The 56,715-nt window shown below is 72.9% G+C and carries 46 protein-coding genes (1 of these 46 only partly in view); 20 read left to right on the top strand and 26 right to left on the bottom strand.

Annotated features, from left to right (window positions below):
* Positions 1-107: 107 nt before the first annotated feature.
* Together ACFV2X_RS26135 and ACFV2X_RS26140 are read right to left on the bottom strand one after the other, a co-directional pair.
* Positions 108-1,109 carry a FecCD family ABC transporter permease gene (locus ACFV2X_RS26135; RefSeq protein ID WP_385620651.1) on the bottom strand — a complete coding sequence of 334 codons (1,002 nt, stop codon included), beginning with the start codon at positions 1,107-1,109 and terminating at the stop codon, positions 108-110.
* Between the two features lie 67 nt (positions 1,110-1,176).
* Positions 1,177-1,578: an NTP pyrophosphohydrolase gene (locus tag ACFV2X_RS26140; RefSeq protein WP_385620653.1), complete on the bottom strand. Its 402-nt coding sequence runs from the start codon at positions 1,576-1,578 to the stop codon at positions 1,177-1,179.
* Between the two features lie 126 nt (positions 1,579-1,704).
* Here ACFV2X_RS26140 and ACFV2X_RS26145 point away from each other — a divergent pair, with 126 nt between their 5' ends.
* Positions 1,705-2,748, top strand: coding sequence for a hypothetical protein (locus ACFV2X_RS26145; RefSeq protein ID WP_385620656.1), 1,044 nt, complete (start codon positions 1,705-1,707; stop codon positions 2,746-2,748).
* An 11-nt stretch (positions 2,749-2,759) separates the two neighbouring features.
* On the opposite strand, the gene ACFV2X_RS26150 is transcribed toward ACFV2X_RS26145, so the two are convergent.
* A complete protein-coding gene (locus ACFV2X_RS26150; protein WP_385620658.1) occupies positions 2,760-3,125 on the bottom strand; it encodes a hypothetical protein in 366 nt (121 codons plus the stop codon).
* A gap of 398 nt (positions 3,126-3,523) precedes the next feature.
* Here ACFV2X_RS26150 and ACFV2X_RS26155 point away from each other — a divergent pair, with 398 nt between their 5' ends.
* Together ACFV2X_RS26155 and ACFV2X_RS26160 are read left to right on the top strand one after the other, a co-directional pair.
* A complete protein-coding gene (locus tag ACFV2X_RS26155; protein WP_385620661.1) occupies positions 3,524-4,558 on the top strand; it encodes a hypothetical protein in 1,035 nt (344 codons plus the stop codon).
* Positions 4,559-4,633: 75 nt separating this feature from the next.
* Complete coding sequence (locus tag ACFV2X_RS26160; RefSeq protein ID WP_385620663.1) at positions 4,634-7,318, top strand: TPR end-of-group domain-containing protein; 2,685 nt, start codon at positions 4,634-4,636, stop codon at positions 7,316-7,318.
* Positions 7,319-7,372: 54 nt separating this feature from the next.
* Here ACFV2X_RS26160 and ACFV2X_RS26165 read toward each other — a convergent pair whose 3' ends face one another.
* From ACFV2X_RS26165 to ACFV2X_RS26185, 5 genes are all read right to left on the bottom strand, one after another.
* Positions 7,373-9,502, bottom strand: a complete 2,130-nt coding sequence (locus ACFV2X_RS26165) for a 3-hydroxyacyl-CoA dehydrogenase NAD-binding domain-containing protein (RefSeq protein ID WP_385620666.1) — start codon at positions 9,500-9,502, stop codon at positions 7,373-7,375.
* Between the two features lie 5 nt (positions 9,503-9,507).
* The gene (locus ACFV2X_RS26170; RefSeq protein WP_358633152.1) at positions 9,508-10,725 is read right to left on the bottom strand and encodes an acetyl-CoA C-acyltransferase; all 1,218 of its coding nucleotides are present in this window, start codon (positions 10,723-10,725) and stop codon (positions 9,508-9,510) included.
* A 188-nt stretch (positions 10,726-10,913) separates the two neighbouring features.
* Positions 10,914-12,188 carry an HRDC domain-containing protein gene (locus ACFV2X_RS26175; protein WP_385620669.1) on the bottom strand — a complete coding sequence of 425 codons (1,275 nt, stop codon included), beginning with the start codon at positions 12,186-12,188 and terminating at the stop codon, positions 10,914-10,916.
* A gap of 189 nt (positions 12,189-12,377) precedes the next feature.
* Entirely contained in the window at positions 12,378-13,037 is a 660-nt protein-coding gene (locus ACFV2X_RS26180; RefSeq protein WP_014175686.1) for a response regulator transcription factor, read from the bottom strand.
* Between the two features lie 298 nt (positions 13,038-13,335).
* Positions 13,336-14,091: a DUF3000 domain-containing protein gene (locus tag ACFV2X_RS26185; protein WP_089508743.1), complete on the bottom strand. Its 756-nt coding sequence runs from the start codon at positions 14,089-14,091 to the stop codon at positions 13,336-13,338.
* Positions 14,092-14,182: 91 nt separating this feature from the next.
* Here ACFV2X_RS26185 and hemE point away from each other — a divergent pair, with 91 nt between their 5' ends.
* Together hemE and ACFV2X_RS26195 are read left to right on the top strand one after the other, a co-directional pair.
* Positions 14,183-15,268, top strand: coding sequence for a uroporphyrinogen decarboxylase (hemE, locus tag ACFV2X_RS26190; RefSeq protein ID WP_385620673.1), 1,086 nt, complete (start codon positions 14,183-14,185; stop codon positions 15,266-15,268).
* Positions 15,269-15,323: 55 nt separating this feature from the next.
* Positions 15,324-16,901 carry a hypothetical protein gene (locus ACFV2X_RS26195; RefSeq protein WP_385620676.1) on the top strand — a complete coding sequence of 526 codons (1,578 nt, stop codon included), beginning with the start codon at positions 15,324-15,326 and terminating at the stop codon, positions 16,899-16,901.
* Here the strand turns inward: ACFV2X_RS26195 and ACFV2X_RS26200 are convergent.
* The 3 genes from ACFV2X_RS26200 to ACFV2X_RS26210 form a co-directional block, all read right to left on the bottom strand.
* Complete coding sequence (locus ACFV2X_RS26200; RefSeq protein ID WP_385620678.1) at positions 16,898-18,349, bottom strand: MFS transporter; 1,452 nt, start codon at positions 18,347-18,349, stop codon at positions 16,898-16,900. The two genes, ACFV2X_RS26195 and ACFV2X_RS26200, sit on opposite strands and share 4 nt — an antisense overlap.
* Positions 18,350-18,542: 193 nt before the next feature.
* Positions 18,543-19,385: an IclR family transcriptional regulator gene (locus tag ACFV2X_RS26205; protein ID WP_385620681.1), complete on the bottom strand. Its 843-nt coding sequence runs from the start codon at positions 19,383-19,385 to the stop codon at positions 18,543-18,545.
* Positions 19,382-20,566, bottom strand: coding sequence for a 4-hydroxybenzoate 3-monooxygenase (locus ACFV2X_RS26210; protein WP_385620684.1), 1,185 nt, complete (start codon positions 20,564-20,566; stop codon positions 19,382-19,384). Before ACFV2X_RS26210 ends, ACFV2X_RS26205 begins: the two co-directional genes overlap by 4 nt.
* A gap of 71 nt (positions 20,567-20,637) precedes the next feature.
* Here ACFV2X_RS26210 and ACFV2X_RS26215 point away from each other — a divergent pair, with 71 nt between their 5' ends.
* From ACFV2X_RS26215 to hemQ, 3 genes are read left to right on the top strand one after another with little or no spacing between them, the layout of a single operon-like run.
* Positions 20,638-22,434 carry an IclR family transcriptional regulator C-terminal domain-containing protein gene (locus tag ACFV2X_RS26215; protein ID WP_385620928.1) on the top strand — a complete coding sequence of 599 codons (1,797 nt, stop codon included), beginning with the start codon at positions 20,638-20,640 and terminating at the stop codon, positions 22,432-22,434.
* A gap of 30 nt (positions 22,435-22,464) precedes the next feature.
* Positions 22,465-23,946, top strand: a complete 1,482-nt coding sequence (gene hemG / locus ACFV2X_RS26220) for a protoporphyrinogen oxidase (protein ID WP_385620686.1) — start codon at positions 22,465-22,467, stop codon at positions 23,944-23,946.
* A 5-nt stretch (positions 23,947-23,951) separates the two neighbouring features.
* Positions 23,952-24,689 (top strand): hydrogen peroxide-dependent heme synthase, encoded by a 738-nt coding sequence (gene hemQ / locus ACFV2X_RS26225; RefSeq protein WP_385620688.1) that lies wholly within the window; start codon positions 23,952-23,954, stop codon positions 24,687-24,689.
* 54 nt (positions 24,690-24,743) lie between these two features.
* On the opposite strand, the gene ACFV2X_RS26230 is transcribed toward hemQ, so the two are convergent.
* The 4 genes from ACFV2X_RS26230 to ACFV2X_RS26245 form a co-directional block, all read right to left on the bottom strand.
* A complete protein-coding gene (locus tag ACFV2X_RS26230; RefSeq protein ID WP_385620691.1) occupies positions 24,744-26,429 on the bottom strand; it encodes an alpha/beta hydrolase in 1,686 nt (561 codons plus the stop codon).
* Between the two features lie 148 nt (positions 26,430-26,577).
* A complete protein-coding gene (locus tag ACFV2X_RS26235) occupies positions 26,578-27,396 on the bottom strand; it encodes a TIGR04222 domain-containing membrane protein (RefSeq protein WP_385620693.1) in 819 nt (272 codons plus the stop codon).
* 109 nt (positions 27,397-27,505) lie between these two features.
* A complete protein-coding gene (locus ACFV2X_RS26240; protein WP_385620695.1) occupies positions 27,506-28,567 on the bottom strand; it encodes a TIGR04222 domain-containing membrane protein in 1,062 nt (353 codons plus the stop codon).
* A gap of 5 nt (positions 28,568-28,572) precedes the next feature.
* Positions 28,573-29,976 carry a DUF692 domain-containing protein gene (locus tag ACFV2X_RS26245; RefSeq protein WP_385620697.1) on the bottom strand — a complete coding sequence of 468 codons (1,404 nt, stop codon included), beginning with the start codon at positions 29,974-29,976 and terminating at the stop codon, positions 28,573-28,575.
* A gap of 397 nt (positions 29,977-30,373) precedes the next feature.
* On the opposite strand from ACFV2X_RS26245, the gene ACFV2X_RS26250 reads away from it, so the two are divergent.
* Positions 30,374-32,470 (top strand): transglycosylase domain-containing protein, encoded by a 2,097-nt coding sequence (locus ACFV2X_RS26250; protein WP_385620699.1) that lies wholly within the window; start codon positions 30,374-30,376, stop codon positions 32,468-32,470.
* On the opposite strand, the gene ACFV2X_RS26255 is transcribed toward ACFV2X_RS26250, so the two are convergent.
* A complete protein-coding gene (locus tag ACFV2X_RS26255; protein ID WP_385620702.1) occupies positions 32,454-33,713 on the bottom strand; it encodes a hypothetical protein in 1,260 nt (419 codons plus the stop codon). The genes ACFV2X_RS26250 and ACFV2X_RS26255 overlap by 17 nt on opposite strands.
* A 294-nt stretch (positions 33,714-34,007) precedes the next feature.
* On the opposite strand from ACFV2X_RS26255, the gene ACFV2X_RS26260 reads away from it, so the two are divergent.
* Together ACFV2X_RS26260 and ACFV2X_RS26265 are read left to right on the top strand one after the other, a co-directional pair.
* Positions 34,008-35,132: a chemotaxis protein gene (locus ACFV2X_RS26260; RefSeq protein ID WP_385620704.1), complete on the top strand. Its 1,125-nt coding sequence runs from the start codon at positions 34,008-34,010 to the stop codon at positions 35,130-35,132.
* A gap of 134 nt (positions 35,133-35,266) precedes the next feature.
* Positions 35,267-36,256 (top strand): class I SAM-dependent methyltransferase, encoded by a 990-nt coding sequence (locus tag ACFV2X_RS26265; RefSeq protein WP_385620707.1) that lies wholly within the window; start codon positions 35,267-35,269, stop codon positions 36,254-36,256.
* On the opposite strand, the gene ACFV2X_RS26270 is transcribed toward ACFV2X_RS26265, so the two are convergent.
* A complete protein-coding gene (locus ACFV2X_RS26270; RefSeq protein WP_385620709.1) occupies positions 36,257-37,054 on the bottom strand; it encodes a peptidyl-tRNA hydrolase in 798 nt (265 codons plus the stop codon). It lies immediately after the preceding gene.
* 67 nt (positions 37,055-37,121) lie between these two features.
* Here ACFV2X_RS26270 and ACFV2X_RS26275 point away from each other — a divergent pair, with 67 nt between their 5' ends.
* Both ACFV2X_RS26275 and ACFV2X_RS26280 read left to right on the top strand, forming a co-directional pair.
* Positions 37,122-38,846 carry an ATP-binding cassette domain-containing protein gene (locus ACFV2X_RS26275; protein ID WP_385620712.1) on the top strand — a complete coding sequence of 575 codons (1,725 nt, stop codon included), beginning with the start codon at positions 37,122-37,124 and terminating at the stop codon, positions 38,844-38,846.
* 66 nt (positions 38,847-38,912) lie between these two features.
* Positions 38,913-39,113: a hypothetical protein gene (locus ACFV2X_RS26280; protein ID WP_385620714.1), complete on the top strand. Its 201-nt coding sequence runs from the start codon at positions 38,913-38,915 to the stop codon at positions 39,111-39,113.
* A gap of 39 nt (positions 39,114-39,152) precedes the next feature.
* Here ACFV2X_RS26280 and ACFV2X_RS26285 read toward each other — a convergent pair whose 3' ends face one another.
* Together ACFV2X_RS26285 and zapE are read right to left on the bottom strand one after the other, a co-directional pair.
* Complete coding sequence (locus ACFV2X_RS26285; protein WP_385620717.1) at positions 39,153-40,547, bottom strand: PhoX family protein; 1,395 nt, start codon at positions 40,545-40,547, stop codon at positions 39,153-39,155.
* 124 nt (positions 40,548-40,671) lie between these two features.
* Entirely contained in the window at positions 40,672-41,775 is a 1,104-nt protein-coding gene (gene zapE, locus ACFV2X_RS26290) for a cell division protein ZapE (RefSeq protein ID WP_385620720.1), read from the bottom strand.
* Between the two features lie 67 nt (positions 41,776-41,842).
* Between zapE and ACFV2X_RS26295 the strand changes: the two genes are divergently transcribed.
* The 4 genes from ACFV2X_RS26295 (at position 41,843) to msrB (ending at position 45,204) form a co-directional block, all read left to right on the top strand.
* Positions 41,843-42,658, top strand: coding sequence for a pyrimidine reductase family protein (locus tag ACFV2X_RS26295; RefSeq protein ID WP_385620723.1), 816 nt, complete (start codon positions 41,843-41,845; stop codon positions 42,656-42,658).
* An 82-nt stretch (positions 42,659-42,740) separates the two neighbouring features.
* Complete coding sequence (locus ACFV2X_RS26300; RefSeq protein WP_385620725.1) at positions 42,741-43,217, top strand: indole-3-glycerol phosphate synthase; 477 nt, start codon at positions 42,741-42,743, stop codon at positions 43,215-43,217.
* Positions 43,218-43,347: 130 nt separating this feature from the next.
* The gene (murC, locus tag ACFV2X_RS26305; protein ID WP_385620727.1) at positions 43,348-44,784 is read left to right on the top strand and encodes a UDP-N-acetylmuramate--L-alanine ligase; all 1,437 of its coding nucleotides are present in this window, start codon (positions 43,348-43,350) and stop codon (positions 44,782-44,784) included.
* Positions 44,785-44,796: 12 nt separating this feature from the next.
* Positions 44,797-45,204, top strand: a complete 408-nt coding sequence (gene msrB / locus ACFV2X_RS26310; protein WP_089508767.1) for a peptide-methionine (R)-S-oxide reductase MsrB — start codon at positions 44,797-44,799, stop codon at positions 45,202-45,204.
* Here msrB and treZ read toward each other — a convergent pair.
* Positions 45,156-47,027, bottom strand: coding sequence for a malto-oligosyltrehalose trehalohydrolase (gene treZ / locus ACFV2X_RS26315; protein ID WP_385620729.1), 1,872 nt, complete (start codon positions 47,025-47,027; stop codon positions 45,156-45,158). The genes msrB and treZ overlap by 49 nt on opposite strands.
* A 79-nt stretch (positions 47,028-47,106) precedes the next feature.
* Positions 47,107-48,015 carry a GNAT family N-acetyltransferase gene (locus tag ACFV2X_RS26320; protein WP_385620731.1) on the bottom strand — a complete coding sequence of 303 codons (909 nt, stop codon included), beginning with the start codon at positions 48,013-48,015 and terminating at the stop codon, positions 47,107-47,109.
* A 338-nt stretch (positions 48,016-48,353) separates the two neighbouring features.
* On the opposite strand from ACFV2X_RS26320, the gene ACFV2X_RS26325 reads away from it, so the two are divergent.
* Complete coding sequence (locus tag ACFV2X_RS26325; protein WP_385620733.1) at positions 48,354-49,157, top strand: aminotransferase class IV family protein; 804 nt, start codon at positions 48,354-48,356, stop codon at positions 49,155-49,157.
* 14 nt (positions 49,158-49,171) lie between these two features.
* Here ACFV2X_RS26325 and ACFV2X_RS26330 read toward each other — a convergent pair whose 3' ends face one another.
* Both ACFV2X_RS26330 and ACFV2X_RS26335 read right to left on the bottom strand, forming a co-directional pair.
* Positions 49,172-49,771 carry a response regulator gene (locus ACFV2X_RS26330; RefSeq protein WP_385620930.1) on the bottom strand — a complete coding sequence of 200 codons (600 nt, stop codon included), beginning with the start codon at positions 49,769-49,771 and terminating at the stop codon, positions 49,172-49,174.
* A gap of 137 nt (positions 49,772-49,908) precedes the next feature.
* The gene (locus ACFV2X_RS26335) at positions 49,909-51,252 is read right to left on the bottom strand and encodes a histidine kinase (RefSeq protein WP_385620736.1); all 1,344 of its coding nucleotides are present in this window, start codon (positions 51,250-51,252) and stop codon (positions 49,909-49,911) included.
* A 124-nt stretch (positions 51,253-51,376) separates the two neighbouring features.
* Here ACFV2X_RS26335 and ACFV2X_RS26340 point away from each other — a divergent pair, with 124 nt between their 5' ends.
* On the top strand, positions 51,377-51,640 hold the full coding sequence (locus ACFV2X_RS26340) for a hypothetical protein (protein ID WP_385620738.1): 264 nt from the start codon (positions 51,377-51,379) through the stop codon (positions 51,638-51,640).
* Here the strand turns inward: ACFV2X_RS26340 and lpdA are convergent.
* Positions 51,606-53,069, bottom strand: a complete 1,464-nt coding sequence (gene lpdA / locus ACFV2X_RS26345) for a dihydrolipoyl dehydrogenase (protein ID WP_385620739.1) — start codon at positions 53,067-53,069, stop codon at positions 51,606-51,608. The two genes, ACFV2X_RS26340 and lpdA, sit on opposite strands and share 35 nt — an antisense overlap.
* 105 nt (positions 53,070-53,174) lie before the next feature.
* On the opposite strand from lpdA, the gene ACFV2X_RS26350 reads away from it, so the two are divergent.
* Complete coding sequence (locus tag ACFV2X_RS26350) at positions 53,175-54,107, top strand: LysR family transcriptional regulator (RefSeq protein ID WP_385620742.1); 933 nt, start codon at positions 53,175-53,177, stop codon at positions 54,105-54,107.
* Positions 54,108-54,204: 97 nt separating this feature from the next.
* On the opposite strand, the gene ACFV2X_RS26355 is transcribed toward ACFV2X_RS26350, so the two are convergent.
* Positions 54,205-55,302, bottom strand: coding sequence for a lytic polysaccharide monooxygenase (locus ACFV2X_RS26355; RefSeq protein WP_385620744.1), 1,098 nt, complete (start codon positions 55,300-55,302; stop codon positions 54,205-54,207).
* Between the two features lie 141 nt (positions 55,303-55,443).
* A protein-coding gene (treY, locus tag ACFV2X_RS26360; RefSeq protein WP_385620746.1) for a malto-oligosyltrehalose synthase crosses the window boundary here: on the bottom strand, positions 55,444-56,715 show its 3' portion. The gene runs 1,299 nt beyond the window's last position; 1,272 of the gene's 2,571 nt are visible here — the last part of the coding sequence; the start codon falls outside the window, past its right edge; it ends in the stop codon at positions 55,444-55,446.

Consider the following 56,715-nt stretch of genomic DNA (forward strand, 5'->3'; position numbering starts at 1 on the left):
CCGCTCAGTCTTGGCGCGCTTCCACGCGCGGGCTTCCATCGTCACTGCTCGCTCCTCCGTCGCTGCGCGGCTCCTCAGTCCAGCCCGCGCAGCGCGCCAAGACACGCTCATACTGGCACCGCCTTCCTGCGAACCAGGGCGATCAGGAACGGCACGCCCGCCAGGGCGGTCATCACGGACACCGGCACCTCCGAGGGCGGGAAGACGATACGGCCGATGACATCCGAGGTGAGGATCATCACCGGGCCGAGCAGCGCGGCCATCGGCAGCAGCCAGCGGTGGCCGGTGCCGACGAGGGCGCGCGCGATATGCGGAACGGCCAGGCCGGTGAAGGCGATCGGGCCCGCGGCGGCGACCGCGACACCGGTCAGCACGGTCGCGCCCACGGTGCCCGCCATCCGCAGCAGCGCGACATTGCGGCCGAGCCCGCGCGCGACGTCGTCGCCGAGGGCGAGTGCGTCGAGCCCGCGGGCCATCGCCAGCACCAGCAGCAGCCCGGCGGCCAGGAACGGCCAGGTCTGGCCGGCGATCGTGGCGTCACGCCCGCCGAGCGAGCCCACGTCCCAGAACCGGAACTCGTCCAGGACCCGGGCGTTGGTGGTGACGATCGCCGAGACCACCGAGGCGATGAACGCGTTCATCGCGGCACCGGCCAGGGCGAGTTTGACCGGCGACGCGCCCCCGCGCCCGCTGCTGGCCACCGCGTACACGCACACCGCCGCGAGCGCCGCGCCCGCGAAGGCGAACCAGACGTACCCGTTCAGCGTGTGCACCCCGAAGAACGCGATCGCGCAGACCACGCCCAGCGAGGCCCCCTGGCTGATGCCCAGGATGCCGGGCTCGGCGATCGGGTTGCGGGTGATCCCCTGAAGTACGGTGCCGGCCACGGCGAGGGCCACCCCGACCATGACGCCGATGACGGTCCGTGGCACCCGCAGGGACCGTACGACTTGGGCGTTGTCGCTCGTGCCGCCGTGCAGCAGGGCGTCGTACACCTCGCCGATGGCGATCTGGCGGCTGCCGACCGCGAGGCTGAGCACCACGGTGGCCAGGAGCAGCAGCGCCGCCGCGGATATCCAGCCGACGCGGCGGCGCGCGACTCCCGACATTCGCCCCTTCTCTCTTTCGTACTCTTAGCCAAGGCTTGCCTAAGAGTACGTGGGGCCGGCGGGCCGCTCAGTCGGCGGGGCGGACCGAGCGCGGGCCCGTGACCTCGGCCCCCAGCGCCCGTACCCGCGTCCGCAGCTCCCGGTCGGCGGTCACCACCAGACACGGCCGTCCCGGCTCGCGGGCCGCCACCACCTCCACGATCCGGTCGTCCCCGTTGCCCGGCGCCCGCTCCACCCGCACCCCCGGCACGGGTGCCACATCGCGCGCGGCGCCCTCGACCACGAGCACGATCTCCACGGGCGGCCGCCCGGCCCACTCCGGGACCCCAGGACGGGGCGGCAGCCCGCTCTCGGCGAGGGCGGCGAGCCGGTCCCGCAGCCGCTCGGCCGCGCCGCGCCGGTCCCGCCACCAGCCGTCGGGCACCGAACCGATGACATTCGCCGCGTCCACGACGACAAGACCTTCCATAAGGGAGGCAAAATACTATGGGTGGCACCGCGTCAGCAGGGGTGACGCGCAAGCCTCGTGGACCTCGTGGAGGCCCACCCAGGCTCACCCAGGGGGAACGACGTCAGGGAAGGGTTGCAGCGGGCCATGGCGTTGCGGTTGCTCCGCGGCAAGGACGGCAGGCTCACGGCCTACGCACCGGTGGCGGGCGGCATCGCCCGCTGGACCGAGGAGCGGCCAGGGGGCCCGCGGTGGACCGGGCCGCGGCTGATCGAGGTGCCGGGCCTGACCGCGCTGACGGTGGCCCAGGGCGCCGACGGCTACGCCCATCTGCTGGGGCTGCGGCACCGGCAGGGTGGCGGCGACGGGCCGGACGTGGACATCGTCCACGCCACCCAGTTCCAGACCGGAAGGCCCCTGACGGCCTGGCACTCCCTCGGCACCCCGCACCCCAAGGACCGGGGTAAGGCACAGCGCACCGGAGCTCCGGCGGCGGCTGTGGACTCCTCGGGGGCCGTGCACGTCTTCGTGCGCAACGCCGGGCGCGGGGTCAGCGCGCGGCGGCAGGACGGCAAGGGCAAATGGGGCGGGTGGACCGACCTCAAGGGCGCCGACGTACTGGACGGGCTGTCCGCGGCCGCGACCGCCGACGGGCGCGTCGAACTGCTCGCCCCGGCGGGTCGCGGCGCGCTGCGCTGGTACCAGCCCGAGGCCGGCGCCGCGTACGAGCGCGCCGACGACATCCCCGCCCACCCCGAGGCCGCCTCCGCCGCCGCCCTCCCCAGTGGCCGCGACACGGTCACGCACTACTGGCGCGACGCGGAGGGACGCGGCGTGCTGGCCTGGCGGCCCGGCGCGGACGAGGCGGCGCCGCTGGGCGGGGAGTCGGGCACCGGGCCGGTCGCGGTGATCCGTACGACCGTGGACGGCCACGACTGCACGGTGCTGGCCCACCGCGACGCCAAGAGCGGACGTCTCGGCGTCGCGGCACACCCCACCGAGGACGAGGCGGCGGGGGTGTGGTGGACGCCTTCGGGCCGGCCCGGCACCGGATGGCCCGCGCTGGCCCTGGACGGCCTGGGCCTGGTCGTACTCGCCGCCCTCGCGGGCGACGGCGCGCTGCTGGTGGCCCGCCAGAAGACGGACGAACCGGGGCTGGCGCTACGGGCGTGGGGGCGGGCCGGGGAATGAGGCGGGCTACCTCAGCCGATGGGGTTGAGGTCGCCGATGGTCCAGGCGCCCACCTCGGACAGCGGCACCCGCAGAAGGCCGTAGTCGTCGATGGGGACGGCGGGGCCACCGGTGACGATCCGCGCCCAGGTCAGATGGATGTGGGTGGTCTCGGGCTCATGACGCAGCATGTCCTCGGCGAAATCCTTGGCGAATTCGGTCAGCGAACTCTTCTCGGACAGCAGACTCATGTGCTGCCTGAGCCATTCGTCCCGGGGGAGAATGGCGCCGGTAATGATGACGCCGCCCACCATGATGGTGATGGGGAGCGGGGCTTCGCAGTCCCCTTCGTCGGCCCGGCGGACGAGCTTTTCCAGCAGGGCGTCTTCGTAGATCATGAAATGCTCCAGGTTTTCGGGATGGACTAGCCGCGGCCGTCGCAGGCCTTGCAGTCGCCGCTGCCGCGGCAGCTGTCGCATTTCCATACGCCGCGGTATCCGGAGCCGCCGCAGGTTGTGCACTTCCCGTCGCCCTTGCATCGCCGGCACATGGTGGAGGTCCTTCCGTTCGGGTCCGGGGTGGTCGGCGGAGCGAACCGCGCCGCCGGAGACCACCGTGCACCGGCCTTGGAGGGTAGGCACGCGGTGCAACGGGGTGGCTCGTTGCACTGCCATGTGCACCGCTCTGACCTGCTGGTTCTGGCGTTGCGCTGCAACCGGAACTGCTTCGGCCGCCTCCGGTTGGCCTGTGATGAAGCGCTGTTCTATCGTTAACGGCATTCACCGAGGGGGATTTCATGGAGGAACCGACCGAGCTCTTCAGGGACTTGGCGCACGCTCTGGTCCAGGCCCTCGACGCATGGGCGGCCGCGGTCGGCCAGGTGACCGACACCGCGCGGCGCCCCACCCGCGCCGGTCTGGTCGCGGAACTGGAGAGAGAGCGCCTGGAGTTCGAGCGCGCCGGTCGGAGCCGTAAGAGAATCGATCTGCCTCTGCTGTCGTACTGGCTCAAAGGCCGCGATCAATTGCTGCCCGGCAGCAAGAAGAACCGGCTGCCGAGCCAGGAGGACTGCGAAGCCATCGCGCGGGCGTTGTTGCCGAAGGCGCCGCACAGCGCTGAAGAGCTGCCGAAGATCGGCGTCGAAATCGCGGATCTCGCGCGGCGGCTGAAAGAGACGGCCGGTCCCGGTTGGCGGGATGAGGTCCTCGCCGGCCTCGCGCCAGCCACCACCGCCGCGACACACACCATTCTCGACGAGACGCATCCACTTCCCGACACGCCGGTGGAGCCACCGCGGAAGCGGCGAGGATGGCAATTCGCCGTGGCGACGGCGATCGCCGTGGGGCTGATCACCGGCACCATGGCGCTGCGCAGCGGCGCCTCGGAAGGAGACGGGGCATCGGGCGGCGGGGACGTCACGCAGATGGCGGGCCTGAAAGGCAATCACCGCTGCGGACCTGTGCGGGCGGTGGGCGCCGTGTCATGGCGGCCCTGCACCAAAGTCGGCAAGGACTCCCTGTCCTTCGTCGTCCAGTTCAGCAACTCCTCGACCCGGGCGGCCACGGTGAAGGCCAGGATCGCCTACGTCCAGGCCGGGTCCCAGCACGACTGCCCCGCGCCGTGGGGCACCGCGCACAACGTCACCGTCCCGGCCGGTGCCACCGTGACCAGCCCGCTCGAAGGCTGCGCCGCCCCCATCGTCGCCGCCCAGGCATTCCAGGCCAGGGCCTGGGTGGCCGAGCCGAGCGCCTCAGCGTGGGGATACCGGGAGCACTCACCGACGCTGCACATCCAGGCCAACAGCCGTCTCGTCTGGGCCGACCAGCTCTGAGACGCGCACGCCCGAACTCGCTAGGGTCCAGCCCATCGGAGCACCGAGCGACCACAGCGACGAGGGGGATACGCGGTGACGGACGAGCGGACGCGGCGCGAGAAGCGGTTGCGAGAGGCGCTGGCGCCGACGGGATGGACGAAGTCCGCCAGAAGGGCCATGGCGCGTACGGACGCGAACGGGACCACGTGGCACTGCACCCTCGAACCCGCCGAGGACGACGGCGCGCCGGAAACCCTGCGCCTGGAGATACGCGGTGCGGGCCGAAGCTTCTCGGCAGACTATGTGCTCGATGTCATGGGGGCCGCCGACCCCGCGGGATTCTTCGACGGCCCGGTCGACCGGCTCGACGAACTGCTCGACGTCATCGCCGGTCTGCCGACCGCCGTGACCGGGCGCACGCTCACCGACAAGGTGCTGCTGCCCCTGCTCGTGCGCACGGCGGTGTTCACCGGGAGGTTCGGGGTTCCCCTCCGCACCTCCGGGTTCCACAAGGAGCGGCTGCCCCGCCCGGCGTCCGCCCCGCTGCCGCAGGCGTCCGCCGCCGCGCTCGCCGCGCCCCACGACGGCACACGCTGGCTGGACGCCGCCTTCGCCGCCCTCGACGCGGACTTCCCGCACCTCACGCTCACCGCCCTGGACCGTGCGCTGGCCGCCGGGGCGGATCCGGCGGTTCCGGAGCTGTGGCGCGCCTGGCTGCTCAGGAGCGTGGACACGGGTGAGGCCCTGGCCGCGCTGGACCGGGCCGCGGCGGCCGGAGGCGGCGTCACCGGCCTCGCCCGCTGTCTGCAGGGGACCATCCACCAGCTCGGCGGCGATGCGGAGCGCGCGCTGGAGGCATGGGAGCGGGCCATGCTGGAGGACCCGGACGACCCGTACGGATGGGGCGTACGGGGGCTGGCGCTCGCCAAACGAGGACGCACCGCCGACGCGGCCGGCGTCCTCGCCGACGCCGTCGCCCGCCACCCCGGCGACGCCACCCTGCACTACTACCTGGGCTATGCGCGCACGCTGCTCGGCGACGCCGAGGGGGCATTCGACGCGCTGGACGAGGCGATCCGGCTCCGGCCGTCGCTCGCCGGGGAGATCCTTCCCGACCCGGATCTGGCCGGGCTGCGGGACCATGAGCGCTTCGCGTCCCTGACCTCCGCGCGCGCCGCGGACAACGGTCAGGAGGCCGAGGTGACGGAGTCCCTGCGACGGCTCGCCACCGCCGTCGCGTCCCAGGGGACGAAGGGGGCGAATGACTGGCGGCGCGCCCGCCTCATCACGTCCGTCGGCGGCGACGAGGAGGGCAGGACCGACGTCTCGTACACCTCGGCACAGGGCAGAGAACTCGATCTCAAGGTGGACCCGAAGGCCGTCCGCCCGCTTCTCTACGCCCTGGAGCGGTCCCTGCCGGACGAGCCCACGACCGTTGAACTGGACGTCCACGCCGCGGGCTGGTTCGAAGCGCTCACCGCCCCGGGCGTCCGCGGCAGCCACCGCCGGAACCAGATCGTCCATGTGCTCGGCAGGCCCGGTGGCCCCTGCGGCGACCCGGGCGACGTGCCCGGGGGCCCGGACGACCCGACCGAGGCCGGTGATCCCGCCGAGGCCCGCCGCCTGCTGCACGACTACCTCGGTCTGCGCGCCGGGATCACCGGCGCCGAGGAGACGCTGCCCGCCCCCGACCCCGAACGCGCGGACCGTCTCGCCTGGCTGGCGCGGGAGTACGGCATGGCACTCCCGGCGGACCTGCGCGCGCTGTACGACGTCGCCGACGGAGACGGCGACCTCGGGCTCCTGGACGGCTTCGAGTGGTTCACCGTTTCGGCGCTGGAGGACCACCTGGTCAACCGCTGGTGGACGGTGGACATCCACCAGAACACCTGGATCGACGGGGCCGTCTCCGACAGCGGTCCGCACGCCGCCGTGCGCCGCTCGCACGACCGTCCGGGCTGGATCCCGTTCGCGTACGGCAGCAGCCTCGACTATCTCGCGGTCGACCTGGATCCCGCGGAGAACGGACGGCCGGGCCAGGTCATCCGGATCGGCACCCGCCGCCCGTACGCCGAGTACGTCGCCGACTCCGTGACCTCACTGCTGCGCGGGCACGTCGAGGCGCTGCGGCAGGGCCGCTTCACCGACGAGGACGGCTGGCTGACGATCGATCTGGCGGGCATGGGGCGGGAGGACGACCATGGCGGCGCGTGCCATGCGCGCGGCACCCTGGGCTACGGCGACATCGGCGAACGCACCCTGACCCTTGACGCCAGGGCCAACGGCGACCTCGATCTCGCGGCCGTCCGCAACGCCCCGCTGCTGCGCGAGGCCCGCCTGTTCTGCGGTTCCGCCGACCTGGCGCCGCTGAACGACGTCCCCGTCAGAACGCTGGACCTGGACCTGCGCGCGCTCGACCTCTCTCCGCTGGCCGGCCACGCCACCCTGCGGACCCTGACGCTGAAGGCGCCTCATGCGGTGGACCTCACACCGCTGCTGAGGGCCGGCCGGCTGAACGGCCTCGACCTGTCGCAGGCCACGGTCCGGGACATCACCGTGCTCGGCGGCCTGCAACGGCTGCGACATCTGTCGCTGAGCCACGAGCAGTGGCAGGAGCTCTGGGCCCAGGGCGTGACCCCACCGGCGCTGGCCGTGGCCATCCTGGACGGCGACCACTCACCGAGCACCCGGGCGGACTGGCTGAACCAACTCACCGCCGCCCAGGCCACCCCCGCCGCTCGCCAGTACATCGGCGCCTTCCCCACCACAGGAGGGTGAACGCGCGAGTGCCGGACGGGCAGGCAGCCCGTCCGGCACTCGGGGAACGACGCGTTACGCCGGGACGCTCGCCACGCCCGGGGCCAGGAAGCGGCGGCCGATCACCCGCTCCGAGACGCCCTCGCGGTCCAGGTACGGCGTGATGCCGCCCAGATGGAAGGGCCAGCCGGCGCCGGTGATCAGGCACAGGTCGATGTCCTGCGCCTCGGCGACGACGCCCTCGTCCAGCATGAGGCCGATCTCTTGCGCGACCACGTCCAGGACGCGCGTGCGCACCTGCTCCTCCGTCAGGACCGAGTCGCCCTGCTCCAGCAGCGCGGCGACCTCCGGGTCCAGCTCCGGCTTCCCGGAGTCATGGACGTAGAAGCCGCGCTTGCCCGCCTCGACCACGCGCCGCAGGTTCTCCGAGACCGTGAACCGGTCCGGGAACGCCCGGTGCAGGGTCTCCGAGACATGCAGGCCGATCGCCGGGCCGACCAGCTCCAGCAGCACCAGCGGGGACATCGGCAGGCCCAGCGGCTCGACGGCGCGCTCGGCGACGTCGACCGGGGTGCCCTCGTCGATGACGTTCTGGATCTCGCCCATGAAGCGGGTCAGGATCCGGTTGACGACGAACGCCGGGGCGTCCTTGACCAGGACGGCCGTCTTCTTCAGCTTCTTGGCCACGCCGAAGGCGGTGGCCAGCGAGGCGTCGTCGGTCTTCTCGCCGCGGACGATCTCCAGCAGCGGCAGGATCGCGACCGGGTTGAAGAAGTGGAAGCCGACGACCCGCTCGGGGTGCTGAAGCTTGGCCGCCATCTCGCTCACCGACAGCGAGGAGGTGTTGGTGGCCAGGATGGCGTGCTCCGGCACCACCGCCTCGACCTCGGCGAACACCTGCTGCTTGACGCCCATCTCCTCGAAGACGGCCTCGATGACGAAGTCGGCGTCGGAGAAGGCCGCGGCCTTGTCGAGCGAGCCGGTCACCGCTGCCTTGAGGCGGTTGGCCTTGTCCTGGTTGAGACGGCCCTTGAGCAGCAGCTTGTCGATCTCGTCGTGGACATAGCCCACACCCTTGTCGACCCGCTCCTGGTCGATGTCGGTCAGCACGACCGGCACCTCCAGGCGGCGCGCGAACAGCAGCGCCAGCTGCGAGGCCATCAGGCCCGCGCCGACCACGCCCACCTTGGAGACCGGGCGGGCCAGGGACTTGTCCGGGGCGCCGGCCGGGCGCTTGGCGCGCTTCTGGACCAGGTTGAAGGCGTAGATGCCGCTGCGCAGCTCGCCGCCCATGATCAGGTCGGCGAGGGCGCCGTCCTCGGAGTCGAAGCCCTGGCCCAGATCGCCGTTCTTCGCGGCGGCGATGATGTCCAGCGCCCGGTACGCGGCCGGGGCCGCCCCGTGCACCTTGCTGTCGGCGATGGCCCGGCCGCGCTCGACGGCCGCGTCCCATGCCTCGCCGCGGTCCACGTCGGGGCGTACGACCTCGGTCTGGCCGCTGAGCACGGACGCGGTCCAGATCAGCGACTGCTCCAGGAAGTCCGCGCCCTCGAAGATCGCGTCGGCGATCCCGAGCTCGTAGACCTGCTTGCCCTTGAGCTGCCGGTTCTGGTTGAGCGAGTTCTCGATGATCACCGTGACCGCGCGGTCGGCGCCGATCAGGTTCGGCAGCAGGGTGCAGCCGCCCCAGCCGGGGACCAGGCCGAGGAAGACCTCGGGCAGCGAGAAGGCGGGCAGCGCGGCCGAGACGGTGCGGTAGGAGCAGTGCAGTCCGACCTCGACGCCGCCGCCCATCGCCGCGCCGTTGTAGTACGCGAAGGTGGGCACGGCCAGGTCCGCCAGCCGCCTGAAGACGTCGTGGCCGCCCTTGCCGATGGCCAGCGCGTCCTCATGGCGCTTCAGCAGCTCGACGCCCTTGAGGTCGGCGCCGACGGCGAAGATGAACGGCTTGCCGGTGACACCGACGCCGACGATCTCGCCCTCGGTGGCCTCCTTCTCGACCTGGTCGAGCGCGGCGTTCAGATTCGCCAGCGAGGCCGGGCCGAAGGTGGTGGGCTTGGTGTGGTCAAGACCGTTGTCGAGGGTGATCAGGGCGAACCGGCCGGCCCCTTGCGGCAGGTCCAGATGGCGGACGTACGCCTGCGTCACGACCTCGTCCGGGAACAGCTCGGCCGCTCCCCGCAGAAGCTCTTCGGTAGTGGTCATGCCGCTCACTTGTTCCCCTCGAAGTGCGGGTTCTCCCAGATCACGGTGCCGCCCATGCCGAAGCCGATGCACATGGTGGTGATGCCGTAGCGGACCTCGGGCTGCTCCTCGAACTGCCGGGCCAGCTGCGTCATCAGCCGCACCCCGGAGGAGGCGAGCGGGTGCCCGAACGCGATCGCGCCGCCGTACTGGTTGACGCGCGGATCGTCGTCGTCGATGCCGTAGTGGTCCAGGAAGGACAGGACCTGTACGGCGAAGGCCTCGTTGATCTCGAAGAGGCCGATGTCCTCGATCGTCAGCCCCGCCTTGGCGAGCGCCTTCTTGGTCGACGGGATCGGGCCGTAGCCCATCACCTCCGGCTCGACGCCCGCGAAGGCGTAGCTGACCAGCCGCATCTTCACCGGCAGGCCCAGCTCCCGGGCCACGTCCTCGGCGGCGACCAGCGAGGCGGTCGCGCCGTCGTTGAGCCCCGCGGAGTTGCCCGCGGTGATCCGGCCGTGCGGGCGGAACGGGGTCTTCAGCGTGGCCAGGCCCTCCAGCGTGGTGCCGGGGCGCATCGGCTCGTCCGCGGTCGCCAGGCCCCAGCCCAGCTCGCCGCCCTCAGGGCTGGTGCGCCGCACCGAGATCGGCACCAGGTCCGGCTGGATCTTGCCGTTGGCGTACGCCTTGGCGGCCTTCTCCTGGCTGCGCACCGCGTACTCGTCGGCGCGCTGCTTGGTGATGTGCGGCAGCCGGTCGTGGAGGTTCTCCGCCGTCATGCCCATGAACAGGGCCGACTCGTCGACCAGCTTCTCCGAGACGAACCGCGGGTTCGGGTCGACGCCCTCGCCCATCGGGTGGCGGCCCATGTGCTCCACGCCGGCCGCGACGACGATGTCGTACGCGCCGAAGGCGATCGAACCGGCGGTCGTCGTCACGGCGGTCATCGCACCGGCACACATCCGGTCGATGGCGTAGCCGGGCACCGACTGGGGCAGCCCGGCCAGGATGCCCGCGGTGCGGCCGATGGTCAGGCCCTGGTCGCCGATCTGCGTGGTCGCGGCCACGGCCACCTCGTCGATGCGCTCCGGCGGCAGGTCCGGGTTGCGGCGCAGCAGCTCCCGGATGCACTTGACGACCAGGTCGTCGGCGCGGGTCTCGTGGTAGATGCCCTTGGGACCCGCCTTGCCGAACGGGGTCCGGACGCCGTCGACGAAGACGACGTCCCTAGCGGTACGAGGCACGTTGGCTCTCCTCCAGGTGCGCGGGGTGGCACTGCTGCGGGCACGCCCGGCAAGGGGCGCGCCATGACCTCATGCTACTTATGAGTAACCATGGTGCCCAGCCCCCGCTCCGGGAGGGGTGAACGTCACACCCGGGAATTCGCCCTTCCCGTCCGCGCCCCGTCCCCGCGCGTCGCCTTGAACCTGCCTTAAACCGTCCTGTCCAGGGCCGCCAGGAGGATCGGGGTGGTCTGCTCGATCTGCCAGGGGCGGGCGCCGTAGCCGTGCAGGACCTCCGCGACGGACTCGGCGGTCACCTCGGCCGGGGGCTCCCAGCACAGCCGGCGCACCGTGTCCGGGGCGATCAGGTTCTCCTGCGGCAGATTCAGCCGCTCGGCCAGGCCGGTCACCGCCGTACGGGCCGCCGAGAGGCGGGCCGCCGCGGCCGGGTCCTTGTCGGCCCAGGCGCGCGGGGGCGGCGGGCCGGCCACCGGCTGGCCCGGCTGGGGGAGTTCCGACTCCGGCAGGGCCCGCGCGCGGTCCACCGCGGACTGCCACTGCTCCAGCTGGCGGCGGCCCATGCGGTGGCCGAAGCCGCCCAGCGCGCCCAGGGCGCGCGCGGTGGTCGGCAGGGCCAGCGCGGCCTCGATGATGGCCGCGTCGCCCAGCACCTTGCCCGGCGAGACGTCGCGGCGCTGCGCGATCTTGTCCCGGGCCGTCCACAGCTCGCGCACCACGGCCATCTGCCGGCGCCGCCGGACCTTGTGCATGCCCGACGTACGCCGCCAGGGGTCCTTGCGGGGCGGGGCGGGCGGGGCCGCGGCGATGGCGGCGAACTCCTGGTGGGCCCAGTCCAGCTTGCCCTGCCGCGTCAGCTCCTCCTCCAGCGCGTCGCGCAGGTCCACCAGCAGCTCGACGTCGAGCGCGGCGTAGTGCAGCCACGGGTCGGGCAGCGGGCGGGTGGACCAGTCGACGGCGGAGTGGCCCTTCTCCAGGGCGTACCCGAGGATGTTCTCGACCATGGCGCCGAGGCCCACCCGGGCGAACCCGGCCAGCCGGCCCGCCAGTTCGGTGTCGAAGAGGCGGCCGGGGAGCATGCCTATGTCACGCAGACAGGGCAGGTCCTGGGTGGCGGCGTGCAGCACCCATTCGGCGTCGGCGATGGCGTCGCCCAGGCCGGACAGGTCGGGGCAGCCGACAGGGTCGATCAGGGCGGTCCCCGCGCCGGCGCGGCGCAGCTGGACGAGATAGGCCCGCTGGCCGTAGCGGTAGCCGGAGGCGCGCTCGGCGTCCACGGCTACCGGGCCGTGGCCCTCGGCGAAGGCGGTGATGACCTCGGCGAGCGCGTCCGGGTCGGCGGTGACGGGCGGAATGCCCTCACGTGGCTCCAGCAAGGGGACCGGCGCCGAGGGGAGGTCGTCCGGGGGAGCGCCCCCGGTGGTTCGCAGTGTCGTCTCTGCTGCGGTCTCTTGGGCGTCGGTCACCTGTCAAGGGTAGCTGTGTACAGCGGGTACGCAGGGCGCCCGCCGACGGAACGTTCCGTCGACGGGCGCCGGGCGGTGGATGGACGGTGGTGGCATGGGCGGGAGGCAGGGGCTGTACGGGGTGTGTACGGGGTCTGTACGGGCTCTGTGTGGGGTCTGTGCGGGCTCAGAGGACGGGTGGGACGGGGCTCAGTGGATGATCCCGGTACGCAGCGCGACCGCGACCATTCCGGCCCGGTCGCCGGTGCCCAGCTTGCGGGCGATACGGGCGAGGTGACTCTTGACGGTGAGGGCGGACAGGCCCATCGAGACGCCGATGGCTTTGTTGGACTGGCCCTCCGCAACCAGCCTCAGCACCTCGACCTCGCGTCCCGACAGCTCGCGGTAGCCGCCCGGATGTCCGGGGGCGCCCGGCGGGCGGCGGTGCATCCGGGCGGCGGCGCCGAGGGGAGCGGCGCCGGGGCGGCCCGGGATGCCCAGGTTGGTGCGGGTGCCGGTGACGACGTAGCCCTTGACGCCGCCGGCCAGGGCGTTGCGTACGGCGCCGATGTCGTCGGCGGCGGAGAGGGCCAGCCCGTTCGGCCAGCCCGCGGCGCGGGTCTCGGACAGCAGGGTGAGGCCGGAGCCGTCGGGGAGATGGACATCGGCGACGCAGATGTCGCGGGGGTTGCCGATACGGGGACGGGCCTCCGCGATGGACGACGCCTCGATGACGTCGCGCACCCCGAGGGCCCACAGGTGACGGGTGACGGTGGAACGGACGCGGGGGTCGGCGACGACGACCATGGCCGTCGGCTTGTTCGGGCGATAGGCGACCAGGCTGGAAGGTTGCTCGAGGAGAACAGACACCAGGCCTCCTGGGGGAAGTGGTGGGACGGGTCACCACGTCCTTCGGCACCGATACGGTCCGGCTTTAGGGAATGATCACGATTTGGTGAGTAACAATTCGGGCAATTAGGACGACTGATCGATCAGGTCTGATCAGCGAGCGCCCGCCGCGCACTCGCCGGGTGCGCGGCAGATGCCCGCCGGGCGCTCGCCGGGCGCTCGGCTCGTGCGCGGCGAACGCTCGGCTCGTGCGCGGCAGCAGGTGCTCGGCGAATGCTCGGCGAGCGAGGGCTCGGCGGCCGGGTGCCCGCCGCCGCGCTCAGCGGGGCTGAGGGCCGCGCCGCTGCGGCAGCGATACGACGCCCGCCTCGGCCGCGCCGACCGGCGGGAGCCCCGCGATCTGGCACAGCAGATCGCACCAGGCGGCCAGGTGCGCGCCGGTGTCGGGCACCCCGGCCGGTCCGTCGCCCGCGGCGAAGGGCCGCTCCGGCCGCCGGTGCTCGCCCAGGGCGGGTTCCGCCGCGGGCGGCTCCGCCGGCGTCCAGGAGGCGCGGATCTCGATCCGGGTCGACGGCTCGCGCTCCCCGATCCCGCCGAAGTAGTGCGAGCTCGCCCGGGTCACCGTGCCGCTCGGCTGCCGGTACTCGACCCCGCGCGCCTCCAGCGCGCCGGTCAGCCACGACCAGCACACCTCGGGCAGCAGCGGATCCGCCGCCATCTCCGGCTCCAGATCCGCGTGCACCAGGGTGACCAGGCGGAACGTACCGCACCAGGAGTCGTGCCCGGCCGGGTCGTGCAGCAGGATCAGCCGCCCCTCGGCCAGCTCCTCGTCATCGCCCCCCGAATCCGCCGGGTCCGCGGTGACGGCCGCCTCGAGCGCGTACGAGAACGGCGCGAGCCGCCGTGGCGGCGGGGTCGGGGAGAGCTCCACCTCGGGCCGCGGCCGTACGGCACACAGCCCGGCCACGGCATGCCGGAAGACGGCCGGGGCCCCTTCCCCGTCCGCCGCGTCCGCCCCGTCGGCGCTCCCGGCGCCATCAGCACCGTTCGAGAGGTGTCCTTGAACCGCTGCCATGCCCGGAAGACTAGGCGCATCGGGGGCCTCAACCGGGGAAGAACACCCGGGTTGGCGGGTCACTCGTTCGGCCCGTGCGAAGATTTGGGTCATGAGCGCCAACGAGCGGCCCTCGGGCCAGCAGCAGACCGGCCGCACCGCGGCGAGCGCCACGGCCGACTCGGCCTTCCTGCGCGCCTGTCGACGTGAGTCGGTTTCGCATACTCCGGTGTGGTTCATGCGGCAGGCCGGCCGCTCGCTGCCGGAGTACCACAAGGTCCGCGAGGGCATCGCGATGCTCGATTCTTGTACGCGGCCGGACCTGATCACCGAGATCACGCTGCAGCCGGTTCGTCGCCACCATGTGGACGCGGCGATCTATTTCAGCGACATCGTGGTCCCGCTGAAGGCCATCGGGCTCGACCTCGACATCAAGCCCGGCGTCGGCCCGGTCATCGCGGACCCCATCCGTACCCGTGCGGACCTGGACCGGCTGCACCCGCTGGACCCGGACGATGTGAAGTACGTCACCGAGGCCGTCGGGATGCTCACCGGGGAGCTCGGCGCCACCCCGCTGATCGGCTTCGCCGGCGCGCCCTTCACGCTCGCCAGCTATCTCATCGAGGGCGGCCCCTCGCGCAACCACGAGCGCACCAAGGCGCTCATGTACGGCGACCCCGAGCTGTGGGCCGAACTGCTCGACCGGCTCGCCGACATCGCCGCCGCGTTCCTGAAGGTGCAGATCGAGGCGGGCGCCTCCGCCGTCCAGCTCTTCGACTCCTGGGTCGGCGCCCTGTCCCCCGCGGACTACCGGGCCCGCGTGATGCCCGCCTCCACGAAGGTCTTCGACGCCGTGGCCGGATACGGGGTGCCGCGCATCCACTACGGCGTCGGCACCGGCGAGCTGCTGGGGCTGCTCGGCGAGGCGGGCGCGGACGTCGTCGGCGTGGACTGGCGGGTGCCGCTGGACGAGGCGGCCCGGCGGGTCGGCCCCGGCAAGGCGCTGCAGGGCAACCTCGACCCGGCCGTGCTCTTCGCCCCGCGCCAGGCCGTCGAGGCCAAGACCGACGAGGTGCTGGAGGCGGCCCGGGGCCTGGAGGGCCATGTCTTCAACCTCGGCCACGGCGTGCTGCCCAGCACCGACCCGGACGCCCTCACCCGCCTGGTGGAGTACGTCCACACCCGGACCGCCCGCTGAGCCCGCCCGCTGAGTAGCCGGAACCCGCACGGGGTCCCTCATCGTCTGGGAGACCATGAGGGACTTCCCTGCCATCACCGCCGACCGCGTCCGGGAACTGGCCGACCAGTGGGACGCCGTCCGCGAAGGCCGCTCCAAGGACGATGCCGACCGGCTCGTCCGCGACTGTGCCGAGCGGCTGACCGCCGAGCCCACCGGTGACCACGCCTACCTGTGGACGCTCGGCCTGCTGATGACGGCCGAACACACCGGCTGGCTCACCGGGGACGGCGTCGAAGGCGTCGCCCTGGTGGCACTCGACGCCGCCGACAGCGCCCTGCGCGACCACGCCTGCGGGCACGAGCGGCACCCGTACGAGGACGACCTGGACGAGCGCCACGACCACCTGGCGCGGCTGCTGCCGCTGCTGCGCAACGGCAGGAGCGAGGCCGAGGACGGGCAGTGGCGCGACGCGGCCACCAAGGAGGAGTGGCTGTGTCCGCGCAACATCGCCGGATACGCGCGCGTGGCCATCGACATCATCGACCCCGGCACCGTGGCCGACGTCCCGCCCCGGCTGCCCCTCATCGACGTACGGAGGGCCGGCCACCTGCGGTCGATCCTCTGGGACTACCCGCACGTCGACCCCGCGTACGAGCTCTTCGAGCACGCCGCCGCGCTGCGCGCCCACCCCGACGGCGACAGCCGCGCCGGGCTCGTGGTCATCCTGCGCGCCGCCTGCTGGTACGTGGTGAGCGGCCGGATCCGCGGCAAGTGGGTGCTGGACGAGATGATCGGGGCGCTCGAGGCCGTACTGCCCGGGCTCGGCGACGAGCCCTGCGCACACCGGGACGGCGAGCACCCCGAGACCGGCGACGATCCGGCGGCGCTGGCCACCGTGGGCGTCCATCTGCTCAGCCCCGGCGGGCGGGGCGTATACGAGCGGCGGGGCGGCATCGAGGGATGGCACACCTCCCTGGAGGGGTGGCTGTGCCCGGCCTTTCTCGCCGGGCTCGCCCGCGAGACGCTGGACCGGCTGCTGGCCGGGCGCGACAAGCTCTTCGGCAGCCGCGACACCGCCCACCTCGACGCCGAGTATCTGCTCGCCGACGGGCGGATCGACATCGACACCCTCACCACTACTTACCGGCAGTCCTGGGTCACCGAACACGACGAGCTGGTGCAGAACGCCGCGCTGTGGGCCGCCCGCCGGTACGCGGCCGGAGCGGGGGCCGGGTCCGGAGCCGGGGACGGGGACGGGGACGAGCGGGAGCGGGCCGCCCTGCTGCTGCTCGCCTGCTGGGCGGTGGACGGGATGGCCGTCGACCTGCCGACCTCCGTGCTCGGCGTGCTGGAGGAGATCTTCGTGACCATCGACCTCGCCCCGCTGCACGAGCCGTGTCCGCACCCCGTGGAGCACCCCTGGCAGGGCCTGGAGCGCATCGCGGGCCGCGGATACGGCGTCGCGGGCAACCCCGACGCGCTGATCGGCGCGCATCTCAACCACTTCTGCGCGCCCGGGGACTTCGAGGCCCCCGACGAGCCGTTCGCCCCCGACGCCTGGAGCTGCCCCCGCCATCTGGCCGAGCGGGTCCGGGACGCGCTGGACGTCCTCTACGAGGTGAAGGAGAACGACGCCGAGGGCGAGCTCTAGGGGCGGCTGACCTGCTCGCGGATCAGGTAGTACAGGACGGCGCTGGCGAGCATCAGAGCGCCGTCGATATAGACGGCGTGCGTCCAGGTTCCGTAGTGGTCGAAGAGGGTGCCGCTGAGCGCCGGGCTGATCACCGCGCCGATCTCGCCCACGAGGTTGAACATCCCGAAGGCGGCCCCGCGCTCGGCGGCGTCGACCACGTCGTTCAGCAGCGCGTGGGCCATGGGCTGCAGCGCGTTGAAGAACAGGCTGGTGACGAACAGGAGCACCGACATCACCAGTAGCGAGGGCGTCTCGTCGGCCTGCAGATAGGCGCCGAAGACCAGCACCAGCAACCCCTGGACCACGGTGAACGCGACCAGCAGCGGCCGCCGCCCCCAGCCCCGGTCCTTCGCCCGGTCCGAGAGCCAGCCGCCCGCGGGGAAGCCGAGGATGCCCGCGCCCGCGTTGAAGGTGGCGACCAGCGCGGCGTTCTGGAAGGAGCTGTGCGCGGCGTCGGCGACGATCGACACCGACCAGAAGCTGAAGAACCACAGGTTCCACATGACCGCGATGAAGGCGAAGCTGAGCAGCAGCGCGTTGCGGTTGCGGGACACGGCGCCGAGCCGCGAGCCGCGCCGGGCGAAGATCGCCCCGATGAGGACGAACGCGAGCACGCACTCCAGGACGGCCACGCCCCAGCTCGGCAGCCCCGCCCCGTCGGCGATCAGATAGACGGCCAGCACCGCGGCGCACAGCACCACCGAGATGCCCAGGAGCCGCAGCGCCGAGCCGGTCGCCCGCAGCGGGCCGCCGATACGGCGCAGATAGCCGGCCGAGACCACGCCGAACACCAGCGTCGCGCTGCCCAGGACCAGGAACGGCATCCGCCAGGCGTCCTCATGGCCGAACACATCGGCGCCCCAGTCGATCAGATACGGGGCGCTGATGGTCGCGATCGTCAGCCCGATGGACAGACCGGTGATCGCCACGCCCATCCCCAGGCCCGCCTTGGCGGGCGGGGTCCGCTGGGCGATCAGGGTGCGGTCGTTGGAGTAGAAGACGCCCTCGCCGAGCCCCGTCAGCACGCGCAGCACCACGAAGGCGACCAGCCCGCCGACCAGCCCGCTGGCGAGCGTCGCCACACCCGCCCACAGCAGCGAGATGGCGAGCATCGCGCGGTGCCCGAAGCGGTCCCCGAGATAGCCGCCGGGGAACTGCGTCAGCATGTAGCCCGCGAAGAAGAGGCTGCCGATCAGCCCGCCGAGCGCGTGCGGATGGCTGGCGGAGCCCAGCATCCCGTGGTCGTTGTCGATGAGCCAGGTGACCACCGGACCGGTGATGGTGCGGTCGGCGTACGAGAAGAGCCAGCCGCCGAGCAGCATGGCCCACAGGGTGTGATACGGCTTCCAGCCTCCGGACCCGGCCTCCGGATCCCGGCCGGTGGTCGGTGCGGTCGCTTCGGACATGGCCTCAGGTCCCCCTCTGGGCGCGGCCGCGCGGCGTCAGCCGCTGATGTCACCTCATGGGTCCGGCGTCGGTGGCGCGAGGTCGTGAGGTGCGAGTTGAGTCGTGAGGTGCGAGTTGATTCGTACGTGGTGCGAGGTGTCCCACAGCCTGTGGGCCGAATCGCGGCGCTGCAAGGGGCGCGGTCGCACCCTTTCACCGACCGGAAGCCTCGGCGACGGGGGCTTGCCCCCAGGCGGCCGCGACGGTACGGGAGATGCCGTGCGCGGCCACCCGTACGGCCGGGATCAGCCCCGGCGCCCGCCCCTCGGCGGCCGGGACCACGACGGACAGCGAGGCCACCACCTCCCCGCCCGGTCCGCGCACCGGAGCGGCGACCGACAGCGCGTCCATGGTGATCTGCCGGTCGCTGACCGCGATGCCGGCGCGCCGCACCTCCGCGAGGGCGGCCCGCAGCCGGGCCGGGTCGCAGATCGTCAGCTCCGTGAAGCGGCGCAGCGGCCCCGCGCACACCCGTTCGCGCAGCCGGTGCGGCCCGTACGCGAGCAGCACCAGGCCGACGCCGGTCGCGTGCAGCGGCCAGCGGCCGCCGACCCGGCTGCGCACCCGTACCGCGGAACGCCCGGAGATCCGCTCGATGTACACCACCTCCAGGCCGTCGCGTACGGCGAGTTGGACGTTTTCGTGGGTGGCCTCGTACAGGTCCTCCATGAAGGGCAGCGCCGCCTCGCGCAGCCCCACCCCACGCGGCGACAGCGTCGCCACCTCCCACAGCCGCAGCCCGATGTGGTACGCGCCCGCCGCGTCCCGTTCCAGGGCGCCCCAGTCGGTCAGCGCGGCGACCAGGCGGTGCGCGGTGGCGAGCGGAAGGTCGGCGCGGCGGGCGAGCGCGGTGAGGGACAGCGAGCGGTGCGTGGCGTCGAACGCGTTCAGCAGGGCGAGCACCCGGCCCGCGACCGAGCGGCGGCCCTCCAGGGCGCGGGGGCCGAGGGGACGTGGACCCGGGGAGCGGGGACCCGGGGGGCTGGGCGCGGTCATGACAGCGGGAGGCCGACGTAGTTCTCGGCGAGTTCGGCGGACGCGGCCGGGGAGGCGGCGATCCGCTCCAGCTGGGCCAGTTGCAGCCGTTCCTCGAACGGGGTCCGGTCCGGGTGCGGATGGAGGGTGTCGGTCATGAAGGCCGAGAAGCGCTCGGCCTGCCACACCCGGCGCAGACAGGTCTCGGAGTAGCTGTCGAGTAGTTCGGTGGAGCCGGTCTCGTGGTGCAGGGTCAGGGCGCGGGCCAGGGTGACGACGTCGGAGACGGCCAGATTGAGGCCCTTGGCGCCGGTGGGCGGCACGATATGCGCCGCGTCGCCCGCGAGGAACAGCCGGCCGTGGCGCATCGGCTCCTGGACGTAAGAGCGCATCGGGGTGACCGACTTGGCGGTGATCGGCCCGCGTTCGAGGGCCCAGTCCCCGTCGACCGCGAAGCGGGCGGACAGCTCGTCCCAGATCCGCTCGTCGGACCAGTCGGCCGGATCGGTGCCGGCCGGCACCTGGAGGTAGAGCCGGGAGACCTGCGGGGAGCGCATGCTGTGCAGGGCGAAGCCGCGCCGGTGGCGGGCGTAGATCAGCTCCTCGCAGGACGGCGGCACATCGGCCAGGACGCCGAGCCAGGAGTACGGGTAGTCGCGCTCGAACACCGCGGTGCGCTCGGCGGGGATCGCCCGGCGGGCCACGCCGTGGAAGCCGTCGCAGCCCGCCACGAAGTCGCAGCTGAGCGTCTGTTCGCGGCCTTCGCGGCCCTCGTGCCGGAAGCGGATGGTGGGCGTGGCCGAGTCGGGATCCTCGACGGCCAGGACCTCGGCCCCGAACAGCAGCGGCGGTCCGTCGGCGAGCTGGAGGGCGACCAGGTCCTTCACGACCTCCGTCTGGGCGTAGACCATCACCGACCGCCCGTCGGCCAGGGCCGGGAAGTCGATGCGGTGGGCGCGGCCCTCGAAGCGCAGCTCGATACCGCGGTGGAGCAGCCCCTCCCGGTCCATGCGCGCGCCCGCCCCGCACTCCCGCAACACGTCCACCGTGCCCTGCTCCAGGATCCCGGCCCGCTGGCGCGCCTCCACATAGCGGCGGTCGTGGCTCTCCAGCACGACGCAGTCCACACCGGCGCGGTGCAGCAGACGGGCGAGCAGCAGACCGGCGGGGCCGCCGCCGATGATGCCGACGGTCGTGCGCATCTCATCGCTCCCTCTCGCTCTCGCTTCAGGGTTGTTCGCCTGGTGAAACTTGGTTCATAATCTGGGTGGTGATGAGTCTCAGCGCGGCTACGCCGCCTGTCAATGGTTCGGTCGGCCCTCTTGAGCGCGGCCTCGCCGTGCTGCGCGCGCTGACCGCCCTGTCCGCGCACGGCGCGGGACCGGCGGTCCGCCCCGGTGACCTGGTGCGCGCCACGGGGCTCGCCCGCTCCGTCGTCGACCGCGTGCTCGGCACGCTCCAACAGCTCGGATATGTGACGCTGGACGGGCGCGAGGTGAGCCTGGCGACCCGGCTGATGGAGCTGGGCAACGCCTATCTCGCGGCCAGCGGACTGCCGGACGCGCTCCTTCCGTTCGCGGAGCGGCTGGCGGACTCCCTCGACGAGTCGGTCTCGGTCGCCGTCCCGGACGGCGACGGCGTGCGCTTCGTCGTCCAGGCCACCCGGCGCCGCACGATGTCCCTCGCCTTCCGCATCGGCGACCTCCTCCCCGCCGAGCGCTGCGCCCCCGGCGCGCTGTTCGCCGCCGAATGGGACGAGCGCACCTGGGCCGACTGGCGCGCCCGCCGTGCCGCCGACCCCCTGGATGCCGCCTTCCCCGCTCTCCCGCCCAGGCCGGGCCCCGCCGACGCCCCGGACCCCGACGCGTTCGCGCACCGCGCCAAGGCGGCGGCCCACGACGGCTGTGCCCTCGACGACCAGCTGATCGAGCCGGGTCTGGTGGCGGTCGCTGTTCCGCTCCGGGACCCGGCGGGCCGTATCGCGTGTGCGGTGAACGTGGTCAGCCACACCAGCCGCCACGACATCGCGTCCCTCAGGCGGACCGCGCTGGCCGCCCTGCGGGACCGGATCCCGGCCATGGAGGCGGCGCTTGCGGCGCCCGTGGGGGCTGGGCCGTCCCTGATCGGCGAGCCACCCGCGGTCGGCGCCATCGGCGAGGATCCGGCCCGGCTGGCCAAGCGGGAGATGGGGGCGGGCTTTCTGCAGTCGCTCGCCCGCGGGCTGACCGTGCTGCGGGCGCTGGGCGAGCGGCCCCCGGGTGGCCCGCCGCCCCACGACGGCCCGCCGCCCCGCGACGGCCCGCCGCCCCGCGACGGCCCGCCGCCCCGCGACGGCATGCCCCTCACCGCCGTCGCCGAGGCGACCGGCCTCGCCCGCGCCACCGCCCGCCGCTCCCTCCTCACCCTCGTGGAGCTCGGCTACGCCGCGACCGACGGAGCCCGCCTCTTCCGCCCCACCCCCCGCGTCCTGGAGCTCGGCTACGCCCCGCTCGCCGGGCTCGGCTTCCCCGATATCGCGCGGCCGCATCTGCGCGAACTGGTCGGCGCCGTCCACGAGTCGGCGTCCCTGGCCGTCCTCGACGGCGGCGACATCCGCTACGTCGAGCGCGTGCCGACCGTCCGCATCATGAGCGTCAACATCACCATCGGCACCCGCTTCCCCGCCTACGCCACCTCCATGGGCCGGGTGCTGCTCGCGGGCCTGGACGCGGACGCCCGCGCCGGGTATCTCGCCGATCTCGATCCGCGGCCGCTGACCCGGCACACCCTGACCTCCGTACCCGGGCTCGCACGTGTCCTGGACGGCGTGGCGGAGAGTGGATACGCCCTGGTCGACGAGGAGTTGGAGGACGGGCTGCGGTCCCTGGCCGTGCCCGTACGGGACGCCGACGGGCGCGTGGCGGCGGCGCTCAACCTCGCCGTGCACGCGGGCCTGGGCACCCCGGAGGACACCGTGCGCACCCTCCTGCCACCCCTGCGCACCACCGCCGCCCGTATCGAGGCCGACCTGCGCACGGCCTTCGCCCACCGCCCCCGTGGCCTGGGTGCCAGGCGTCCGTCGGGCGTCTGACGTCCGTCGGGCGTCTGAGAGAGTGGGGTCATGAGCGCAGCGAACGGCCGTACGGGCCATGTCGTGGTCGTCGGTGGCGGAATCTCCGGGCTCGCGGCCGCCCACCGCCTGCTGACCGGCGGGGCCCGGGTGACCGTGCTGGAGGCGTCCGGCCGGCTCGGCGGCAAGCTGTACGCGGGCGAGATCGCGGGCGTCCCCGTGGACCTCGGCGCCGAGTCGATGCTCGCGCGCCGCCCCGAGGCCGTGGACCTGGCGCGCGCGGTCGGGCTCGGCGACCGGCTGCAGCCGCCCGCGACCGCCACCGCCTCGCTGTGGACCCGCGGCGGGCTGCGGCCGATGCCCAAGGGCCATGTGATGGGCGTGCCCGGGGACCCGGCCCCGCTGGCCGCTTCCGGGGTGGTCTCGGCGGAAGGGCTCGCGCGGATCGCCCAGGAGCCCCAGCTGCCGCCGGCGGAGCTGGGCGAGGACGTCGCTCTTGGCGAGTTCGTCGCCGCGCGGCTGGGCCGGGAGGTCGTGGACCGGCTGGTCGAGCCGCTGCTGGGCGGGGTGTACGCGGGCGATGTGTACCGGACGTCGATGCGGGCCTCGGTGCCCACGCTCTTCGAGGCGGCCCGTACGCACGGCTCGCTGACCGAGGGCGCGCGGGCGCTCGCCGCGCGGGCCGCGGCGGCGCCGGCCGGCCCGGTGTTCACGGGTATCGACGGGGGGATCGGGCGGCTTCCGCTCGCCGTCGCCGACGCGGTGCGCGCCGCGGGTGGCGAGATCCGTACCGGCGAGCCCGTACGGGAGCTGCGCCCGACCGCCGCCCCCGGCAGCTCTGACAGCCCAGGGGAGGGGCGGGCGGCGCGGTGGACGGTGGTCACCGAGCGTGGCGAGACGCTGGAGGCCGACGCCGTCGTGCTCGCCGCCCCCGCACCCGTCGCGGCCCGGCTGCTCGCCGCCGATTCCCCGGCCGCCGCCACCGAGCTGGCCACCGTCGACTACGCCTCCATGGCGCTGATCACCATGGCCTTCCGCCGCGCCGATGTGGCCGAGCTCGCCCAGGGCAGCGGTTTCCTTGTGCCGCCCGTCGACGGCCACACCATCAAGGCCGCCACCTTCTCCAGCCGCAAATGGGGCTGGGTGGGGGAGGCCGACCCCGATCTCTTCGTGCTGCGTACCTCGATCGGGCGGTTTGAGGACGAGGCGGACCTGAGCCGTGACGACGAGGATCTGGTAAGGCTGTCGCTCGCAGACCTCGGCCAGGCCATCGGCCTGGCCGCGCGCCCCGTCGCCACCCGCGTGAACCGCTGGGTGGGCGGGCTGCCGCAGTACCCCGTGGGCCACCTCGACCGCGTGGCCCGTATCCGCGCGGAGGTCGCCAAGCTCCCGGCGCTGCGGGTGTGCGGTGCGGTGTACGACGGCGTGGGCATCCCGGCCTGTGTCGCCAGCGCCCGTACCGCCGCTGATGAGCTGCTGGAACTGCTGGCCGCCACCCAGGCGCGGGGCGCCGGGCGCGGAGAGCGAGAATAGGGACCATGACTGCTGCACCCGCCCCCGAGACCGCCCCGTCCGGCAAGGTTCCCAACGCCGGTAAGAAGGCCAAGGACCTCAACGAGGTCATCCGCTACACCCTGTGGTCGGTGTTCAAGCTGCGCGACGTCCTGCCCGAGGACCGCACCGGCTACGCCGACGAGGTCGAGGAGCTGTTCGCGCAGCTCGCGGCCAAGGACGTCACGGTGCGCGGCACCTACGACGTCTCCGGCCTGCGCGCGGACGCGGACGTCATGCTCTGGTGGCACGCGGAGACCTCCGACGCCTTGCAGGAGGCGTACAACCTCTTCCGCCGCACCAAGCTGGGCCGGGCCCTGGAGCCGGTGTGGTCGAACATGGCGCTGCACCGCCCGGCGGAGTTCAACCGCTCGCACATCCCGGCCTTCCTGGCCGACGAGACCGCCCGCGACTACGTCAGCGTGTACCCCTTCGTCCGGTCCTACGATTGGTATCTGCTGCCCGACGAGGACCGCCGCCGGATGCTCGCTGACCACGGCAAGATGGCGCGCGGCTACCCGGACGTGCGGGCCAACACGGTCGCGTCCTTCTCGCTCGGCGACTACGAGTGGATCCTCGCCTTCGAGGCCGACGAGCTGCACCGGATCGTCGACCTCATGCGGCATCTGCGCGGCTCCGAGGCGCGTCGGCATGTGCGCGAGGAGGTGCCGTTCTTCACAGGGCGGCGCAAGCCGCTCTCCGAGCTGGTCGCCGGGCTGGCCTGACTCACGGGGTCGGCCTGATCGGCGGCACCGCCCTCGCCGCGGCGCGGCCGCCGGTCACCAGGCCGCCGCGCCCACCGCCGGCGTCGCTTCCGCCTCTGATTCCGTTTCCGGTTGCGTTTCAAGGCCCGGCGGCGCCCAGACGCTGGGCTCGGGCGCCTCGCGCGGCGCGCAGGACACGGAGCGGCCCGGGGTCCGCCCGGTCAGCAGGTAGGTGTCGACGTACCCGTTGACGCAGTCGTTCGGGCCGCCCCACAGCCCGTGCGTACCCGCCCCGCGCTCGGTCACCAGCGATGAGCCCGGCAGCCTGCGCCGCAGCTCCTTGGCGCCCTCGTACGGCGTGGCCGCGTCCCGCTCGGCGGCCAGCAGCAGCACCGGCGGCGGCGTCCCGCGACCCGCGCCGCCCCGGGGGCCCACCGTCAGTGGCCGCTGCTGGGGCGCGGACCAGTAGGCGCACGGCAGGTTCATCGCCACGTTGACCCAGGTCTCGAAGGGCGCGCGGTGGGCCAGGGCGCTGTTGTCGCGGTTCCATCCGGCCCAATCCCGTGGCCAGGGCGCGTCGTTGCACTGGACGGCCGTGTAGACGGCGTTGCCGTTCTCCTCGGCCGCGGCCCGGGCCGGGTCGGGCGCGGCCAGCGCGACCAGGGGCCCCTGGTCGCCGCCCAGATAGGCGGCCAGTGCGTGCGCGCTCATATCCCAGAAGGCGTCGTTGTAGATGTTGCGCGCATAGGCGTCCTGGAGCTGCGTGGTGCCCACCTTCCCGCCCGCCGGGTGGCGCGCCAGCCGCCGACGGGCCTTCTCGTACGAGGCGGACACCTCGGCCGCGGTGTCTCCCAGGTGGTAGACGTCGTCGTACCCGGCGGCCCAGCGGCGCCAGTCGCCCCAGCGCCCCTCGAAGGCCAGTGACTGCCTCAGGTTGTTGCCGTACCAGATCCGCCGCGGGTCGGGGTCGACCACGCTGTCGAAGACCATGCGGCGCACATGGTGGGGGAAGAGCGTGGCGTAGACCGCGCCGTAGTACGTGCCGTAGGACGCGGCCACGAAGTTCAGCCTCGTCTCGCCGAGGGCGGCGCGCAGCACATCGAGGTCGCGGGCGTTGTTGAGGGTCGTGTAGTGGCGCAGGGCACCGCCCGCGCGGCGGGCGCAGCCGTCCGCGTAGGCCCGGGCCCGCTTGATCATCGTCCGCTTGAAGGCGGCGGAGGGGTGCACGGGGAAGTTCGTCGGCGACTTGGCGAAGGCGGCCGGGTCCGCGCAGGACAGCGGCGCCGAGCGGCCCACCCCGCGCGGGGCGTACCCGACGAAGTCGTACGCCTCGGCGGCCTTCCGGAACCCGGCCACACTGGCGTACGCGGGGAACGCCATACCGGAGGCGCCGGGCCCGCCCGGGTTGTAGACCAGCGCGCCCTGGTGACGCTCCCGCGGGCCGGTGGCGCGGAGCCGGCTGACGGTGAGGGACAGCTTGGTGGAGCGGGGGTGCGCGTAGTCCAGCGGCACCTCGAAGGTGCCGCACCGGGCGGCTGCGGGCAGTTCCTCGCCGGGTGCGCAGCGGCCGAAGTCGATGCCGCGGGCGGCGGCGCGCCGGGCGGCGACCGCCACGCCCCGGTCCTCGGCGGTGTCGCCGTGGCGGACCGGGGCGGTGGCGGTCGCGGCGGTGGCGGCGGGCGCCGGGGCGGCGAGCAGCGCGGCCATGGCCAGGGCCAGGGACAGCGGCCCGAGTACGCCGTACAGCGGTACTGCTCTCACGGGCCGTCCCCTCGTATTCCGTTCGTCTTCCGTCGTCGCGTTCCCCTTGCGTTCCGCTTGCGGTTCCGCGATGACAGGTCTTTCCGTGACGAAAGGGATACTTGGGGTGGTGGTCGGTCATGTAAAGCACCGTGCCGAGGTGTCGGGGTCAATGACCCCAATGCGCCTTGAAGGCCGCGCGCAGCGCGGGATCGGGGAGGGCCGAGGCGCCGTGCAGCGCGAGCAGGGTCAGGAGCTCGGCGTCGGCGCCCTCCCGGCCGTACGCGCCGACACGGCCGCCCCGGCCGTAGGCGGGCCGGGCGGGCCGTGGCCGGGGCGTCTCGATCCGGCCCAGCAGCTTCTGCCCGGCGGGCGAGGCCCACCGGGTGTACGGATGCGCCTCGACGCGGGCTATCGCCAGGCAGCCGAGGGTCAGCAGCAGCGGCAGCGCGAACCACGCCGCCGCCTTCTCCCGCCCCGGCTCGGGCTCCATGATCAGCAGCGCCGCCGCCCCCATGAGCAGGACAAGACCGGCCGCCGCCCGCACCTGACGGACCGCGGCCGCCACGTTCGTACGTGCCGCCGCGGGCACCGCGAGCCCGGCGGCCACCAGCCGGTCGGCGAGCGCCCGAACCGGCGCCGCACCGGCGAGCGCGGCCCGCACCGGAGGGACGGGCGACTGGCCGTGCGGCCCTATCGCGGCGATGACGGAGCGCTCCAACTCGTCCTGGCCGTCCGGGTCGACCACCGTGACCCAGCCGGTGTGCGCCAGCAGCAGCCGGCGCTGCCGGTCCATCGTCACCAGGGCCAGATCCCCGACCCGCTGCGGACCGCCGGACAGAAACGCCGTCTCGTACAGGCTCAAGGCCCCGCGGCCGGCCCCGGCGCCCTCGGGCTCCTGGGCGGCGGCGACGGCGGCCGCGCACAGCCGGGCACAGGAGGCGACGGCGGCGGCACAGGCGACGAGCAGGAACAACAGCCAGAGCATGGCCGATTTGTACTCGACCCGGCCCGCCTTACGCCAGGGCATTTCAGCAGACGAACCCAGATGAACATGGTGAAGCGGCGAATACCGCGAACACCGCGAACGCGGCCGGTCAGCCGCCCCCGCAGCCGCCGCCCCCGCCGCCACAACCACCCCCGCCACCGCAACTGGAGCCGCCGCCACAGCTGGAGCCACCGCTCCCGCCCCCGCAGCTGGAGCCGGAGCTGCCCCCGCAGCTGGAACTGCCGCAGCTGGAGCCGCCGCCCCCGGAGTTGCCGCACCACGAGCTGTTGTTCCCGCAGGAGGTCGAGGACCCCGAGGAGCTGGACGAGGAGGACGAGGAGGACGTGGAAGACCCGGCTGAGGCCGTCGCGGCGGCGGCCTGGGCGCGGTGCGCCTCCAGCAGGTGGTCCCGCAGCAGTTCGTCGGCGGCCAGCGCGCCCACCCCGGCCAGCGCGACGGTCTCGGCCACCGACGCCATTCGCGCGCCGGTCCGGTACGGGGTGCCGTCCTGCGGCTGGGTCGATACGTAGGCGAGGTCCTGCCGGTACGCCGCCAGTGCCCGCTTCCCGGCCGCCGTGATCCGCTTCCTGTTCGCGGCGCCGCAGATGACGCCGACCAGGAAGCCGCCGAACAGCGCCGGGAGGATCCTGAAGATCAGCGGAAGCCCGCCGTCGTACCCTCCCGAGTCCTCCACGGAGGTTCCCCAGATGCCCAGGAACACGCCCGCGACCGCGGCGACGGTCTGGGCGGCGGCCAGGCGCCGCCAGAAGTTGATCCGCTGCGGCCGCACCAGCAGCCCGCGCTCCGCGAGCCGGTCGCCGATCGACTGCACCGCCGGATGGCGCATCAGCTCCGAGCGCAGCAGGGTGAGTCCGCCGTGCGGTGCGCGCGAGTGCACCTCGAGCAGCGCCTGCTCCACCGCGTTGCGGGCGACCGGCTGGCGCACCGAGACCACCCCGGGGCCGCCCACGGCCAGCCGTCCGTCGGTGTGCATCGCGCAGATCACCGTGTCGGCCACCCGGGCCGGGCCTGCCTCCAGGAAGGCGGCCTCCAGCAGATCGTGTGCGCGGGCGTCCGCCACCGGGCCGCCCGAGCGCCGGGTACGGACCGTACCCGTGATGAGCGCCGCCGACGACGCGGCGAACGCCAGATAGACCAGTTCCGTCTTCATCTCCATCACCTTCCGAGCAGCGCGCGTCGGGCGGCCCGCGCCAGGCGCGCCGCGGGGCCGGGGCGTACCGGAGCGGGCCCCGACCGCTCCCGCCACCACTGCGTCAACTCCCGCCGCGCCGCGGGGTCCTCGGGCCGCTCGGCGGCCAGCAGATGCTCGGCGAACGCCAGGGCGTCGCGGCGGTAGCCGCCGGTCATCGGGCGGCCCCGCGCATAGGCCAGGAACGCCGGGCGGTAGTCCGCGCCCAGGATCCGCGGCAGCTCAGGGGCGACCTTCCCGACCACATCGGCCCGTTTGGCCGCCAGCGCCCGGCTCTGCACCCCCAGCCGCCGCCGGTCGAACCCCTCGGGCGCGGGGGCGCCCGCGACCAGCGAGGACAGCAGGGACGTCTGGGCCAGCGCGACCCGCTCCCGGGCGCCCTCCACGGCCTGCGGCGCGGCCGCCGCCCCGGCCGCCACCAGCACCCCACGGGCCTCGGGGACCTTGCGGGCGGGAGCCCCGGAAATCCCAACGGTCCCAGGGTCCCCAACAGCCACCGAAATCCCCACGGTGCTGGAAACCCCCACAGCCCCGGAAACCCCAACAGCCGCCTTGGCCGTCACGGCCCGGATCGCGTCGAGTTCGGCCGCGAGCTCGTCGCCCGCGGGGAAGTTCTCGTCGCGCTCCAGCAGCACCCCGGGCGGCGTCGTACGGGCGCACAGCTCGGCCAGTACGTCGAGCACCGGCTGGGTCACCGGGTGGGCGTGGCTGTCGTGCCACACCCCGTCCCGCTCGACCCCGCCCGCCACATGGACATAGGCGATGGCCGAGGTCGGGAGCTCGGCCAGGGCCGCGGCCGGGTCCTCGCCCCGGTTGACGTGGTTGGTGTGCAGATTGGCCACGTCGATCAGCAGCCGTACGCCCGTCCGCTCGACGAGCTCGGCGAGGAACTGCCCCTCCGTCAGCTCCTCGCCCGGCCAGGCGATCAGCGCCGCGATGTTCTCCAGGGCCAGCGGCACCGGAAGCGACTCCTGGGCGATGCGGACGTTCTCGCACAGCACGTCCAGCGCGTCGCGGGTGCGCGGCACGGGCAGCAGATGCCCGGCCTCGGCCGTCGGCGACGCGGTTCGCGGGCCGCCCGCCCGTACGAACGCGATGTGCTCGGTCACCAGGGGCGAGCCCAGCGCCTCCGCCCGCTCGGCGAGCGCCGCGAGCCGCCCCGCGTCGGGCCGCTCGGCGCCGCCGAGGCCGAGCGAGACGCCGTGCGGGACGACCGTCGTCCCCCGCTCCCGCAGCCGCTCCAGCGCGTCAGGGAGGTGGCCCGGGCAGATGTTCTCCGCCACCACCTCCACCCAGTCGATGCCCGGCAGCCGCTCGATGTCATCGGCGATCTCCGGGCGCCATCCAATGCCGGTTCCGAGGCGCCTCATGGCTTCCCCCTCCTCGTCCGTCCCCCTGTCCGGGGGTCGTCTGGGGGTGATGACCCCGCTGGAGAAGGACGAACCCAGCAGCCGTGCGGTTCAGAGGTTCATTTGAGCTTCGGGGGTTCACGCTCAAGTCCCGTGTGAGTCGCGCGTGAGTCGTACGTGCCGCGCGTGATCCGCGTCGCGGAATATCATCACTGTTACAAAAATTTGGTGCTCTGAGGCGACAGATGTTCGGAAAGCGTCATAGGGTCGTGTCGTCTTCGGGGGGACGGACCATCAGATCTTTGGCCGCGCCCCGCGCGCGGATCGTGGGGGACACGTGCAGGGCAGCAACAACGCTGGGGGCAGACACCGCCGTAAGGCACCGAGCCGCAAGGCGCCGACCATCAGGGCGCCCAACATGCCGAGCCTCAAAGGGCGTTCGACCTCGTGGTGGACGCTGCGCCGCTGGGCCGTCCGCGGTGCCAGGCTGGACTACCCCCGCGCGGGCAGGCGCGGCCCCCTGCGCTGGCTGCCCTCGTGGCGGCAGATGGCCATGCTTTTTCTGTTCTGCGTCGGCGGTCTGACGGGTGTGCTGAGCTATATGTATCTGCAGACCGACATCCCGGATGACCTCAACGACTTCGCCACCCAGCAGGACAATGTCTATTACTGGGCGGACGGTACGGAAATGGCCCGTACGGGACCCGTCAACCGGCAGGAAGTCCCGCTCAAAAAGGTTCCGGAGAAGGTGCAGTGGGCGGTGCTCGCCGCCGAGAACGCCAGCTTCTACTCCGACAGCGGGGTTTCGCCGAGCGGCGTGATGCGCGCCCTGACCCGGATGGTGACGGGGGGTGAGACCCAGGGCGGTTCCACCATCACCCAACAGTATGTGAAGAACGCCTATCTGAATCAGCAGCAGACATTCTCGCGCAAGCTGACCGAGATGTTCATCGCCATCAAGCTGGACGACAAGATGAGCAAGGAGGACATCCTCGAGCGATATCTCAACACCAGCTGGTTCGGCCGCGGCACCTACGGCATTCAGCGGGCCGCCTACGCCTATTACGGCAAGGACGTCTCCGAGCTCAACCCGAGTGAGGGCGCCATGCTGGCGTCCCTGCTCAAGGGCGCCGGGACCTTCGACCCCACGGTCAGCGCCAAGAACCACCGCCGGGCGGTGGACCGCTGGAAATGGGTCCTGGACCGGATGGTCCAGATCGGCAAGCTCTCCAAGTCCGAGCGGGCCAAGTACACCAAATTCCCGGAGCCCAAGGCGCCTCCGAAACCGGAGGGGCTGACCGGCCAGGTCGGCTATCTCGTCGAGACGGCGAGGGCGTATGTGTCCTCCCACACCGACATATCCGACGCCGATTTCGACCTGGGCGGCTATCAGATACACACCACCTTCGAGAAGCCGAAGGTGAACGAGCTCGCCAAGTCGGTGGACAAGATGCGCGCCGGCCTCGACCCGAAGGGCCGCAAGGCGGACCGGTACGTACGGGTCGGCGCCGCTTCCGTATCGCCGGACGGCCGTATCGCCGCGCTCTACGGCGGCCCCGGCTATCTCGAACAGGGCTTCAACGACGCCAACGCCTCCACCGTCCCGGCCGGCACGTCCTTCACGCCCTTCGTCTACGCCGCGGCGCTGCGCGACGGCGTCCAGCTCGAACGCGACGGCGCACGCACTCCCGTGTCCCCGACCAGCGTCTACGACGGCAACGACAAGGTGGCCGTGCGCACGCCGGAGGGCCCGTACTGGGACCGCGGCGGCCAGATCGTACGGGGCAGGAACGACGGAGACCGCTCGTGGGGGCAGGTGACCCTGCGGCAGTCGATCGTGGATTCGATCAACACCCCGATGATGCAGCTGGGCATGGACGTGGGCCTGGACCGGGTGCGCAAGGCGTCCATCGACGCGGGCCTGCTGCCCGACAGCTTCGGCTCCCGGGTGCCCGCCTTCTCGCTCGGCACGGCCACCCCCAGCTCCATCCGCATGGCCAGCGCATACGGGACCTTCGCGGCCGGGGGCCGGCACACCCCGCCGTACTCGGTCACCGGGCTCACCCACCAGGGCGAGCGGGTGCCCCTCGAAAAGCAGCCCGCGACCCGGGCGTTCAGCCCGGAGGTGGCGGCGCAGGTGGACGACGCGCTGCACGGAGCGGTGCAGGGCGGAACCGCGCGGTCGGCCGCGGCGGTCGGCTCCGATGTGGCGGGCAAGACGGGTACCGAGCAGGACAACACCTCGTCGTGGTTTGTGGGGTATACGAAGGAGATGTCGACGGCCGTGTCGCTGTCGCGGGTGGATCCCAAGACCCAGGAGCTGCTGCCCCTGGACGGACTCGGCGGATCCGGCACCACCGGAACCACCGAGACCTCGGGGAGCACCGGAACTCCCGGGATCCCCGAAGCCGTCGGCGGCGCCACCTCGGGCACCGGCACCGGCACCGGCACCGGATCCACCTACGCCATCGACATCTGGACGCGCTATATGAAGGCCGTCACTCCGCCTTCGTGAAGGTGGACCAGTCGGGCGACTGCGCCGGATCCAGCGTGCGCAGCTTCTCCAGGACCTTCGGGTCCTGGGCGTCCAGCCAGTCCGCGAGTTGCTTGAACGAGACGCATTCGACGCCCTCGCGGGGGCATACGTCCCGCATCACGTCCTCGATGGCCTGCATGTAGATGCCGCCGTTCCAGGTCTCGAAGTGGTTGCCGATGAACAGCGGCGCCCGGCTGCCGTTGTAGACGCGCTCGAAGCCGTTCTTATAGCCCTCGCGGGTCAGCCGTTCCCACTCCGGGTACTTCGCCGGATCGCCCTCGGTGCTGTCGCCCGACTGGTTGTAGAGGAAGTTGAAGTCCATGGAGAGGACCTGCTTCTCGCTCTCCGGGTAGGGCACCAGCTGAAGCGGGAAGTTCCAGATACCGTCGATCTTCGACGGCCAGATCTGGAAGTCGCCGGGCGAACTCGCGTCGTACCGCCAGCCCATGGACTTGATGGCCGGGATCAGGTTCTTCTGCCCCTCCAGGCACGGCGCCCGGCCGCCCACCAGCTCCTCGTCGTAGTCGAAGGGCAGCGGGGCCACATCGGTGAAGCCGGTGTTGGTCTTCCAGTTCTTCACAAACGAATACGCCTGCTCGGTCTCGCTCTTCCACTCCTCCGTGCTCCAGTCCTCGCCGCCCTTGGCGCCGCAGAAGTGGCCGTTGAAGTGGGAGCCGATCTCGTTGCCCTCCTGCCACGCCCCGCGCAGCTGCTCCAGCGTCTCCCGGATGTGCTCATCGGTCGGGTAGGAGATCGCGGCCGAGCCCCGCTGGTGCTGCGGCGGCTGGTAGAGGTCGCTCTTCGACTTGGGCAGCAGATACATGCCGCTCAGGAAGAACGTCATCGTGGCGTCGCTCTCCTTGGCCACGTCGCGGAAGTGGGAGAAGAGGTGGTCGCCGTTCTCCAGGGCCCCGTCCCAGGAGAAGACCACGAACTGTGGTGGTTTCTCCCCGGGTTTCAGCCGCTTGGGCTTGAGCTGCTTCGGCTGCGGCCCGGTGTACGAGGTGGAGCCGTCCCCGAGCACCTTGACCTTGCCGTCCCAGTCGGCGTACTTGCTCTTTTTCTTCTTGGTGCCGGGGGCGCCCCTGGCCGGCGCGGGGGACGCGCCGGCCACCGACGCCTTCTCGCCGGGCGAGCCGTCCGCCTCGCCGCCCGGCAGTGCCGCGAGCAGAACGGCGACGACGACACCCACGGCGACCAGGGCACCCACGGGGCCCGTCACTCCATAGGCGTTCCTCGGCTGTAACGCCTTCAAAGCCTTCAAGGTCTTCAGCCCCTTCACGGGTCCCGCCCCCTGAGACAAACGTACGGCTCACCAGTATCACTGAAGAATTACCGTCTCTTCACACAGGCCCCGCGGCAAATCACACGACCCCCGCATCAACCGGTTGCGCCAGCCGCCCGCGTGAACCGGCCGCAGCCCCGCGACGCACCGTCGCCGCCCCGCCATGCGCCGCCGCCGGTCCTGGGTGATGCTGGATAAACACGTCAAAAAGCGAGAGGCGAGAGGCAACGGATGCGTACCACCGGACTGACATCCCGCACGCTGACAGCCCTCCGCGCCAGGCGCCCCTACCCCGCGGTCACCATCACCCTGCCCACCCACCGCCGAGAGCCCTACCGCCCGGCGGACACCGTGCGGCTGCGCAATCTGATCGCCGAGGCCAAGCGCCGGCTTGAAGAGGATCCGGACGTGCCGCGCGAGGCCCGCTACGACATCAGCGGGCAGCTCGACCGCGCCATGGCCGACGTGGATCTGCGCGACGCCCTGGACTCGCTGGTGATCTCCGCGGCCAAGGGCGAATGGGAGGTGTGGGCCCTGCCGAGGACCGCACCCGAGCGCGTCGTCTTCAGTGACACCTTCCTGACCCGCAACCTCGTCGCCGCGCGCGAGCGGACCCGCCCCTACTGGGTGCTGGCCGTCTCCGTGGACCGTACGGCGCTGTGGCGCGGCAGCGACGGCACGCTCCAGGAGGAGCGGACGGCGGGCTTCCCCCTGGAACCCGAACCGACGCGCAACGAGGACGTCGAGCGCGAGGAGCGGGTCGGCGATGTGCCGGGACCGTACGACGACGAGGGAACCCGCACCTATCTGCGGCAGGTGGACGCCGCCCTGGACGCCCTGCTGGCCACCGACCCGCGCCCGCTCTACCTGGTCGGCCTCGCGCCCGCGCTGAGCCTCCTGGAGGAGGTGGGCTCGGCGGCGAAGGCGGCCGTCAGCAAGGTCGTCAAGGGCGGGCTGACCAACGGCCCCGCCCGCGCCCTCGCCGACGCGCTGCGCCCCGCCCTGTTGGAGCAGGCGGAGCGGAACACCGAGCGCGTCCAGGAGCGCATCGGGCAGGCTCAGGGGCGCCGCGCCTTCGCCGCCGGGCTCGAAGAGGTGTGGCAGGTGTGCAAGGAGGGGCGCATCGAACTGCTCGCCGTCGAGGAGCGCTACCAGCGGACGGTGAGGGTCACCGGGGAGCATCTGACTCCGGTCGACCCGGAGGGGATCTCGCCCGCCGAACTGGGCACGGCGGTGCTGGAGGACATCGTGGACGAGATCATCGAGATCACGCTGGACCGGGGCGGGGAGGTCGCCTTCGTCCCGGACGACTCCCTGGCGGCACATGAGCGCATAGCGGCGGTCCTGCGCTTCTGACGCCGGCCGCGGGCCGGCGGAGCTGACGGTGCTTCGGTCACAGAAAAGTCACAGCGGGTACGACGCGATGTTGCCTGCCGCTGCCAACGTGGCGGCCGGTCACCCCCCACCGCAAGCGACCGAGGACAGTACCCATGACGGCAACCGCCCCGCGCGCGGCGCAGCGACCCCGCACCCTCCACGAGGTCAAAGGCTGGTTCCCCAGCCTGGATCAAGTGATCTTCGATCGCTTCCTGTCCCGCCAGAAACGGCTGGGACAGCGCGGCGACCTGCTGGAGATGGGCGCCTACATGGGCAAGAGCGCCATCTTCACCGCCGGCTATCTGAGGGTGGACGAGCGCTTCACCGTCTGCGACCTCTTCGACGCGCCCGCGCCCGACGAGCGGAACGCGGCGGAGGCCCGAAAGTCGTACGCCACCCTGACCCGGGTCGCCTTCGAACAGAACTACCTGGCCTTCCACGACGAACTGCCCGACGTCGTACAGGGCCCCACCTCCCTCGTCCCGGACCACGTCGCCCCCGACAGCTGCCGCTTCGTCCACGTCGACGCCTCGCATCTGTACGAGCACGTGGCGGGCGACATCGACGCCGCCCACACCGCGCTGGTGCCCACCGGCGTGGTGGTCCTGGACGACTTCCGCTCCGAGCACACCCCGGGCGTGGCCGCCGCCACCTGGGAGGCGGTGTTCCTGCGCGGGCTGCGGCCGGTGTGCCTGACCACCCAGAAGCTCTACGGCACATGGGGCGACCCCGAGCCGCTGCAGGAGGAACTGCTCGCGGATGAGGAGTGGCGCGCCGGGACGCATCTGAGCGTGCAGGAAATCGCCGGACAGCGGGTGCTGCGCTTCTCGGGCCGCCCGCCCAACCTGGCCGCGCCCCGGTCCCTCCCCCAGCTACCGCTGGGCGGTGCCCCCAGCCGACGAGATCCGCGAGTCCGACACCGCGGCCGCCCCGTCCCCGCAGGCCCCCCAGGCCGCGGGGTCCGCGGGGTCCGTGCCGCGCCGCCGCAGCCCGGTGCGCAAACTCGCGGCGGACGTCCTGCCGCCGGTCGTGACGCGCGCGATCCGCCGCAGGGGAGGCAAGCAGTAAAGGGGCCGGTTTTTGGCGGTGGGGGGCGGGGCTGATCAGACCCCGTCCACCCGATGGCTCCGGCCGGGCCGGCGCAGGGCCGGGTGGTCCGCGACGACGGTGCACGAGCCGGGCGCGATCTCGGTGTACCCCGCGTCACGCACCACCGGCAGACCGCCGTCGGCGACCAGCCGGGCCCAGTGGTCCGCCGACGGGGTGCGCACCGACAGCGGGAAACCCGCCGAGCGCCACGCCGCGCGCGCGGCGTCGTCCAGCTCCCACCAGGCGAGCTGCGCGCCGTGCCCGGCCTGTGCCATCGCCTTGCCCGCCGACATGGTGATCTCCGGATTCAGCCACAGCACCGGCTCGGCGAGGTCGGGCGCGGACGGCGGCTCGGGGTCGTCCAGGTCGGTGCCCGAGACCTGCAGTTTGGCCAGGTCCTTCGGCCAGCCGTCGAGCGGCACCGGAGGAAACACCCGTACCTCCGCCGCCGGCGGCCCGCCGTCCACGGCCGCCCGGCCGCCGAGCGTGATCCCCGGCAGCCCCTCGGCCCGCCGCCACTCCGCGCCCCGCGCCCGCCGCACGACCTTGCGGATCCGGGCGTCCTGCCAGCTCCGTACGGCCTCGGCCCACTCGCCGTCCGGCGCCGTTGCCCGCTCGTCCGACAGCAGAACGAGCACGGAGCGCGCCGCCGTCTCCAGGGCGTCCGTACGGGCGGGCGGAGCGGTCTTCTCGATGCGCACCACCAGGGGCAGCACAAACTGCGGCGCGGCGTCCCGGTCGGTCGTGCGGACGCGGTCGTCGGAGCTGTCGTGGCTGGTGGGAGCGTCTGGACGGGTATCGGAGCTGGTCACGCGCCCAGTGTGCCACCCGCGCCATCCATGCCCCCGGAACGGCCTCGACCGCATAGGGTCAACGGTTATGAGACTGCGTGGAGTTGGCCGCCGATACGGTCTGCGAGGGGCATGGGTGCTGCGCGGCGTCGACCTGGAGGTGCGGGCGGGCTCACTGATCCGGGTGACGGGGAGCAACGGCAGCGGCAAGTCCACCCTCCTGCGGCTCCTCGCCGGCATCGACGCCCCCACCACCGGCCGGATCACCGCCCGGCCGCGCACCGCGTACGTCCCCGAGCGCTTCCCTGCGGACCTCCCCTTCACCGCCCTCGGCTACCTCACCCACCTGGGCCGCGTCCACGGCCTCGGCCGCGCCGCGGCGGCGCACGGCGCCGAGGAGTGGCTGGAACGCTTCGGCGCGGCCGGACACGCCCACACCCCGCTCGCCGAGCTGTCCAAGGGCACCAGCCAAAAGGTCGCCGTCGCCCAGGCCCTCCTGGCCGCCCCCGACCTCCTCGTCCTGGACGAGGCATGGACCGGCCTCGACCAAGCCGCCCGCGCCACCCTCGACGAGGCGGTCACCTCCCGCGTCGCCGCGGGCGCGACGGTCATCTACGTCGACCACGACCCCCGCCGCCTGGCCTCCTCCGCCGACGAGATCTTCCACATCACGGACACCCGGCTGGTACGGGCGCCGGCCACGCCTGCTGCGCCGCTTGCGATGGACCCCCTCGTGACGGCCCCGCCGACGAGCGCGGCGGGGTGTGACGTGCCCGGTGCCGAGGCGTGTGTGTGCGTGGAGGCCGAGGGGGTGCCCGGGGCTTCGGTGCCGGAGGGGTTGCCAGGGGCCCCGGTCGGGGAGCGGGGGCTGGGCGGTGGAGCCCCCGTCGTACGGCTGACGGTGGCCGCCGACCACTCCGACGCGCTGCTGCACGCGCTCCTCACCGACCGTCCGCCGTGGCACATCCGCGCCGTGACGCCCGTGACGCCTGCAGCGGCCGGGGAGAAGCGGGGCGCGGGGCACGCTGCGCCGGCCGGGGGCGAGGCGGGTGGCCGCATGCCCGTGCCGGGGCCGACCGGGGCCGAGGCGGGGGGCCGCATGCCCGTGCCGTGGGCGGCCGGCGCCGGGGCGGGCGGGCACGCGTTGCCCGCGCTGCTGCGCTATCAGGCCGCGTTGCTGGCGCGCTCGCAGCGTTGGGTGCCGCCGGTTGTTCTCTATGGCGCGTTCATGGCCATCGGCGTGATGGCGGGGCAGCCGATTCTCGACTCCTTCGGGTACGCCGCGGCCGCCCTGCTGCCCATCGCGGCGTGGCTGGTGCGCGTGTGCGTCAACAATGAGCCGGCCGCCGCGCGCAACTGCGCCGCCGCGGCGGCCGGACCCGCCCGGGTGCATCTCAGCTCCGTGGTCACCGGGCTCGCCGCGGCGGCCGGGCTCGGGGTCGTGGGGGCGTTGTTCGTCGCGTTGATCAGCGATCCGAAGACCTCCGACCAGCGGATCGACGTCTCACGCTGGGACGCGACGGCCGCCGGGCTGCTCGCGGCTCTCACCTGCGCTCTGCTGGGCGTGGCGATCGGCGCGCTGTTCAGCCGTCCGCTGCTGCTCAGCACCGGCTGGGGCATCCAGGCCACCGCTGTCGCCTCGCTGCTGGTGCTGGTGGCCTCGGTGTCGCCCGCGAACGCGGCCGTGACCGGCCTGGTCAGCGGCTCGCAGAACGGCACCGTGACGCTGCCCCTGCTGCCGCTCGCCATGACCGGCGCGGCCGCCGCGGGGGCGACCGCGCTGGCCTGCGTGCTCAGCTCACGGCGGTCCTGAGTCCTGAGTCTTGAGGCCCTGGCGGGGGCGCGAGGCGCGCGGGCGCGCGGGCGTAGGGTCGGGCGCATGGATGACCGTACGGACGACCCCACGCGCGCCACGCACCCCGCGCACCCCGCGCACCCGCACGGTGACGATGTCGGCCCGCCGTACGCGGACTGCGTGCTGTGCGGCGAGCCGACCGAGCACCCCGCGTCGCGGCCCGGGGCCACGCTGTGCCCCGTCTGCGAGTGGCAGGAGGCCCAGCGCACGGCCTGCTCCGGCTGAGCCGCAGCAGGCCGTGGTCTCAGGCCGTGACCTGCGGACTCAGTGGCGCCAGGGCCCCGTCACCGCGAAGGTCGTGCCCGGGGTGTAGCAGTTCACATACATCGTGCGCCGGTCCGGTGCGAAGGTCACCCCCGCGAACTCACCCCACTCCGGCTTCTCCGGGGAGCCGATGTTCTGGCGTCCGCGCGCCATCGGATAGACCTCGCCGCGCCTGCTCAGCCCGAAGACATGCTGCGCGCCGTTGCCGTCCTCGCAGACCATCAGGCCGCCGCTGGGCGCGAGCGTGATGTTGTCGGGTGACTCGCCGGGCAGCTGGACGTCCGTGCTCGGGCCGAAGACGATCACGAGGGTGAGGCGGCTCTGCTGCGGGTCGTACCGCCAGATCTGTCCGTAGTGGTCGGCGGCCGAGCCGTCCGCGCTCTTGGCGAAGCTGGAGACGAAGTAGACGGACGAGCCGCCCCAGTAGCAGCCCTCCAGCTTCTGTGCGTGGGTGATGCCCTTGGGGCCGAAGTCCTGGAGCCGGACGGGGGTCTGTTTGGCGAGCGGGTCGGGGACGGGCACCCATTCGATGTCGTGGAAGGACGTGCCGGTCTCCTGGACGGCCGACAGGTCCCGCACGCCGGGCACGCGCATCGCGTACAGCTCGCCGCCCGCGCGCAGCGACCCCGTGCCGCCGAGCGGCTTGTGCGGCAGGAAGCGGTAGAAGAGGCCGAAGGGCTTCTCGAAGGCGTCCTCGGTCTCGTAGACGACTCCGCTGCGCGGGTCGATCGCGATGGCCTCGTGCTGGAAGCGGCCCATGGCGGTCAGCGGTACGGCGCCGGTGCGGCGCGGGTCGTACGGGTCGACTTCGAAGATGAAGCCGTGGTCTTTGGTGTAACCGTTGGTGCCGGCCTTGTCCTCGGTCTCCTCGCAGGTCAGCCAGGTGTTCCAGGGGGTGGGGCCGCCCGCGCAGTTGACGGCGGTGCCGGCGATGGCGACGTGTTCGGCGAGGACGCGGTTGCCCGCGTCGAGTTCGAGGGCCGTGCAGCCGCCCATGCCCATGGGGTCGTAGGTGAGGCCCTGGACGGCCGGGACGCGGATCGCGGCGGTGGGGCGGTTCTCGTGGTTGCGGACCAGGTGGGTACGGGCCCGGCCGCCGGCCCGGCCGGGGAAGGCGGCCATACCGTCGTGGTGGCTGGGGACCTTGCCCTCGCCGGAGCGCAGCTCGTCGCCCTCGCGGGACAGCACCCGGTAGCGGAAGCCCTCGGGGAGGTCGAGCAGACCGTCGGGGTCGGGGACGAGCGGGCCGTAGCCGCCGGAGCCGGCCGCGGCCTCCGGGCCGGGCTCGGCGGCCGCGGCCGTACCGGCGAAGAGTTCGGAGATATTGCCTGCGAAGGCGATGGCGGCACCGGCCGCACCACTGCGGGCCAGGACCTGACGTCGCGTTACTGACATGCGGTAACTCCCTGTTGGCGGACAGGAAATGTGACCGCATGTGTGTATCACGCGAATTCGCGCGCGGGAACCATCCGATCAACGGCCGCGCCCGCGCGTCGGCCGCCAGGCCCAGCCGCCCCCGCTACTCCGCCAGCCGCTTCCCGTCCCGCGCCAGGGCCGTGAGCCGCGAGATCGCCCGGAAGTACTTCTTCCGGTAGCCGCCCTGCAGCATCTCCTCGCTGAAGAGACGGTCGAACGGCACCCCGGACGCCAGCACCGGCACCTCGCGGTCGTACAGCCGGTCCGCGAGCACCACCAGCCGCAGCGCGGTCGACTGGTCGGGCACCGGCCCGACCCCGGTCAGGCACACCGCCTCGATTCCGTCGCACATCGCGCCGTAGCGGCTCGGGTGGACCCGGGACAGGTGCTCGAGGAGGGTGGGGAAGTCGTCGAGCGACGCGCCGGGCGTGTGGTGCGCGGCGCGGGTGACGGTCTCGTCCGAGTACGGGGCGGGGGCTTCCGGCAGGCCGCGGTGGCGGTAGTCCTCGCCATCGATGCGCAGCGTCCGGAAGCGGGCGGACAGGCCCTGGATCTCGCGCAGGAAGTCGGCCGCGGCGAACCGGCCTTCGCCGAGCTTGCCGGGGAGGGTGTTGGAGGTGGCGGCCAGTGCCACGCCCGCGTCGACGAGCTTGCCGAGCAGCGTGGAGACCAGCACGGTGTCGCCGGGGTCGTCCAGTTCGAACTCGTCGATGCACAGCAGCCGGTGGCCGCTGAGGGTCTGGACGGTCTGCTGGAAGCCGAGGGCGCCGACCAGGTTGGTCAGCTCGACGAAGGTGCCGAACGCCTTCCGCTCGGGCGGGGCCGCGGTGGCGTGCCAGAGGGAGGCCAGCAGATGGGTCTTGCCGACGCCGTAGCCGCCGTCCAGATACATTCCGCGCGGGCCGCGCGGCGCGGCGGGCCTGGTCTCCCGGCGGAACCAGCTCTTGCGGCGGCCGTCCGCCGCCCCGCTGCCGTCGCTGACGGAGGTGGCGAAGGCCGCCAGCTCCTTCACGGCGGTGGTCTGGCTGGGCTGTCCCGGGTCGGGGATGTAGTTGTCGAAGCTCACCGTCGAGAAGCGCGGCGGCGGGACCATCTCCGCCACCAGACGCTCGGCGGGGACGTGCGGCGTACGGGAGGCGAGGGCGGCGGGAGCCTGCTCGGCTATCGGACCCGCGGGCCTGTCGGACGTGGTGGTTCGCGATGACACAAACTCCGAGGGTAGTCCCTTCGGGGGAGGTCACCGCCCGATAGGGAGGCATGTCACACTGCGGCCTATGCGACGCCTGTTCCCGCTGCCGACCGAAACGCCCGCCGAACCATCCTCGGGAGAAGACCGCGAGTGGGGGCTGGACGAACTGGCCGACGCGTACGCCTACCCGGACCTCTCGGACCTCCCGGCCGGACCGGGAGGACGGCCCGCGGCGGCCTGGCTGCGGGCCAACATGGTGTCCTCGCTGGACGGCGCCGCCCACCACGACGGGCGGTCGCAGCAGCTGTCCTCCGCCGCCGATATGCGGATCTTCGGGGTGCTGCGGGGGCTGGCCGACGCGGTCGTGGTCGGCGCCGAGACCGTACGCCGGGAGGGCTACCGCCCGGCCCGCGCCCGCGAGGCGTTCGTCGCCCGGCGGGCGGCGCAGGGGCGCCCGCCGGTGGCCGCGATCGCCGTGGTCAGCGCGAGCCTGGACCTGGATTTCTCGTTGCCGCTGTTCACCGAGCCGCTGGTGCCCACGCTGGTGGTCACCGGCGCTCAGGCCCCAGCGGACCGCCTGGCGGCGGCCCGGCGGGCGGGCGCCGAGGTGGTGCTGGCGGGGGAGGGGGCCGGGGTGGATCCGGAGCGGGTGGTGGCCGCGCTCGCCGAGCGCGGTTTGACGCGGCTGCTGTCGGAGGGCGGGCCTAAGCTGCTCGGGCAGTTCGCGGCGGCCGGGGTGCTTGACGAGCTGTGTCTGTCGCTGGCCCCGCTGATCGCGGCGGGCGATGCGGAGCGGATCGTCAAGGGCCCGGCGCTGGTGGAACCGGAACGGTTCACCCTCTTTTCCGTCCTGGAGGACGCCGGGTTTCTTTTCACCAGCTACCGCCGCACGCGGCAATAAGGCGATAATTGGGTTTAGTTAAAAACGGAATATACGGAATAAATCGCATGAGAGGGCGCCGGCAGTGTTCACGAGCGTATTGATGATCGAGAAGCCCCTGAGCCCCGTCGACGTGGAATTCGTCACGACCTTGCACGGCGACGACGCGGTCTCCTTCGTCGTGCTCATGCAGCCGCGGGGCAGCAAGGACCGGCTGTTGCGCGCGATCGACGACATCGCGCTCGGCGACCTGGAGCACGCCGTCCAGGAGCGCGACGAGCCGGAGGGCCAGGAGGCGCTGGAGCCCGCCGAGCGCGCCCTGCGCCTCTCCCTCGCCGCCCTTCGCGCGGCGGGCAGCGAGGCCGGCGGGGAGGTCGTCCAGCGCCATCCGCTGGACGCGCTGCGCGGCGTGGTCGAGCGGGCCGGCGCGGACGAGGTGATCGTGCTGACCGAGCCGCACTTCGTGGAGGAGTTCTTCCACCGGGACTGGGCGTCGCGGGCTCGGCACAAGGTGGGCGTCCCGGTGCTCAAGCTCTTCTCGCACGCGGCCGACGAGGAGCAGCCGACGAAGGGCGCCTGACCACAGGGCGCACTCCCACTCCGTACCCGCCCCGGCCGGTGTACCGGACGGGCCTTCGCCGGACCCCTCCCCACGAGGTGCGAGAATCGGGCCCGACAGTGACGAACCGCGACCCAGGGGAGACCCGTACATGGCACCGGCCGGCTTTGCCTCCGACGCGATGGCCCGACCGCACTTCATCGGCATCGGCGGCGCCGGGATGTCGGGCATCGCGAAGATCCTCGCCATGCGCGGCTCGCGGGTCGCGGGCAGCGACTCCAAGGACTCCCCGACCGTCGAGGCGCTGCGCGCCCTCGGCGTGACGGTGCACATCGGCCACGCCGCCGGGCATCTGGCGGCCGACGCCACCAGCGTGGTCGTCTCCAGCGCGATCCGCGCGGACAACGCCGAGCTGACCGCGGCCGCCGAGCGCGGCATCCCCGTCATACACCGCTCCGACGCGCTGGCCGGCCTGATGGACGGCGCCCGCCCCATCGCGGTCGCGGGCACCCACGGCAAGACGACCACCACCTCCATGCTGGCCGTCTCGCTCACCACCCTGGGCCTCGACCCGTCGTACGCGATCGGCGGCGACCTGGACGCCCCCGGCTCCAACGCCCAGTACGGCGGCGGTGAGATCTTCGTCGCCGAGGCGGACGAAAGCGACCGCAGCTTCCACAAGTACGCGCCCGAGGTCGCGATCATCCTCAATGTGGAGCTCGACCACCACGCCAACTACGCCTCGATGGAGGAGATCCACGAGTCGTTCCAGACCTTCGTGGAGCGGATCCGGCCCGGCGGCACGCTGGTCGTCTCCGCCGACCACCCCGGCGCCCGCGAGCTGACCGGCCGCGTCACCGGCCGCCTCACCGGCGACGTCACCGGCCAGGAGCGCCTGCGCGTGCTGACCTACGGCGAGGACCCGGGCGCGGACGTACGTGTCCTGGACATCGCCCAGCGGGGACTGACCAGCGAGGTCACCGTCCTTCTCCCGGACGCCCTGGGCGGTGGCGAGCTGACCTTCACCGTCTCCGTCCCCGGCCGCCACTACGCCCTCAACGCCGTCGCCGCCCTGACCGCGGGCGCCGCCCTCGGCGTCCGCGCCCGCGAGCTGGCCCCCGCCCTCGGCTCGTACACCGGCGTCAGGCGCCGCCTCCAGCCCAAGGGCGTCGCCGCCGGGGTGCAGGTCATCGACTCGTACGCACACCACCCCACCGAGATCTCCGCCGACCTCGAGGCGATCCGCGGCGGTGCCGGTGACGGCCGGGTGCTGGTCGTCTTCCAGCCGCACCTCTTCAGCCGCACCCGCGAGCTGGGCGTCGAGATGGGCCAGGCGCTCGCCCTCGCCGACGCCAGCGTCGTCCTGGACATCTACCCCGCCCGCGAGGACCCCGTCCCCGGCATCACCAGCGCCCTGATCATCGACGCCGCCGCCCGCCACGGCGCCGACGTCACCGCCGAGCACGACCGGACCGCGATCCCCGAGCTGATCGCCGGAATGGCCAAGCCCGGTGACCTTGTTCTCACCATGGGCGCGGGCGATGTCACGGACCTCGGTCCGGAGATCCTCGCCCGCCTGGAGAGCTAGGAGAGCGAGTCCATGGCGTACGAGATCGACAAGCCGGAAGAGCAGTGGCGCGCGGAGCTGACCCCGCAGGAGTACCAGGTCCTCCGCGAGGCCGGTACCGAGCGCGCCTTCACGGGTGAGTACACCGACACCAAGACGGCCGGCGTCTACTCCTGCCGGGCCTGCGGGGCCGAGCTGTTCCGCTCCGAGACCAAGTTCGAGAGCCACTGCGGCTGGCCGTCCTTCTACGACCCGGCCGAGTCCTCCGCCGTCGAACTGATCGAGGACCGCTCGCTCGGCATGGTCCGCACCGAGGTCCGCTGCGCGCGCTGCGGCTCCCACCTCGGCCATGTCTTCGCGGGCGAGGGCTACCCGACCCCGACCGACCAGCGCTACTGCATCAACTCGATCTCGCTGCGGCTGGAGCCGAAGGAGAGCTGATCTCCTGGCCCCTGTGGGGCGCCGAGCCGTAGCACCACGGCCGTCTCCGGCGGCAGCCGCAGGGCGCCGTCCGGGTCGGGCGGGTCGATGGGCCGCCAGGCGGCGACGACCTCGGTGCGGTCGTCGGCGGGCGGGCCGAGGCGGGCCTCGGCCGGGCGGTCGTACGGGTTGATCACGACGCACAGCGGGCCGCGCCGGAAGTCGATACAGCCGTCCGAGGAGACGGACGGGCCGGTGGCGGACCACCGGGGGTCGGTCATGGCCGGTTCGGCGCGGCGCAGGGCGATCAGCCGCCGGTGCCAGTCGAGCAGTTCCGTGTGCGGCTCGCGGGTCGGCTCGGTCCAGTCCAGGCAGGAGCGCAGCCGCGTCGCCGGGTCCTGCGGGTCGGGGACGTCCTCCTCCGCCCAGCCGTGGGCGGCGAACTCCCGCCGCCGGCCACGCCGTACGGCCTCGGCGAGCGCCGGGTCCTGGTGGTCCGTGAAGTACTGCCAGGGCGTAGCCGCCCCCCACTCCTCGCCCATGAAGAGCATCGGGGTGAAGGGCGAGCACAGCACGACGGCGGCCGCGCAGGCCAGCAGCCCGGGGGAGAGCCGGGCGGAGAGCCGGTCGCCGACCGCGCGGTTGCCGATCTGGTCGTGGGTCTGGGCGTAGCCCAGCAGGCGGTACGTGGGGGTGGTCAGGGTGTTCAGCGGGGCGCCGTGGCTACGGCCGCGGAACGCCGAGTACGTGCCGTCGTGGAAGAAGCCGCCGGTCAGGGTCTTGGTGAGGGCATGCGCTCCCTCGGCGGCGAAGTCGGCGTAATAGCCCTGCCGTTCACCGGTGAGGAGGGTGTGCAGGGCGTGGTGGAAGTCGTCGTTCCACTGCGCGTGCAGCCCATGGCCGCCCGCCTCGCGCGGGGTGGTGGTGCGCGGGTCGTTCAGGTCGGACTCGCCGATGAGGAACAGCGGTCGGCCCACCTGGGCGGCGAGCGCGTCCACGGCGGCGGACAGCTCGGCGAGGAAGTGGCGGGCGCGGGTGTCGCGCAGCGCGTGCACCGCGTCGAGCCGCAGCCCGTCCAGGCGGTAGTCGCGCAGCCAGGCGAGGGCGCTGCCCAGGAAGTACGCGCGGACCTCGTCCGAGCCGGGGGCGTCCAGGTTGACGGCCGCTCCCCAGGGCGTGTGGTGGGTGTCGGTGAAGTACGGGCCGAAGGAGGGGAGATGGTTGCCGGAGGGGCCCAGATGGTTGTGGACCACGTCCAGGACCACGCCGAGGCCGTGGCCGTGCGCGGCGTCCACGAAGCGCGCGAGCCCTTCCGGCCCCCCGTACGGCTCGTGCACCGCCCACGGCGCCACGCCGTCGTACCCCCAGCCGTGCGCCCCCGGGAACGGGCAGACGGGCATCAGCTCGATGTGGGTGACGCCCAGTTCGGCGAGGTGCGGCAGGCGTTCGGCGGCCGCGTCGAAGGTGCCCTCGCGGGTGAAGGTGCCGATGTGCAGCTCGTACAGGACCGCGCCCGGCAGCGGCCGGCCCCGCCACTCCCGCCGCCATTCGAAGCCCGCGGGGTCGCTGACCGCGCTCAGGCCCTCGGGGCCGTCGGGCTGGCGGCGGGAGCGCGGATCGGGCAGCGGCGCGCCGCCGTCCAGCGCGAAGCCGTAGCGCGCGCCGGGCCCCGCCTCGGCCGCCGCCCGCCACCACCCCTCCCGGGCCGGAACGCGCTCCATGGGCTGCGTACGGGCCGTCGCACGGTCCGTGCGGTGGCCCGTACGGCCCGTACCGCGGCCCGTACGGCCCTCCAGATGGAGCTCGACCCGCCCGGCGCGCGGTGCCCACACCTCGAACAGCACTTGACGTCTCCTCACCTCAGCGGTGGCTGGGAGACCATGCTGCGCGACGCGAGGTGCGCCGCGCAGCATGCCACGGGCGTCAGACGAGGTCGATGCGCTCCTGGGTGATGGGATAGCCCACCTTGGCGAAGTGCCTGGCCATCGGGAGGTTGGGCTGGTCGGTCGCCGCCGCTATCTTCGTCGCGCCCCGTTCCACCAGGTCGTGGGTGCACTCCACCAGCAGGTCGTACGCATAGCCGTGGCCGCGCTGCTCCGCGACCACCCCGATGTAGCCGACGCACGGGCCGCCCGGGTTGTGCGCGGGTACCTGGATGCCGACCAGCTCGCCTTCCGGCGTCCAGGCCAGCCGCCACCACTCGCGCGGTGACGGGCACCAGTTCAGGAAGTCCATCAGCTCGCGCACCGGGGCGTCGACGCCCCCCTGGGCGATGGCCCGCAGGTCGTGCGCGTCGAGGGTGCCCGGCATGATGCGGCGCAGCGCGTCGGCGATCTTCTCGTCGTCGGGCTCGGGCCGGAACTCCAGCCGCCCCGGCCGCTCGGGAAGTCCGCACTCGGGGGTCCACTCGTAGCGGTAGCGCTCCACCAGTGGCTCCATCCCGGCGGCGACGGCGGCGTCGATCCGGGCCTGCGCCGCGGCCCGCTCCTCGGGCCGGTCGCGCCAGCCGGGCGCCGCCAGCAGGCTGTACTCGGCGCGCAGCGGGGCGGTGCGCAGCAACTCCGCCGCCGCGTCGGCTTCGCCATCGGCGAAGTCGAACCAGTCCAGGGCGATGGGCTTGGTGTCATCGGCCGCGCCCCACCAGGCGGCGCGGGCGACCACACGGCCGTCGCGCAGCGCGACCCAGGTCCAGTCGGGGCGGTAGTCGCCGCCCTCGGCGCGGGTGCGGTAGGTGTGGCCGAAGCGGGCGCGGCCGACGTGGCCGGGGTCGTGCAGGGTGTTGAAGAGATGTGCGTCACTCTCGGTGAGCGCGCGGATGACCAGCTCGGTCATGAGATTCCTTCCGGGATGGCGATGCGCTCCCGGTCGGATCGGTGATCAGACGGCGGTACGCCCAGGGGACAGGGGGCGGGAGCGCGGGTACGACGTCGTGTCCATAGCTCTCGCCTCCTTCCTCGATCATGGGCGTGCCCGCACTCTATGCGGGGCGACGGACCGTTGTCCAGGCGTTTTTGGAACGGCTCAGGAGGGTGCCCGATCCGCGCCGTGCCCTCCTCGCGCTTGACCTTGTCATTGATGTCAACCCATAACGTCGGCTCCGCGGGCGGGCATCGCCCACCTTGCGCGCCCGCTCCGTCGATTCCCTACCGTCCCCCACTGCTGGAGTGATCATGACGTCTTTCGTCGCACACCGTAACGGCCGGGCGGCGACCGCCGAGGAGCTGGCGCCGCTCGCCTTCGCGGGCTATGCCCACTTCACCGCCATGCAGGTGCGCGGGGGCCGGGTCCGGGGCCTCGACCTCCATCTGGAGCGGCTGCGGACCGCCTCGGTGGAGTTGTTCGGCCGCGCGCTGCCCGACGACCAGGTGCGGTCGTATCTGCGGGCGGCGCTGGAGGCCGGCCCGGCCGATCTCTCGCTGACGGCCACGGTCTACTCGAGGGCGGGCGAGTTCACCGCGGCCGGGGCCGGGGCGGAGCCCGAGGTGCTGGTCCGTACCGGACCGCCCTCCGCCGGGCCGGAGGGCCCGCTGGCGCTGGCGGTGTTCGAGCATGAGCGGTTTCTCCCGGCCGTGAAGCATGTCGGCGAGGTGGCCAAGACGTACTTCCTCCGCCAGGCCGTCGCGCAGGGCTTCGACGACGCCGCGTTCGTCGACCGGCGGGGGCGGCTCAGCGAGGCGACGATCTGGAATCTCGCCTTCTGGGACGGTGACTCGGTGGTGTGGCCCCAGGCCGAGGTGCTGGGCGGGATGACCATGAGCATCGTCCGTCGGCAACTGGACCGCCTCGGCGTCCCGCAACGCGTCCAGGACATCACGCTCGACGACCTGCCGGCGCTGGCCGGGGGCGTGGTCATGAACTCCTGGACGCCGGGCGTGGCGGTGAGCCGGATCGACGCCGTGTCCTTGCCCGAGGCGCCGTCCTTCCTGGAGCTGCTGCACAAGGCGTACGAGGCCGAATCACCCACCGCGCCGTGAGGTTGCGGGGAGCGTCATTCGAGCAGGCCGGCGTCGTGGGCCAACAGGGCTATCTGTACGCGGTTGTTGAGATCCAGCTTGGTCAGGATCCGTGATACGTGGGTCTTCACGGTCGCGAGGCTCATGAACAGGCCCGCGGAGATCTCCGCGTTGGACTTGCCCTGGCCCACGGCGACCGCGACCTCGCGCTCCCGGTCGTTCAACTGGTCGAGCAGCGCCCGGGCCCGCTCCTGCCGCGCGTCCCGGCCGGTACCCGCCACATGCTCGATGAGCTGCTGGGTCACGGTGGGGGACAGCACCGGCTCGCCCGCCGCCACCCGCCGCACGGCCGCGACGAGATCGGCGGGCGGCGTGTCCTTGAGTACGAAGCCGGCCGCTCCGGCGCGCAGCGCCCGCAGCACATGCTCATCCGCGTTGAACGTCGTCAGGATCACCACCTCGGGGGCGGGTTCGCGCTGCCGCAGCTGCTCGGTCGCGGCGAGCCCGTCCACCGTCGGCATACGGATGTCCATGAGGACGACATCGGGGGAGTGGCGGTCCACGAGCGCGGCCACCTCCGTGCCGTCGGACGCCTCGCCCACGATCTCGATACCGGAGGAGGCGCCGCCCAGCATCAGCCGCAACCCGGCGCGGACCAGCGGGTCGTCGTCGACGACCAGCAGGCGGATGGGGGCGGGGGCGGGCGCGGGGGCAGGCGTGGGGGCGGGTCCCTGGTCGGTGGACTCCGATGGGGACTCCGCTGGGGATGGGCTCATGCGGGCCACGGTAGCCAGGCGCGCAGCCGGAAGTCCCCGTCGTCCGAAGGACCGCACTCCAGCCGGCCGCCCGTCAGCGCCGCGCGCTCGGCCAGCCCGGCCAGGCCCTGGCCCGATCCGGGGATCTCCCCCGGCCGGTCGCTGTGGTGCGGCGGCTCGGCGGGTGTGCCGGCGCGCACCGGGGCGCGTACGGCATTGCGCACCTCTACGGTCAGCCCCTCGCCCGGCGCCCCCGACACCGTCACCGTCACCTCCGCGTCGGGCGCGTGCTTGCGCGCGTTGGTCAGCCCTTCCTGCACGATCCGGTAGGCCGTACGGCCGGTGGCGCCCGGCACGGCCGCCTCGCCCGGCACGGCCGCGTCGCTCGCCCTGGCCGCCTCGTCCGGCACGGTGACGCCCGCCTCGTCCGACAGCGTCACCCGCATCCCCGCCCGGCGCGACTCCTCCACCAGCCGCGGCAGATCGGCGAGGGTCGGCTGCGGCCGGTCGGGCGGGCTGCCCTCGGCGTCGGACGGGCTGCCCTTCGCGTCGGCATCTTCGGGGTCTGGGGCCCGCAGCACGCCGATCACCTCGCGCAGATCCTGCAGCGCCTGGTGCGCGCTGCTGCGTATCACCCCGGCGGCCTCGGCCACCTCCTGCGGGGACGCGTCGGCCCGGTACTCCAGCGCGCCCGCGTGCACGCTCAGCAGGGAGAGCCGGTGGGCGAGCACATCGTGCATCTCCCGGGCGATCCGCTCACGCGTCAGGCGCTGGGTCCGCTCGGCGCGCAGCGCCGCCTCCGCCTCGGCCCGCGCCGCCCGTTCGCGCAGCGATTCGAGCAGCAGGCGCCGTGAGCGCACGAACATGCCCCAGCCGATGGCGCCGCTGATGAGCAGGGCACCGAGCAGCACGTCTCCGATGTAGTCGAGGTCGGGGTCGGGGTGCACCGCCGAGGCGGCGAAGATCTGGGCCAGCGCCGCCCCGCCGACCCACGCGACCGTACGCAGCGGCCGGTGCACCGCCACCGTGAACAGCGCCACGAGCAGCGGCCCCGCGACGTAGTACGAGACCACGCCCGCGGCCAGCAGCACCAGCGCCAGCTCGACGGGCCGGCGGCGGCGCAGCCACAGCGCGAGACAGGCCACCACACCGGCCATCAGATCGGCGAACAGCGCCTCGTCCGACACCGACGGGTCGTTGGCCATCGACTCGGAGGCCGTCAGAGAGAACAGGGCCGCCAGCGAGATGCAGCACACGTCCACGATCCAGTCGCGCATGGTGCGGCGCGTCCCGACGCGCTCGCTGTCGCGCGCCCGCGCCTGCTCGCTGCTTGCCGTCGGCACGGCGTCTGAGCTGCCCATACGACGAATCTACTGGCGAGCGGGGACGCGGTCGCGGTCTCGGGCGCGGGTATCGACCAAAGTTGCAGGGCCGTAGACCTTTGGCTGACCCGCGCCCGCTGGACCGCCGCCTAGCCTCGAATACATGAGAAAGGCATGCGAGTTGGTGGGCGGCTTTCTGCTGTTCCAGGGGCTCATCGGGATCGCCCACGAGCTCATCGGCTGGTTCCGGCTGATGGCGATGATCCGCTTTCTGCCGTTCCTGGATGGCTATGAGCTGTACGCGAGCATCGGCCTGACCGTGGTCGGCTTCCTCGTGGTGGCCGTCGCCGAGGACTCGGGCAAGTCCCCGTCCGGTAGCCCGTCCGGTCCGCTCATATCTGATGCAGACCGCGCCCGGCCAGAGTGAGGAAGGCTTCGCCGACGGCCTCGGAGAGGGTGGGGTGCGGATGGATGTGCTGGGCCACGTCGGATGGTTCGGCGTCCCAGCCGACGATCAGCTGGCTCTCGGCGACCATCTCCGAGACATGGGGGCCGACGAGATGGACGCCGAGCACCTGGCCGGTGCCCTCACCCGCCCGCTCGGCGACGACCTTCACCATGCCCCCCTGGCCATGCACCATGCCCTTGGCCACGGCGGTCAGCGGCATGGTGTTGACGACGACGTCCAGGCCCCGCTCGAGCGCCTGAGCCTCCGACAGGCCGACGGCGGCGGTCTGCGGACTGGAGTAGGTCACCCGGGGGACCGTGTCGTAGAACGCGGGCTGGGGTTGGGGTGAGAGGCCCGCCAGGGTCTCGGCCACCAGCAGCCCCTCCGCGAAGGAGGCATGGGCCAGCCCGAGCGAGGGCGGCGGCAGCAGATCGCCGACGACATGGATGCCCGGCACCGCGGTCTCCAGCCGCGACCAGTCGGCGGGGGTGATGAATCCGCGGTCGTCGGTGGTCAGTCCGGCGGCGCTCAGATTCAGGCCGTCGGTGACCGGGGCGCGGCCGACGGCGACCAGCAGCCGCCGGGTGTCGAGGGTGCGCGGCTCGCCGCGGGCCGGGCGGACGGTGGCGCGCACCCCGTCCGCGTACGGCTCGGCGTGCTCCAGCCGGGCGCCGGTCAGCACCTCGATGCCGCGCTTCTTCAGCCCACGCGTCAAGTGGCGGCTGACGTCGGCGTCCTCGAGCGGCAGCAGCCGGTCCGCCGCCTCGACCAGGGTGACGTCCGCGCCCATGGAGCGGTGCAGTGAGGCGTATTCGACGCCGATCGCGCCGCCGCCCAGCACCAGGACGGAGTCCGGGAGTCCCGGGGCGAAGAGGGCGTCGTCGCTGGTGACGACCCGTTGGCCGTCGGGCGCCAGCCCGGGGAGGGTGCGCGGGCGGGAGCCGGTCGCCAGTACGATGCCGCGCCGCGCGGTCCATTCGCCACCCGCGTCCGCGCCCGCGCCGGTCGCTGTGCCGGTCGCTGTGCCGACCGGCGTGATGCGTACGGTGCGCGGTCCGGTCAGGGCGGCGGAGCCGCGGACCACGTGGACGCCCGCGTGGGACAGATGGCCTTCGACGCCGCGGTGGTTGCGGGCCACGATGTCGTCGCGGGTCGAGGTGAGGGCGGACCAGTCCACGGCCTCCAGGGTGGCCTTCACACCCCATCGCTCGCGCGCCTCGGAGATGCCGTCGACCAGCTCCGCGGCGTGCAGCATCGCCTTGCTGGGGATGCAGCCGCGGTGCAGGCAGGTCCCGCCCACCAGGTCGCGTTCGGCCAGGACGACGTCGAGACCGAGGGCGGCCGCGCGCAGCGCGGTGCTGTAGCCGCCGGTTCCGCCGCCGATGACGATGATGTCTGTCTCATGCATGAGTCCAGCCTGTGCCCCTACTGATACATGAGTCCAAGGCAAAGTTTCTCTGGATACGATGAATTTTCTGCATGGGGAGGGTGATAGCGAAGGGGGAAGCGGCGGATGAGTCTGCGCCAGATGGAATATCTCGTGGCGGTGGTCGAGGAGGCGTCCTTCACCCATGCCGCCGAGTTGCTGGGCGTCACCCAGTCCGCGCTCTCGCACCAGATCAAGGCCCTGGAGCGGGAGGTCGGTGGGCCGCTGCTGGAGCGGCTGCCGCGGGGGGTGCGGCTGACGCCCATGGGCCGGGCGTTTCTGCCGCATGCCGAGTTCGCGGTGCGCAGCGCCCGGCAGGCGCGGCGCGCGGCGCGGGCGGCGGCCGGGGCGGCGGGCGGCGAGCTGCATATCGCCACCCTGCACGCGGTGGCCATCGGGGTGCTCCCTGAGGCTCTGGCGCGCTGGCGGCGGAGCCACGGGAAGGTGAGCCTGGTGGTCCATGAGTACGCCACCGGCGAGGAGTTGCGCGACCGCATGGAGCGCGGCGTGGCCGATGTCGCGATCGGCCATCGCCCCAAGGGGTGGCAGGGGCCCGTGGTGTCGCTGGGCGAGGAGGAGTTCGTGGTGGTCGTGGAGCCGGACGACCCGCTGGCCAAACAGGGCTCCGTGCGGCTGGCCGAGCTGGCGGACCGGGACTGGGTGCGCTGTGCGCTGGAGCCGGTGATCGAGGGCCGTCGCTTTCTCGATCTGACCTGTGAGCGGGCGGGCTTCACGCCTCGTACGGGGGCCCATACGGACCACACCTCGACCGCCGTGCGGCTGGCCGCCGCCGGGGCGGGGGTGCTCATCGCCCCCGCGCATGTGGCCGCCAGGTACGACTGTGCGGTGCTGCCCCTCGATCCGCCCTGGCAGCGTGAGCTGACGGCGTTCTCCCGGGTCGAACTCACCGGGGCCGCGGCCTCCTTCGTCGGGCTGCTGGACCGGGGGTGGTGGGGGCGGACAGAGAAAGGCCGGTCTGCCGCCCACGAGGGGGAAGGGGACGGCAGACCGGCAGGGTGAGGTGCACCTGACAGGGCGGAGGAGCGGATCAGGGCACCGTGCGGATCAGGGGTCGGGGCAGCGCGCTGCGCGGGTCAGCCTGCTGCGCGGGATCGGGTCAGTGCACCATACAGATCGGCGCAGCCGCCGCGTCGGGCGAGCCGCCGCTGGCCGCATAGCCGAAGGTTGTCGACGCTCCGGCCGCCAATGAGCCGTTCCAATCGGCATTGGTGACCGATGCCGATGAGCCCGTGGCGGTCAGTTTGCCGTTCCAGACGCTGTCCACCCGCTGCCCGGACGGCAGGTTCCAGTCGACCATCCAGGAGGAGATGGGGGTGGCGCCTGAGTTGGTCACCGTCACCTCGGCCTGGTAGCCGCCGTTCCAGGTGCTGGAGGTCTTCTGGGCGGCGGTGCACTTGGCCGTCGGCGGGTCGGTCGGGTCGCTGCCGCCGCTGGAGGCGCCCGGCACCGTCACCTCACCATTGCCGCCGTCAAAGACCACATCGGAGCAGCTGTAGAAGGTCTCCTGGCTGTCCGAGCGGGTCCAGACGGTGTAGATGATGTGGCGGCCGCTCTTGCCTGAGGGCAGATTGGCGGTCCAGGTGTACTTGCCGTCCACCGTGCCGACCGGGCCGGTCTGCGGCGGGTTCGTCACCGTGTTGAACGGCTGGTCCTCCAGATCGTTCCAGGTGAGCGGCTTCGTCGGGTCGATCGGGTTCTTGGTGACGTAGCTGCGGAACGAACCGGGGTGCGCGGCCCAGGCGTTGTAGGCGAACTGCATCGACTTACCGGCGGTCAGATGGGTCACCGGCCAGTCGTTGCTGCCCAGGTCGAAACCGGAGAAGTTGTAGACGGTGGCCGCGCCGCTGCACAGCTGGCCGTCCGGGATGAAGCCCTTGGTCCGGCCCGCCCCGTCCGACCGCAGCACCGCGAACCAGTTGTAGAACGCGTTGGCCCCGCCCTTGTCGAACGCGGCCTTGCACGCGGGGTTGGTCGGCTTGACCTCTCCGGTGCTGGACAGGCTGTACTTCCAGCACAGATAGGTGCGGCTGCCGGGCGCCATCGGCGCTCCGTGCGCGGAGGCGCTGCCGCCGCCGAAGAAGACCAGGCCGAGGGCGGGCAGCACACCGAGCAGCACCAGCAGTACGGACCGGCGGGCGCGGGAACTGCCCGGCGGGTGAGCGGGACGTGCGAGAGCCATCAATCGTCGTGGCATTGCGCTTCTTCTTCCCTTCGACGCGAACGGGTCAGGAACCGTCGTATGGGAGCGCTCCCAAGTTACTTTGTGAAGGTAGCGCCGACCGGAGTGCCTGTAAATGCTTTAGACCGCGAACACAGCGCCAGTTCTGGCGGGCCGTCAGCTCCGGATCAGCAGGGCCACCGGAAATCGGTCGAAAAGGTCACTCAACGGGCCGGCGCCCTCGACCGTCCGCCCGGTCAGCAGATCCCGCCAGCGGCCCGGCGGCAGCGCCAGCGCCGTGCCGCGCCAGCCGCCCGCCTCCGCGAGCCGCCGCGACAGCCGGGTGACGGCGGTGACCGCCCCGCCGTCCGCGCCGTCCCCGCCGCCCCCACCCGCTTCCGCGCTGTCGCCCTCGCCCCGGCCGTCCGTTCGCAGAAAGGCCACACAGTGCGCCGCCGCCGGGCCCTCCACGGCCAGCGGGGTGTACGCGCCCGACGGGCCGAACCACTGGGGGTTGCGCCGCCGCAGCCGTAGGGCCGCCGCGGTCAGCAGCAGTTTCTCGGCCGACGTCCCGTCCGGCTCGCGCCCCGCGTCCAGATGGGCCAGCAGCTCGGGGCGCGGTTCGGGCGGGCGGCGGTTGTCCGGGTCGACCAGCGCGGCGTAGCTGTGCTCGGTGCCCATGTAGAGGTCCGGCACGCCCGGCATGGTCAGCTGGAGCAGCGCCGCGCCCAGCGCGTTGGCACGCGCCGGGGCGTCCAGCGCGCCCCCCAGCGCCGCCCACGCCGGGTGGTCGGGGTCGCACGGGCCCGCTTTGAGGAAGGCGGCGGCCTCGTCCTCGTACGCCGGGTCCTGCTCGGTCCAGGTCGTCCGCAGCCCCGCCTCCCGCACCCCCTTCAGGACCGCGGGAACCAGCCGCTCGCCGTCCGGCGACCCCAGCCCCGCCGCCGTCTGCCAGGCCGTCCACGCCAGATGGGCGTCGGGCGCCGCCGCGCTGCCTGGCGCCGCCGTCTCCCGCACCTCCACTGTCACCTGCACCCTCTCCCGCACCTCCCGCACCTCCCGCACCTCCCGCACCTCCAGTGCCTCCCGCACCTCTACTGTCTCCAGCAGGTGCCCCCAGCGGTCCGGGCACTCGGTCAGCGCCGCGAGCCGCGCCCGCACATCCGCGCTGCGCTTGGTGTCGTGCGTGGACAGCACGGTGCCGGTCGAGGGCCAGTCGGCCTGCAGCCGGGCGGCGAAGGCGTGGAACCGGTCGGGGGAGACCGCCGGTTGCCCCGGGTCGCCGCCGACCTCCGCCGCCGAGAGCAGCGGCGCGAAGCGGTAGAAGGCCGTGTCCTCGACCGACTTGGCGCGCAGCGCGGCGGCGGTCTGGGCGAATCGCGCGCAGAAGTCGCGGTGGTGCGGTCCGTCGCCCAGTCTGCCGAGCGCCGCGTCCCGCACGGTGAACAC

This window comes from Streptomyces sp. NPDC059679 (assembly GCF_042734105.1).
Taxonomy (GTDB): domain Bacteria; phylum Actinomycetota; class Actinomycetes; order Streptomycetales; family Streptomycetaceae; genus Streptomyces.

What these genes read in the sequence shown, in the direction of transcription:
- ACFV2X_RS26135 (WP_385620651.1), bottom strand. Translation starts at nt 1,109, where the DNA reads ATGTCGGGAGTCGCGCGCCGCCGCGTCGGCTGGATATCCGCGGCGGCG.
- ACFV2X_RS26140 (WP_385620653.1), bottom strand. Translation starts at nt 1,578, where the DNA reads ATGGAAGGTCTTGTCGTCGTGGACGCGGCGAATGTCATCGGTTCGGTG.
- ACFV2X_RS26145 (WP_385620656.1), top strand. Translation starts at nt 1,705, where the DNA reads ATGGCGTTGCGGTTGCTCCGCGGCAAGGACGGCAGGCTCACGGCCTAC.
- ACFV2X_RS26150 (WP_385620658.1), bottom strand. Translation starts at nt 3,125, where the DNA reads ATGATCTACGAAGACGCCCTGCTGGAAAAGCTCGTCCGCCGGGCCGAC.
- ACFV2X_RS26155 (WP_385620661.1), top strand. Translation starts at nt 3,524, where the DNA reads ATGGAGGAACCGACCGAGCTCTTCAGGGACTTGGCGCACGCTCTGGTC.
- ACFV2X_RS26165 (WP_385620666.1), bottom strand. Translation starts at nt 9,502, where the DNA reads ATGACCACTACCGAAGAGCTTCTGCGGGGAGCGGCCGAGCTGTTCCCG.
- ACFV2X_RS26185 (WP_089508743.1), bottom strand. Translation starts at nt 14,091, where the DNA reads ATGGCAGCGGTTCAAGGACACCTCTCGAACGGTGCTGATGGCGCCGGG.
- hemE (WP_385620673.1), top strand. Translation starts at nt 14,183, where the DNA reads ATGAGCGCCAACGAGCGGCCCTCGGGCCAGCAGCAGACCGGCCGCACC.
- ACFV2X_RS26195 (WP_385620676.1), top strand. Translation starts at nt 15,324, where the DNA reads ATGAGGGACTTCCCTGCCATCACCGCCGACCGCGTCCGGGAACTGGCC.
- ACFV2X_RS26200 (WP_385620678.1), bottom strand. Translation starts at nt 18,349, where the DNA reads ATGTCCGAAGCGACCGCACCGACCACCGGCCGGGATCCGGAGGCCGGG.
- ACFV2X_RS26205 (WP_385620681.1), bottom strand. Translation starts at nt 19,385, where the DNA reads ATGACCGCGCCCAGCCCCCCGGGTCCCCGCTCCCCGGGTCCACGTCCC.
- ACFV2X_RS26210 (WP_385620684.1), bottom strand. Translation starts at nt 20,566, where the DNA reads ATGCGCACGACCGTCGGCATCATCGGCGGCGGCCCCGCCGGTCTGCTG.
- ACFV2X_RS26215 (WP_385620928.1), top strand. Translation starts at nt 20,638, where the DNA reads ATGAGTCTCAGCGCGGCTACGCCGCCTGTCAATGGTTCGGTCGGCCCT.
- hemG (WP_385620686.1), top strand. Translation starts at nt 22,465, where the DNA reads ATGAGCGCAGCGAACGGCCGTACGGGCCATGTCGTGGTCGTCGGTGGC.
- hemQ (WP_385620688.1), top strand. Translation starts at nt 23,952, where the DNA reads ATGACTGCTGCACCCGCCCCCGAGACCGCCCCGTCCGGCAAGGTTCCC.
- ACFV2X_RS26235 (WP_385620693.1), bottom strand. Translation starts at nt 27,396, where the DNA reads ATGCTCTGGCTGTTGTTCCTGCTCGTCGCCTGTGCCGCCGCCGTCGCC.
- ACFV2X_RS26240 (WP_385620695.1), bottom strand. Translation starts at nt 28,567, where the DNA reads ATGAAGACGGAACTGGTCTATCTGGCGTTCGCCGCGTCGTCGGCGGCG.
- ACFV2X_RS26245 (WP_385620697.1), bottom strand. Translation starts at nt 29,976, where the DNA reads ATGAGGCGCCTCGGAACCGGCATTGGATGGCGCCCGGAGATCGCCGAT.
- ACFV2X_RS26250 (WP_385620699.1), top strand. Translation starts at nt 30,374, where the DNA reads ATGCCGAGCCTCAAAGGGCGTTCGACCTCGTGGTGGACGCTGCGCCGC.
- ACFV2X_RS26260 (WP_385620704.1), top strand. Translation starts at nt 34,008, where the DNA reads ATGCGTACCACCGGACTGACATCCCGCACGCTGACAGCCCTCCGCGCC.
- ACFV2X_RS26265 (WP_385620707.1), top strand. Translation starts at nt 35,267, where the DNA reads ATGACGGCAACCGCCCCGCGCGCGGCGCAGCGACCCCGCACCCTCCAC.
- ACFV2X_RS26275 (WP_385620712.1), top strand. Translation starts at nt 37,122, where the DNA reads ATGAGACTGCGTGGAGTTGGCCGCCGATACGGTCTGCGAGGGGCATGG.
- ACFV2X_RS26280 (WP_385620714.1), top strand. Translation starts at nt 38,913, where the DNA reads ATGGATGACCGTACGGACGACCCCACGCGCGCCACGCACCCCGCGCAC.
- ACFV2X_RS26285 (WP_385620717.1), bottom strand. Translation starts at nt 40,547, where the DNA reads ATGTCAGTAACGCGACGTCAGGTCCTGGCCCGCAGTGGTGCGGCCGGT.
- ACFV2X_RS26295 (WP_385620723.1), top strand. Translation starts at nt 41,843, where the DNA reads ATGCGACGCCTGTTCCCGCTGCCGACCGAAACGCCCGCCGAACCATCC.
- ACFV2X_RS26300 (WP_385620725.1), top strand. Translation starts at nt 42,741, where the DNA reads ATGATCGAGAAGCCCCTGAGCCCCGTCGACGTGGAATTCGTCACGACC.
- murC (WP_385620727.1), top strand. Translation starts at nt 43,348, where the DNA reads ATGGCACCGGCCGGCTTTGCCTCCGACGCGATGGCCCGACCGCACTTC.
- msrB (WP_089508767.1), top strand. Translation starts at nt 44,797, where the DNA reads ATGGCGTACGAGATCGACAAGCCGGAAGAGCAGTGGCGCGCGGAGCTG.
- ACFV2X_RS26320 (WP_385620731.1), bottom strand. Translation starts at nt 48,015, where the DNA reads ATGACCGAGCTGGTCATCCGCGCGCTCACCGAGAGTGACGCACATCTC.
- ACFV2X_RS26325 (WP_385620733.1), top strand. Translation starts at nt 48,354, where the DNA reads ATGACGTCTTTCGTCGCACACCGTAACGGCCGGGCGGCGACCGCCGAG.
- ACFV2X_RS26330 (WP_385620930.1), bottom strand. Translation starts at nt 49,771, where the DNA reads ATGCTGGGCGGCGCCTCCTCCGGTATCGAGATCGTGGGCGAGGCGTCC.
- ACFV2X_RS26335 (WP_385620736.1), bottom strand. Translation starts at nt 51,252, where the DNA reads ATGGGCAGCTCAGACGCCGTGCCGACGGCAAGCAGCGAGCAGGCGCGG.
- ACFV2X_RS26340 (WP_385620738.1), top strand. Translation starts at nt 51,377, where the DNA reads ATGAGAAAGGCATGCGAGTTGGTGGGCGGCTTTCTGCTGTTCCAGGGG.
- lpdA (WP_385620739.1), bottom strand. Translation starts at nt 53,069, where the DNA reads ATGCATGAGACAGACATCATCGTCATCGGCGGCGGAACCGGCGGCTAC.
- ACFV2X_RS26350 (WP_385620742.1), top strand. Translation starts at nt 53,175, where the DNA reads ATGAGTCTGCGCCAGATGGAATATCTCGTGGCGGTGGTCGAGGAGGCG.
- ACFV2X_RS26355 (WP_385620744.1), bottom strand. Translation starts at nt 55,302, where the DNA reads ATGCCACGACGATTGATGGCTCTCGCACGTCCCGCTCACCCGCCGGGC.